The organism is Streptomyces sp. NPDC044106 (assembly GCF_056433985.1).
The window spans coordinates 52,058-109,728 of record NZ_JBWKFZ010000010.1; the positions used below are offsets into that span (position 1 = coordinate 52,058).

The 57,671-nt window shown below is 71.4% G+C and carries 45 protein-coding genes and 2 tRNA genes (1 of these 47 cut by a window edge); 35 read left to right on the forward strand and 12 right to left on the reverse strand.

Annotation, left to right across the window (positions count from 1 at the left end):
• From AC07DI_RS19285 to obgE, 5 genes are all read left to right on the forward strand, one after another.
• Nucleotides 1-3,710: Rne/Rng family ribonuclease (locus AC07DI_RS19285; RefSeq protein WP_478905337.1), on the forward strand; the 3,710-nt coding region annotated here is incomplete at its 5' end.
• 232 nt (nucleotides 3,711-3,942) lie between these two features.
• Complete coding sequence (locus tag AC07DI_RS19290; RefSeq protein ID WP_478905338.1) at nucleotides 3,943-5,295, forward strand: phospholipase D-like domain-containing protein; 1,353 nt, start codon at nucleotides 3,943-3,945, stop codon at nucleotides 5,293-5,295.
• A 211-nt stretch (nucleotides 5,296-5,506) separates the two neighbouring features.
• Nucleotides 5,507-5,827 carry a 50S ribosomal protein L21 gene (gene rplU, locus AC07DI_RS19295; RefSeq protein WP_365355698.1) on the forward strand — a complete coding sequence of 107 codons (321 nt, stop codon included), beginning with the start codon at nucleotides 5,507-5,509 and terminating at the stop codon, nucleotides 5,825-5,827.
• A gap of 14 nt (nucleotides 5,828-5,841) precedes the next feature.
• Nucleotides 5,842-6,096, forward strand: a complete 255-nt coding sequence (gene rpmA / locus AC07DI_RS19300) for a 50S ribosomal protein L27 (RefSeq protein ID WP_030564037.1) — start codon at nucleotides 5,842-5,844, stop codon at nucleotides 6,094-6,096.
• Nucleotides 6,097-6,264: 168 nt separating this feature from the next.
• On the forward strand, nucleotides 6,265-7,704 hold the full coding sequence (gene obgE / locus AC07DI_RS19305; protein WP_478905339.1) for a GTPase ObgE: 1,440 nt from the start codon (nucleotides 6,265-6,267) through the stop codon (nucleotides 7,702-7,704).
• A 150-nt stretch (nucleotides 7,705-7,854) separates the two neighbouring features.
• On the opposite strand, the gene AC07DI_RS19310 is transcribed toward obgE, so the two are convergent.
• Entirely contained in the window at nucleotides 7,855-9,954 is a 2,100-nt protein-coding gene (locus AC07DI_RS19310) for a hypothetical protein (RefSeq protein ID WP_478905340.1), read from the reverse strand.
• 286 nt (nucleotides 9,955-10,240) lie between these two features.
• On the opposite strand from AC07DI_RS19310, the gene proB reads away from it, so the two are divergent.
• The 5 genes from proB to AC07DI_RS19335 all read left to right on the forward strand — a co-directional run bounded on the left by proB (nucleotide 10,241) and on the right by AC07DI_RS19335 (nucleotide 15,364).
• A complete protein-coding gene (gene proB, locus AC07DI_RS19315; protein ID WP_384260254.1) occupies nucleotides 10,241-11,368 on the forward strand; it encodes a glutamate 5-kinase in 1,128 nt (375 codons plus the stop codon).
• A 224-nt stretch (nucleotides 11,369-11,592) separates the two neighbouring features.
• Complete coding sequence (locus AC07DI_RS19320) at nucleotides 11,593-12,072, forward strand: hypothetical protein (protein WP_384260270.1); 480 nt, start codon at nucleotides 11,593-11,595, stop codon at nucleotides 12,070-12,072.
• A gap of 82 nt (nucleotides 12,073-12,154) precedes the next feature.
• Nucleotides 12,155-13,447, forward strand: a complete 1,293-nt coding sequence (locus AC07DI_RS19325; RefSeq protein WP_478905341.1) for a glutamate-5-semialdehyde dehydrogenase — start codon at nucleotides 12,155-12,157, stop codon at nucleotides 13,445-13,447.
• A gap of 82 nt (nucleotides 13,448-13,529) precedes the next feature.
• Nucleotides 13,530-14,138 carry an SCO2584 family spore wall biosynthesis protein gene (locus AC07DI_RS19330; protein WP_478905342.1) on the forward strand — a complete coding sequence of 203 codons (609 nt, stop codon included), beginning with the start codon at nucleotides 13,530-13,532 and terminating at the stop codon, nucleotides 14,136-14,138.
• A 113-nt stretch (nucleotides 14,139-14,251) separates the two neighbouring features.
• Nucleotides 14,252-15,364 carry an SCO2583 family membrane protein gene (locus AC07DI_RS19335; protein WP_478905343.1) on the forward strand — a complete coding sequence of 371 codons (1,113 nt, stop codon included), beginning with the start codon at nucleotides 14,252-14,254 and terminating at the stop codon, nucleotides 15,362-15,364.
• A gap of 29 nt (nucleotides 15,365-15,393) precedes the next feature.
• On the opposite strand, the gene AC07DI_RS19340 is transcribed toward AC07DI_RS19335, so the two are convergent.
• Entirely contained in the window at nucleotides 15,394-16,485 is a 1,092-nt protein-coding gene (locus AC07DI_RS19340; protein ID WP_384260246.1) for a M48 family metallopeptidase, read from the reverse strand.
• A 99-nt stretch (nucleotides 16,486-16,584) separates the two neighbouring features.
• Between AC07DI_RS19340 and AC07DI_RS19345 the strand changes: the two genes are divergently transcribed.
• From AC07DI_RS19345 to AC07DI_RS19375, 7 genes are all read left to right on the forward strand, one after another.
• A complete protein-coding gene (locus AC07DI_RS19345; RefSeq protein ID WP_478905564.1) occupies nucleotides 16,585-16,935 on the forward strand; it encodes a hypothetical protein in 351 nt (116 codons plus the stop codon).
• A gap of 86 nt (nucleotides 16,936-17,021) precedes the next feature.
• Nucleotides 17,022-17,186 carry a hypothetical protein gene (locus tag AC07DI_RS19350; protein WP_150184080.1) on the forward strand — a complete coding sequence of 55 codons (165 nt, stop codon included), beginning with the start codon at nucleotides 17,022-17,024 and terminating at the stop codon, nucleotides 17,184-17,186.
• 67 nt (nucleotides 17,187-17,253) lie between these two features.
• On the forward strand, nucleotides 17,254-17,892 hold the full coding sequence (gene nadD / locus AC07DI_RS19355) for a nicotinate-nucleotide adenylyltransferase (RefSeq protein WP_384260243.1): 639 nt from the start codon (nucleotides 17,254-17,256) through the stop codon (nucleotides 17,890-17,892).
• Between the two features lie 16 nt (nucleotides 17,893-17,908).
• The gene (locus AC07DI_RS19360) at nucleotides 17,909-19,645 is read left to right on the forward strand and encodes a LytR C-terminal domain-containing protein (protein WP_478905344.1); all 1,737 of its coding nucleotides are present in this window, start codon (nucleotides 17,909-17,911) and stop codon (nucleotides 19,643-19,645) included.
• Nucleotides 19,646-19,743: 98 nt separating this feature from the next.
• Complete coding sequence (gene rsfS, locus AC07DI_RS19365; RefSeq protein ID WP_384260238.1) at nucleotides 19,744-20,187, forward strand: ribosome silencing factor; 444 nt, start codon at nucleotides 19,744-19,746, stop codon at nucleotides 20,185-20,187.
• Nucleotides 20,184-20,825, forward strand: a complete 642-nt coding sequence (locus tag AC07DI_RS19370; RefSeq protein ID WP_384260236.1) for a histidine phosphatase family protein — start codon at nucleotides 20,184-20,186, stop codon at nucleotides 20,823-20,825. Before rsfS ends, AC07DI_RS19370 begins: the two co-directional genes overlap by 4 nt.
• Nucleotides 20,826-20,940: 115 nt before the next feature.
• A tRNA-Ala gene (locus AC07DI_RS19375) sits at nucleotides 20,941-21,013 on the forward strand.
• Nucleotides 21,014-21,036: 23 nt separating this feature from the next.
• Here AC07DI_RS19375 and AC07DI_RS19380 read toward each other — a convergent pair.
• A complete protein-coding gene (locus AC07DI_RS19380) occupies nucleotides 21,037-21,972 on the reverse strand; it encodes a helix-turn-helix transcriptional regulator (RefSeq protein ID WP_478905548.1) in 936 nt (311 codons plus the stop codon).
• Nucleotides 21,973-22,083: 111 nt separating this feature from the next.
• Between AC07DI_RS19380 and AC07DI_RS19385 the strand changes: the two genes are divergently transcribed.
• The 3 genes from AC07DI_RS19385 to AC07DI_RS19395 all read left to right on the forward strand — a co-directional run bounded on the left by AC07DI_RS19385 (nucleotide 22,084) and on the right by AC07DI_RS19395 (nucleotide 24,040).
• Nucleotides 22,084-23,550 carry an MFS transporter gene (locus AC07DI_RS19385; protein ID WP_478905345.1) on the forward strand — a complete coding sequence of 489 codons (1,467 nt, stop codon included), beginning with the start codon at nucleotides 22,084-22,086 and terminating at the stop codon, nucleotides 23,548-23,550.
• Nucleotides 23,551-23,620: 70 nt separating this feature from the next.
• Nucleotides 23,621-23,803, forward strand: coding sequence for a hypothetical protein (locus AC07DI_RS19390; protein ID WP_384260231.1), 183 nt, complete (start codon nucleotides 23,621-23,623; stop codon nucleotides 23,801-23,803).
• A gap of 3 nt (nucleotides 23,804-23,806) precedes the next feature.
• Nucleotides 23,807-24,040 (forward strand): hypothetical protein, encoded by a 234-nt coding sequence (locus tag AC07DI_RS19395; protein ID WP_016643127.1) that lies wholly within the window; start codon nucleotides 23,807-23,809, stop codon nucleotides 24,038-24,040.
• Here AC07DI_RS19395 and AC07DI_RS19400 read toward each other — a convergent pair.
• Nucleotides 24,009-25,223 carry a glycosyltransferase 87 family protein gene (locus AC07DI_RS19400; protein WP_478905346.1) on the reverse strand — a complete coding sequence of 405 codons (1,215 nt, stop codon included), beginning with the start codon at nucleotides 25,221-25,223 and terminating at the stop codon, nucleotides 24,009-24,011. The two genes, AC07DI_RS19395 and AC07DI_RS19400, sit on opposite strands and share 32 nt — an antisense overlap.
• Before the next feature lie 111 nt (nucleotides 25,224-25,334).
• Between AC07DI_RS19400 and AC07DI_RS19405 the strand changes: the two genes are divergently transcribed.
• Nucleotides 25,335-25,407: transfer RNA gene (locus AC07DI_RS19405), tRNA-Ala, on the forward strand.
• 99 nt (nucleotides 25,408-25,506) lie between these two features.
• Here AC07DI_RS19405 and AC07DI_RS19410 read toward each other — a convergent pair.
• Together AC07DI_RS19410 and AC07DI_RS19415 are read right to left on the reverse strand one after the other, a co-directional pair.
• The gene (locus AC07DI_RS19410) at nucleotides 25,507-27,099 is read right to left on the reverse strand and encodes an NADH-ubiquinone oxidoreductase-F iron-sulfur binding region domain-containing protein (protein WP_478905347.1); all 1,593 of its coding nucleotides are present in this window, start codon (nucleotides 27,097-27,099) and stop codon (nucleotides 25,507-25,509) included.
• Nucleotides 27,096-28,196, reverse strand: a complete 1,101-nt coding sequence (locus tag AC07DI_RS19415; protein ID WP_478905348.1) for a ferric reductase-like transmembrane domain-containing protein — start codon at nucleotides 28,194-28,196, stop codon at nucleotides 27,096-27,098. Before AC07DI_RS19415 ends, AC07DI_RS19410 begins: the two co-directional genes overlap by 4 nt.
• A gap of 397 nt (nucleotides 28,197-28,593) precedes the next feature.
• Between AC07DI_RS19415 and leuS the strand changes: the two genes are divergently transcribed.
• The 6 genes from leuS to AC07DI_RS19445 all read left to right on the forward strand — a co-directional run bounded on the left by leuS (nucleotide 28,594) and on the right by AC07DI_RS19445 (nucleotide 38,437).
• Entirely contained in the window at nucleotides 28,594-31,494 is a 2,901-nt protein-coding gene (gene leuS, locus AC07DI_RS19420; protein ID WP_478905349.1) for a leucine--tRNA ligase, read from the forward strand.
• 117 nt (nucleotides 31,495-31,611) lie between these two features.
• The gene (locus tag AC07DI_RS19425) at nucleotides 31,612-32,301 is read left to right on the forward strand and encodes a hypothetical protein (protein ID WP_478905350.1); all 690 of its coding nucleotides are present in this window, start codon (nucleotides 31,612-31,614) and stop codon (nucleotides 32,299-32,301) included.
• A gap of 111 nt (nucleotides 32,302-32,412) precedes the next feature.
• Nucleotides 32,413-33,261, forward strand: coding sequence for a DegV family protein (locus AC07DI_RS19430; RefSeq protein WP_478905351.1), 849 nt, complete (start codon nucleotides 32,413-32,415; stop codon nucleotides 33,259-33,261).
• Between the two features lie 108 nt (nucleotides 33,262-33,369).
• The gene (locus tag AC07DI_RS19435; RefSeq protein WP_478905352.1) at nucleotides 33,370-34,662 is read left to right on the forward strand and encodes a ComEA family DNA-binding protein; all 1,293 of its coding nucleotides are present in this window, start codon (nucleotides 33,370-33,372) and stop codon (nucleotides 34,660-34,662) included.
• Nucleotides 34,659-37,316: a ComEC/Rec2 family competence protein gene (locus AC07DI_RS19440; RefSeq protein ID WP_478905353.1), complete on the forward strand. Its 2,658-nt coding sequence runs from the start codon at nucleotides 34,659-34,661 to the stop codon at nucleotides 37,314-37,316. Before AC07DI_RS19435 ends, AC07DI_RS19440 begins: the two co-directional genes overlap by 4 nt.
• Nucleotides 37,317-37,540: 224 nt before the next feature.
• The gene (locus tag AC07DI_RS19445) at nucleotides 37,541-38,437 is read left to right on the forward strand and encodes a YceI family protein (protein ID WP_478905354.1); all 897 of its coding nucleotides are present in this window, start codon (nucleotides 37,541-37,543) and stop codon (nucleotides 38,435-38,437) included.
• A 54-nt stretch (nucleotides 38,438-38,491) separates the two neighbouring features.
• Here the strand turns inward: AC07DI_RS19445 and AC07DI_RS19450 are convergent, their stop codons facing one another.
• Nucleotides 38,492-38,737 carry a hypothetical protein gene (locus AC07DI_RS19450; protein WP_384260212.1) on the reverse strand — a complete coding sequence of 82 codons (246 nt, stop codon included), beginning with the start codon at nucleotides 38,735-38,737 and terminating at the stop codon, nucleotides 38,492-38,494.
• 92 nt (nucleotides 38,738-38,829) lie between these two features.
• Here AC07DI_RS19450 and holA point away from each other — a divergent pair, with 92 nt between their 5' ends.
• Nucleotides 38,830-39,816: a DNA polymerase III subunit delta gene (gene holA, locus AC07DI_RS19455; RefSeq protein WP_478905355.1), complete on the forward strand. Its 987-nt coding sequence runs from the start codon at nucleotides 38,830-38,832 to the stop codon at nucleotides 39,814-39,816.
• Between the two features lie 524 nt (nucleotides 39,817-40,340).
• Here holA and rpsT read toward each other — a convergent pair.
• Nucleotides 40,341-40,601, reverse strand: a complete 261-nt coding sequence (gene rpsT / locus AC07DI_RS19460; RefSeq protein ID WP_384260207.1) for a 30S ribosomal protein S20 — start codon at nucleotides 40,599-40,601, stop codon at nucleotides 40,341-40,343.
• A gap of 218 nt (nucleotides 40,602-40,819) precedes the next feature.
• On the opposite strand from rpsT, the gene lepA reads away from it, so the two are divergent.
• Together lepA and AC07DI_RS19470 are read left to right on the forward strand one after the other, a co-directional pair.
• The gene (gene lepA, locus AC07DI_RS19465; RefSeq protein WP_384260205.1) at nucleotides 40,820-42,691 is read left to right on the forward strand and encodes a translation elongation factor 4; all 1,872 of its coding nucleotides are present in this window, start codon (nucleotides 40,820-40,822) and stop codon (nucleotides 42,689-42,691) included.
• Between the two features lie 270 nt (nucleotides 42,692-42,961).
• Nucleotides 42,962-44,851 carry an AMP-dependent synthetase/ligase gene (locus AC07DI_RS19470; RefSeq protein WP_478905356.1) on the forward strand — a complete coding sequence of 630 codons (1,890 nt, stop codon included), beginning with the start codon at nucleotides 42,962-42,964 and terminating at the stop codon, nucleotides 44,849-44,851.
• A 35-nt stretch (nucleotides 44,852-44,886) separates the two neighbouring features.
• Here AC07DI_RS19470 and AC07DI_RS19475 read toward each other — a convergent pair whose 3' ends face one another.
• Both AC07DI_RS19475 and AC07DI_RS19480 read right to left on the reverse strand, forming a co-directional pair.
• On the reverse strand, nucleotides 44,887-45,471 hold the full coding sequence (locus AC07DI_RS19475) for a response regulator (RefSeq protein ID WP_478905357.1): 585 nt from the start codon (nucleotides 45,469-45,471) through the stop codon (nucleotides 44,887-44,889).
• A gap of 9 nt (nucleotides 45,472-45,480) precedes the next feature.
• Nucleotides 45,481-49,575, reverse strand: coding sequence for a HAMP domain-containing protein (locus AC07DI_RS19480; protein WP_478905549.1), 4,095 nt, complete (start codon nucleotides 49,573-49,575; stop codon nucleotides 45,481-45,483).
• 218 nt (nucleotides 49,576-49,793) lie between these two features.
• On the opposite strand from AC07DI_RS19480, the gene AC07DI_RS19485 reads away from it, so the two are divergent.
• Together AC07DI_RS19485 and hemW are read left to right on the forward strand one after the other, a co-directional pair.
• Nucleotides 49,794-51,716, forward strand: coding sequence for a SpoIIE family protein phosphatase (locus tag AC07DI_RS19485; protein WP_478905358.1), 1,923 nt, complete (start codon nucleotides 49,794-49,796; stop codon nucleotides 51,714-51,716).
• 77 nt (nucleotides 51,717-51,793) lie between these two features.
• Complete coding sequence (gene hemW, locus AC07DI_RS19490; RefSeq protein WP_478905359.1) at nucleotides 51,794-53,026, forward strand: radical SAM family heme chaperone HemW; 1,233 nt, start codon at nucleotides 51,794-51,796, stop codon at nucleotides 53,024-53,026.
• Nucleotides 53,027-53,312: 286 nt separating this feature from the next.
• Here the strand turns inward: hemW and AC07DI_RS19495 are convergent, their stop codons facing one another.
• Both AC07DI_RS19495 and AC07DI_RS19500 read right to left on the reverse strand, forming a co-directional pair.
• Nucleotides 53,313-54,134 carry a DUF3097 domain-containing protein gene (locus AC07DI_RS19495; protein WP_478905360.1) on the reverse strand — a complete coding sequence of 274 codons (822 nt, stop codon included), beginning with the start codon at nucleotides 54,132-54,134 and terminating at the stop codon, nucleotides 53,313-53,315.
• Nucleotides 54,135-54,169: 35 nt separating this feature from the next.
• Nucleotides 54,170-54,907 carry an MBL fold metallo-hydrolase gene (locus tag AC07DI_RS19500; RefSeq protein ID WP_478905551.1) on the reverse strand — a complete coding sequence of 246 codons (738 nt, stop codon included), beginning with the start codon at nucleotides 54,905-54,907 and terminating at the stop codon, nucleotides 54,170-54,172.
• Between the two features lie 199 nt (nucleotides 54,908-55,106).
• Here AC07DI_RS19500 and hrcA point away from each other — a divergent pair, with 199 nt between their 5' ends.
• From hrcA to AC07DI_RS19515, 3 genes are all read left to right on the forward strand, one after another.
• Entirely contained in the window at nucleotides 55,107-56,123 is a 1,017-nt protein-coding gene (hrcA, locus tag AC07DI_RS19505) for a heat-inducible transcriptional repressor HrcA (protein ID WP_384260191.1), read from the forward strand.
• A complete protein-coding gene (dnaJ, locus tag AC07DI_RS19510; RefSeq protein ID WP_384260189.1) occupies nucleotides 56,124-57,263 on the forward strand; it encodes a molecular chaperone DnaJ in 1,140 nt (379 codons plus the stop codon).
• 243 nt (nucleotides 57,264-57,506) lie between these two features.
• A protein-coding gene (locus tag AC07DI_RS19515; RefSeq protein WP_384260186.1) for a nitronate monooxygenase crosses the window boundary here: on the forward strand, nucleotides 57,507-57,671 show its beginning. 909 nt of this gene lie beyond the right edge of the window; only the first 165 of its 1,074 coding nucleotides appear in the window; the start codon lies at nucleotides 57,507-57,509; its stop codon lies beyond the right edge, outside the window.

Sequence of the window (57,671 nt, forward strand, 5' to 3'; positions counted from 1 at the left end):
AGACGGCCGCCGCTGTCGAGGAGGCCCCCGCGCAGGCCGAGCCGGTCGCTGAGCCGGTGGCCGAGGAGGACGCGCCGAAGGGTCGTACGCGTCGCCGCGCCACGCGCAGCGCTTCCGCTCCGGCCGGTGCGCCCCAGGCCGCAGCCGAGGAGACGGCCGCCGCTGTCGAGGAGGCCCCCGCGCAGGCCGAGCCGGTCGCTGAGCCGGTGGCCGAGGAGGACGCGCCGAAGGGTCGTACGCGTCGCCGTGCCACCCGTAGCGCTTCCGCTCCGGCCGGTGCGCCGCGGGCCGCCGAGAAGGAGGTGGCCGCGAAGCTCGCCGAGCAGCCGGCCGCCGCCGGGACGGCACCGGCCGAGGCACCGGCCGAGAAGGCCCCCGTCGAGGAGGCCGCCGCTGACAGCGAGGCACCCGCCCCGCGTCGTCGCCGAGCCACCCGCAAGACCGCCGCCGCCGGGTTCTCCGCCCCCGCGGGCCACAAGGCACGCAAGGCCCGCGGCGCCGACGAGTCCGGTGAGGACGGCGGCCGCAAGCCCCGCCCCGCCGTCGCCGTCTTCCAGGCGCCGGTGTTCGCCGAGCCGATGTTCCAGACCCCGGAGCGCGCCGCTGCCGCGGCCGCCGCCGAGGCCGCGGAGCCCGAGCCCGCCGAGCCCGTCGCCCCCGTGGTGGAGGAGGAGCCGGCCCCGCGTCGGCGCCGCCGCCGTCGGGCCGCCGACGAGCAGCCCGCGGCCGTCGAGGAGCGCGAGCCCGTCAAGGCCGCCGATGAGCAGCAGGCCGACGAGGACGACCACATCGACGCCCCCGCCGCCGAGCAGGCGGATGCCGACGACGACACGGAGGACTCCGGCGAGCGCCAGGGCCGCCGTCGCCGTCGCGGTGGCCGTCGCCGCCGTCGCGGTGACGCCGCCGACCAGGACGGCGAGCAGCACGACGTGCCGGGCGAGTCCGACGACGCCGTCGAGCAGTCGGCCGACGAGGACGCCACGGACACCGCCGAGCAGGCCGACGAGGACGCGGACGCCGAGGAGCACGCGGAGTCAGGCGGTTCGGGCTCCAGCAGCAGCCGTCGCCGTCGCCGCCGTCGTCGCCGCGCCGGTGACTCCGCCGAGGGCGAGCCGGCCGACGGCGACCCCGAGCGCACGGTCGTCAAGGTCCGCGAGCCCCGCAAGAAGGAGGAGCGCGAGCTCGGCACCGGCGCCGACGAGGTCCAGTCCATCAAGGGCTCGACGCGCCTTGAGGCCAAGAAGCAGCGCCGCCGCGAGGGACGCGAGCAGGGCCGCCGCCGCGTGCCGATCATCACCGAGGCCGAGTTCCTGGCGCGCCGCGAGGCCGTCGAGCGCGTGATGGTCGTCCGCCAGAACGGCGAGCGCACCCAGATCGGCGTCCTCGAGGACAACGTGCTCGTCGAGCACTACGTCAACAAGGAGCAGGCCACCAGCTACGTCGGCAACGTCTACCTGGGCAAGGTCCAGAACGTACTGCCGTCCATGGAGGCCGCCTTCATCGACATCGGCAAGGGCCGCAACGCCGTCCTGTACGCCGGTGAGGTCAACTTCGAGGCGCTCGGGATGGCCAACGGCCCCCGCCGCATCGAGTCCGCCCTGAAGTCCGGCCAGTCGGTCCTCGTGCAGGTCACCAAGGACCCGATCGGCCACAAGGGCGCCCGCCTGACCAGCCAGGTCTCCCTGCCGGGCCGCTACCTCGTGTACGTGCCCGAGGGCTCCATGACCGGCATCAGCCGCAAGCTCCCCGACACCGAGCGCGCGCGTCTGAAGACCATCCTCAAGAAGATCGTCCCCGAGGACGCGGGCGTCATCGTGCGCACCGCCGCCGAGGGCGCGAGCGAGGACGAGCTGCGCCGCGACGTCGAGCGGCTCCAGGGGCAGTGGGAGGACATCCAGAAGAAGGCGAAGGCGATCTCCACGAGCTCGCCGAGCCTCCTGTACGGCGAGCCGGACATGACCGTCCGTGTCGTCCGCGACATCTTCAACGAGGACTTCTCCAAGGTCATCGTCAGCGGCGACGACGCCTGGCAGACCATCCACGGCTACGTCTCGCACGTCGCGCCCGACCTGGCGGACCGCCTCTCCCGGTGGACCTCCGAGGTCGACGTCTTCGCGACGTACCGCATCGACGAGCAGCTCGCGAAGGCCCTGGACCGCAAGGTCTGGCTGCCCAGCGGCGGTTCGCTGGTGATCGACAAGACCGAGGCGATGATCGTCGTCGACGTCAACACCGGCAAGTTCACCGGGCAGGGCGGCAACCTCGAAGAGACCGTGACGAGGAACAACCTCGAAGCGGCCGAGGAGATCGTGCGCCAGCTGCGCCTGCGCGACCTCGGCGGCATCGTCGTCATCGACTTCATCGACATGGTCCTGGAGTCGAACAGGGACCTGGTCCTGCGCCGCCTGCTCGAATGCCTCGGGCGCGACCGTACGAAGCACCAGGTCGCCGAGGTCACCTCGCTGGGCCTGGTCCAGATGACCCGCAAGCGGGTCGGCCAGGGGCTCCTGGAGTCCTTCTCCGAGACCTGCGTGCACTGCAACGGCCGCGGTGTCATCGTGCACATGGAGCAGCCCGCCTCCGCCGGTGGCGGCGGCAAGCGCAAGAAGCGCGGGCGCGGCGGCCCGGAGCAGGACCAGGGTCACGAGCACACGCACGAGCACGAGGCCGACGGCTCCGACGCCATCGAGACCGAGGCCGAGGTCGCGGCGGAGGCCGCCGCCCCGGTGGCGCTGCCCGAGCCCGCGTTCGTCGCGGACGAGGAGCTGTACAGCAGCGCGGCCGAGGCCGAGGCAGCCGCTTCGCGCGGTGGCCGCTCGCGGCGCCGGGCGACCCGGCGGGCATCGGCCCCTGCGGGTGCCCCCCGCGCCGAGGCCGCCCCGGTCGCGGAGAACTCCCAGGAGGAGTCCCCGAAGGAGGAGGCTCCCAAGGCGGAGGCTCCGAAGGCGAAGAAGTCCGGCCGGCGGGCCAGGGCCGCCGAGAAGGCCGAGCGGGCAGCCAAGGCGGAGGCCGAGAACGCCGAGGTCCCGGTCGTCGAGTCCGAGGTCGCGCGCACCGAGGCGCCGGCCGTCGAGGACCCGATGGTGGGCTCGCCCGCGGCCGTCGAGGCGGCGCAGGAGGCCCACGCCGAAGCGGCTCCCGAGGCTCCCGCCGAGGACGCCGCGCCGAAGGGCCGTACGCGCCGTCGTGCGGTCCGCAAGGCGACGTCGCCCGCCGGTTCGCCGAAGACCGCCGAGAGCGCGTCCGAGGCCGCCGAGGTGGTCGTGGCGGAGGCGCCCAAGGCGGAGCCGGTCGCCGAGCCGGTGACGGAGCCCGTGGCCGAGGCGCCCGCCGCCGACGCCGCGCCGCCCCGCCCGCGTCGCCGTGCGGTCCGCAAGGCCACCGCGCCGACCGCGTCCGAGGAGGCGGCCGTCATGGTCGTCCCGTCGGCCGAGAAGCCCGCGGACAAGTCTGCGGACGAGCCCGCCGGGCGGACCGGGGCACAGGCCGAGGCCCCGGCCGACGAGGCGGCCCCGGCCAAGAAGACGGCGCGCAAGACCGCGGCCAAGAAGGCGCCCGCGAAGAAGGCGGCCGCCAAGAAGACCGCGGCCAAGAAGACGGCCGCGAAGAAGACGACGGCCAAGAAGGCGTCGAAGACGACGGCGAAGAAGGCCGCGGCGGCGGAGCAGACGCCGTCCGGTGTCTCCGCCAGCGCGTCGAGCGAGGACTGACCTCTTCGCGACCAGGTGCCCCCTCTCCCGCGTCCGCGCGGGGCAGGGGGCACCGGCATGTCACCCCGGTTTGTCCCGCGAACGGGATATTGCGCCCCGAAAGCGTGAAGCGGTCCCCCCTGCCTTGGAGCACGGGGAGATACCTGTAAAACTCATGCGGTCTGATAAGCGCAGTGAGGCGCGAGCGTGCGGTTGGGGAGACGGTGCGCGTGCGTCAGGGGAGGGATGACAGATGGCGCACGCGCGCCTGCGAGGCACGGGACGCCACCGTGCCGTGAAACCGGTCAAGGGCGGCCGCCAGGCGGTGGCGCTGGCCACGGTCCTCTCGGCGGCGGGCATCCAGGCCGCCGGCTCCGTGGGGACCGCATCGGCGGAGCCGGGGCCCACCTGGACGGAAGGGCCGATCTTCAACGATCCCAAGGGCTCCGTCGACCAGCAGTACGCGGTGCGCACCCGGCTGGTCGAGCTGACGAATGCCGCGGTGCCGGGCTCGACGATCAAGGTCGCGGTCTACCACGTGTGGGAGGCCACGGTCGTCGACGCGCTCGTCGCCGCGAAGAACCGCGGCGTGCACGTGCAGATCCTGCTGGACTCGACCAGCAGGACGGACCGGCCGACGAACCCCTCGTACAACCAGCTGAAGAGCGCGCTCGGCACGGACCGGAGCAGGACGTCGTTCGTCTCGGTCTGTCCGACGGACAAGTCCTGCCTGGGCAATCCGGCGTACGGCAAGTCGATCATGCACAACAAGTTCTGGCTGTTCTCCCAGGTCAAGGGCGCCAGGGACGTCGTCGTGCAGACCACGTCGAACTCCACGCCGTCGGCGCACACGAAGTTCTACAACGACGCGCTGCTGCTGCCGGACAACCCCGCCATGTACGACGCGTACGCGGACTACTTCACCGACATGCTCGGCAAGCGCTGGGCCGACTGGGACTACCGCACGGTCAGCAGCGGCCGCTACAAGGCCTACTTCTTCCCGCGCAACGGCACGGTCAACGAGACCGACACCATGTACTCGGTCCTGAACAACGTGAAGTGCACGTACAAGGACGCGGCGGGCGCCACCCGCCACACGAAGGTCCGCGCCGCGATCTTCAAGATCACCCGGAAGCAGATCGCCGACAAGCTCGTCTCGCTGAAGAAGGCGGGCTGCTCGGTGAGCATCCTGTACGCGGAGACGGACAGCGCCAAGAGCCAGGGCGGCACCCCGGGCACCTGGGAGCAGCTGCACAAGGCGGGCGGACCCTCGGTGCGCTGCTTCAACGACGACCGGGACCCCCTGCACCCCGGCACGCCCCTCACGACGCCCTACATCATCCACTCGAAGTACCTGCTGGTCGACGGCGTGTACGACGGCAAGCGGAACAAGGTGTCCTTCACCGGCTCGCAGAACTACACGGCGCCCGCGCTGCGCGAGAACGACGAGGCGATCGTCAAGATCGACGACGACTCGGTGCACGACACGTACCGCTCGCACTTCGACAGGACGCGGGCGGTGGCCTGGCCGGGCAGTGCCGACAGGACGGACCTGTGCAAGGGTGTCAAGCCGCTGCCGCAGGACGGTGAGAAGGCGATCAGGTGAGCGGGGGAACAGGGCCGGTTTGACCCGTCCGGGTGTGCCCCGTAATCTTGACCGTCGGCGTGTTCCTATGCACCGCCACCCCCTGTAAACCTTTTTCCTTCCGAATCGCGGGCACTGTTCGTCGTGGACGCCGTTCCGGGTCGGGAGAGGCTGCCCGCTCTGTGGGCGGCTGGACTGCGGGGGCCCCGTTCCGAGCGAGAGAGAGATCCGCGTGTACGCCATCGTGCGCAGCGGTGGTCGCCAGCACAAGGTTGCTGTCGACGACATCGTTGAGGTTGACAAGATTTCCACTGCCAAGGTTGGCGACACGGTCGAGCTCTCGACCCTGCTCGTTGTCGACGGCGAAGCCGTGACGAGCGACCCGTGGGTGCTGGCCGGCATCAAGGTCCAGGCCGAGGTCGTGGACCACCACAAGGGCGCGAAGATCGACATCCTTCGCTACAAGAACAAGACCGGCTACCGCCGTCGTCAGGGTCACCGTCAGCAGTACACGGCGATCAAGATCACCGGTATCCCCACGGCTGCGAAGTAAGGGACTGAGACAAGATGGCACACAAGAAGGGCGCATCGTCCACTCGGAACGGGCGCGATTCCAATGCTCAGCGGCTCGGCGTGAAGCGCTTCGGCGGTCAGACCGTCAACGCCGGTGAGATCCTGGTCCGCCAGCGCGGCACCCACTTCCACCCGGGCTCGGGCGTCGGCCGCGGCAAGGACGACACCCTGTTCGCGCTGGACGCCGGTGCGGTGGAGTTCGGTACCCACCGCGGCCGCAAGGTCGTGAACATCGTTCCGGTCGCCTGAGTCCGTCTTCACTGACTGATCAGGCGCTCGTCGAGCGAGTTGTGCGAGGGCGGACCTTCTTCCCGGTGATCGGGAAGCGGGTCCGCCTTTCGCGTGTTACAGCTAAGACATTTCCGTACGCCCCCTCTGCCCCGAAGGCGTGGGGGGACCCTCAGGAGGCACCGAACCATGACCACCTTCGTGGACCGCGTCGAGCTGCATGCCGCCGCGGGTAACGGGGGCCACGGCTGTGCCTCCGTCCACCGTGAGAAGTTCAAGCCGCTCGGCGGCCCGGACGGCGGCAACGGCGGCCGTGGCGGCGACGTGATCCTGGTCGTCGACCAGGACGTCACGACGCTCCTCGACTACCACCACAGCCCGCACCGCAAGGCCACCAACGGCCAGCCCGGCGCCGGCGACAACCGCTCGGGCAAGGACGGCCAGGACCTGATCCTGCCCGTCCCCGACGGCACGGTCGTCCTCGACAAGGAGGGCAACGTCCTCGCCGACATGGTCGGCCAGGGCACCACCTTCGTCGCGGGCCAGGGCGGCCGCGGCGGCCTCGGCAACGCGGCCCTCGCCTCCGCCCGCCGCAAGGCCCCCGGTTTCGCGCTGCTCGGCGTGCCCGGCGAGGAGCGCGACCTCGTCCTTGAGCTCAAGACCGTCGCCGATGTGGCCCTCGTCGGCTACCCGAGCGCGGGCAAGTCCTCGCTGATCTCCGTGCTGAGCGCGGCCAAGCCCAAGATCGCGGACTACCCGTTCACGACACTGGTGCCCAACCTCGGCGTGGTGACCGCGGGCTCGACCGTCTACACCGTCGCCGACGTGCCCGGCCTCATCCCCGGTGCAAGCCAGGGCCGCGGCCTCGGTCTGGAGTTCCTGCGCCACGTCGAGCGGTGCAGCGTGCTCGTCCACGTACTCGACACGGCGACCCTGGAGTCCGACCGCGACCCCGTCTCCGACCTCGACGTCATCGAGGCCGAGCTGCGGCAGTACGGCGCGGGCCTGGAGAACCGTCCGCGCATCGTCGTCCTCAACAAGATCGACGTGCCCGACGGGCAGGACCTCGCCGACCTGGTCAGGCCCGACCTGGAGGAGCGCGGCTACCGCGTCTTCGAGGTGTCCGCCGTCGCCCACAAGGGCCTCAAGGAGCTCTCCTTCGGCCTGGCCGAGCTGGTGGCCGCGGCGCGTGCCGCGAAGCCGAAGGAGGAGGCGACCCGCATCGTCATCCGCCCCAAGGCCGTCGACGACAGCGGCTTCACCGTCACCCGCGAGGACGACGGCATCTACCGCGTCCGCGGCGAGAAGCCGGAGCGCTGGATCCGCCAGACCGACTTCAACAACGACGAGGCCGTCGGCTACCTCGCGGACCGCCTCAACCGCCTCGGCGTCGAGGACGAGCTGATGAAGGCGGGCGCTCGCAGCGGCGACGGCGTCGCCATCGGCCCCGAGGAGAACGCGGTCGTCTTCGACTGGGAGCCGACGATGATGGCGGGCGCGGAGATGCTGGGACGCCGTGGCGAGGACCACCGTCTCGAAGCGCCCCGGCCGGCCGCGCAGCGGCGCAAGGACCGCGAGGCGGAGCGGGACGAGGCGCAGAAGGCTTACGACGACTTCGAGCCGTTCTAGGCGGTTGCCGGTGGCGGCGCCTTGAGCGGTGCCGGGGTGTTGCCTCCGTCGAGGTGCCCGGCACAGGGATAGATGAGAAGGCCCCCGGAGCCAGAGCTCCGGGGGCCTTCTCAGGTGTTCGGCGGGGGCCTTCTCAGGTGTTCGGCCCGGTCACGCGGTGACCGAGTCCTCCGCGCCGTTCTGTTCGGGCTGTTCCGTCGGGTCCTGTTCCATTTCCTCGGCCGCTTCCTCCGCGGCGCGCTGGCCGGGGATGTCCGCGTCGACGCGCTGGCCCATGCGGGCGCGGCGGGCGTCGGCCTGGGCGCACAGGGCCAGGGCCGCGGCGTTGAAGCGGGTCAGGGAGGGCGGGTCGGAGGGGCCGAGGAGGTGCTCCTTGAGCTCGGCGCGGGCCTCCGCGTGGGAGTCGAGCTCCGGGGCGCGCACGGACGTCAGGAGGGCCGCAAGGCCGCCCGCGTCGGGGGTGAGGATCGCCGCGGCCGACGCCGTCGGGAAGCTCGCGCGGAACTCCGCCTCTGACATGCCCGCCGTGTTGGCGACGGCGTACGGCTTCGCGCTGCTCAGCCAGTCGGAGACGACCGAGGAGACATCGCTGATCAGCAGGTCGGCCTGGTTGAAGCAGGAGAAGATCGCGGGGCGCGCGGAGGTGATGATCTGGTGCTCCCACTCGGGGAAGGACACCCAGAACGCGCTCTCCCACGCGGCCGTCGCCGCGGCCACCGCGGCCTGCTGGTCGCCGTCCGGCGAACCCTGGAGCATCATCCGCTCCTGTTCGTCGGCGCTCTTGCGGAAGGATCTGGCGGTCAGCCGGTCCAGCTCGGCGGTGCGGCGGGTCAGCTCGGCGGCGGCCTCGGGGCCGGGCCGGGCACCGGAGCGCTTGGCGTTGGCCGCGAGGATCATCGCCTTGATGCGCTCGTTGGCGGCACCGGCCTCGGGGTTCTGCGAGCCCGTCATCGGGTGCGGCTTGTAGAGGAGGCGTACGCCCGGGTCGGCGAGGAGCTCGCGGACGATGTTCTCGCCGGCCAGGACCACCGAGGTGTTGCCGGGGTTGCCGTCCCAGCCCTCCCAGGTGGGGGCGTACAGGACGGTCGTGTACGCCCCGGTGGGCGGGCCGGAGTACGGGCGGATCGGGGACAGCTGCGGGCGGCCGACCTCGACCACGTCCTTGTCCTCGACGCCGATGTCCGCGAGCTGGTAGCGGTCGCGGGCCGCGGGGCCCGCCACCCACACCTGGTCGTACGCCTTCGCGTAGGGGTTGCAGGAGGAGAGCTTGTCGCTCTCGCCGTGGTTGATGAAGGCGTGCTTGATCGTGGGGATGCGCAGGACCTGGGAGGTCTTCGCGGCGTTCGCCGGGTGCAGCATCATCTTCAGCGTCGACGTCTCCAGGGAGAACATCGTGGCGACCTTCGGGAAGCAGATGATCGGGACGTCGGTCGCGTCGATCTTCTGCACCATGAACCGCTCGCGCAGCACGATCAGCGGCTTGCCGTCGAGCGCGGAGAGGGTGGAGAGCCACATGTTGGCCTGGTACGCGGAGGTGGAGCCGCCCGAGAAGTACATGGCGACGGTCGGCTTGTACTCCGCGAGCCACGCGTCGAGCCACTCCATGACCTTCTGGTCGTTCTTCGCCCGCTTCTTCGGGAGCAGCCAGGTGGCGAGGTAGAGCGCGCCGGCGCCGATCAGGACGATGGAGACGGCGAGTCCGATGCCGCCCCAGTACGCGTCGGTGGTCGCGGAGGTGAGGAGGAGGCCGACCGTGCCAGGCACCGAGAACGTCAGGAGGCGGTGGGCCTGGCGGCGGGAGAGGATCCGCGGCGGGGCGGCCGTCAGGTGCAGCTTGGAGGTGTCGATGTTGCGCGTGACGATGGGCAGCGTACGGGTGCGCCGCACGAGCACGGCGACGGCCTGGCAGCCGAAGTGCAGGGCGTAGAACGAGAGCAGCGCGATGGTCAGCGGCGACTGCTCGGCCAGCGGCTCGATGCCGTCTATGCGCAGCAGGCCCACCAGGATCAGCATGTCGCGCAGCAGCTGGCGGACCGTGACGTCGAAGCGGATCTTGCCAAGGAGGGAGAGGAGGCCCGGCTGCTTGTACTGCAGATAGATGTCGAGCGCGAGGTTCGCGGCGGCCGCGGCGATGAATACCGGGACGTAGGGAATCAGCGCGGTCGCGAGCTGTGTCGCGAAGAGCGCGAACATCGCGAACAGCGCTGTCAGCTGCACGATGCGACGGGGTGCGAGTCCGGCAGAGGGCACGGGCTTGGGCTCCTGGCGGGGATGGAGGGGGAATGGGGGGAAGTCGACCACTGACCGTATGACGTGCGGTGGCCCGGTAGCAATCTCCCGTGACGTCAATCACCGGATAAAGGGGCAAAGAGACTGAACCACAAGGTTACTTTTCCCCTCTGACTGAAATACGTCCGCGCGCGCCGCGTGTTGCGGTCCGCCCCTCGAAACACCCGGGCGCGCCGCACCCGGGCTCACGTAGATTGCAGGTCCGGAGAGTGCAGGTCCGGGACACCGGGATCATTTGGGGAAGCGCGTGGCATCGGCAAGGCAGTCAGTGGCAGAGGCCCGTCGGGTCGTCGTCAAGGTCGGATCGTCGTCCCTGACCACCGCGTCGGGGGGTCTGGACGCGGACCGTGTCGACGCCCTCGTCGACGTCCTCGCCAAGAGCCGCGGCGCCGGCGAGCGGGAGATCGTGCTCGTCTCGTCCGGCGCCATCGCCGCGGGCCTGGCCCCGCTGGGCCTGGCGCGGCGCCCCAAGGACCTCGCCCGGCAGCAGGCCGCCGCCAGCGTGGGCCAGGGGCTGCTCGTGGCCCGCTACACCGCCTCCTTCGCGCGGTACGGCGTACGGGTCGGACAGGTGCTCCTCACCTCCGACGACATGGCCCGCAGGGCCCACCACCGCAACGCCTCGCGCACTCTCGACCAGCTGCTCGCGATGGGCGCGCTGCCAGTCGTGAACGAGAACGACACCGTGGCGACCGACGAGATCCGCTTCGGCGACAACGACCGGCTTGCCGCCCTGGTCGCCCATCTGGTCCACGCCGACCTCCTCGTCCTCCTCTCCGACGTGGACGGCCTCTACGACGGCGACCCCGCGAAGCCCGGCACCTCCCGCGTCGACGAGGTCAGGGGCCCCGGCGACATGGCGCACGTCGAGATCGGCAGCGCGGGCAGGGCGGGCGTCGGCACCGGCGGGATGGTCACCAAGGTCGAGGCGGCGCGGATCGCCGCCGCCGCCGGTATCCCGGTCGTCCTCACCTCCGCCAGCCAGGCCGGTGACGCCCTCACGGGCCGTGCCACGGGCACGTACTTCCACCGGACGGGCCGACGCTCCGCCGACCGGCTGCTCTGGCTGCAGCACGCCTCGGAGCCGCGCGGCGCGCTCGTCCTCGACGAGGGCGCGGTGCGTGCGGTTGTCGAGGCGCGCAAGTCGCTGCTGCCCGCCGGTATCGCCGGGGTCGAGGGCGACTTCACGGCGGGCGACCCGGTCGAGCTGCGGGACGCCGGGGGGCGGGCGGTGGCGCGTGGCCTGGTGAACTTCGACGCCAAGGAGGTCCCGCTGCTCATCGGCCGCTCCACGCGGGATCTCGCGCGCGAACTCGGACCTGCGTACGAGCGGGAGGTCGTGCACCGGGACGACCTCGTCCTGCTGCACGGGTAGGGCCGGAGAAGTCCCAGCTCGCGTCGGACCGCCCGCCCCGTCCGCCCCACGAGCCTCGGCCGAAAACCGCCGCGAACGGCCACGGCGGCCCGGCCCGTGCGAGGTGAAACTCCCCAAAACCGCCCCGCGGGACGGCTTGGCCTGCTCAACTTTGTTGAAGACAGTTCCGCACGACCATTGCGTATCTGCATCACCATTGCGTAGAGGAGGCCGTCGTGAGACGAGTGCGCCCAGGGGCGGCGTCCCGCGGCTCGGCTGAGCGGACGCTGACGAGCGTCGCGGCGGGGGCAAGGTACGAGAGCGAGCCGCACGGGGTGCGGGAGGGGGACCAGGGCGAGAGCCGGGAGGGCGAGAGCGCGCGGACGCCCCGCCTCTGGCACGTCACGCTGAGCGTCTCCGGCGCCGAGGCCCCGCTCGACGAGCTCAGACGAGGGCTCGAACAGCTCGCCCACGACCATCCCTTCCTGCTCACCAGCAGATACGCGCCGGACCACGCCGAGATCCGGTACTGGGAAGAGGCCCGGGATCTGCACGACGCGGCCGCCGTCGCCCTGCGGCTCTGGGGCGAGCACCGGCAGAGCGCGCAGTTGCCGCCCTGGGAGATCGTGGGGCTCGAGGTGATCGGCAGGGACACATATCACCAGCGGATAGCCGAGGGCTACGGTCCGTTACCGGCCACTCCGGTGGGCGTGCACCCGTTTTGAGCCGTCGTGCCGGCCCGGCGGGGCGGTCTCGGTAACTGGGATGCCGGGTGGACGCCCAGGGCGGGGGGATTACCCTGCGGGCATGACGTCGCTCTCTCCCGTCTCGCCCTACGACAACCTCTCGCCGGTCGCCCAGGCCGCCTACCGCGCCCGCGGCGCCGCCGCCACGCTCGCGCCACTGCCGCGCGCCGCCAAGGACGACGCGCTGCTCGCGATCGCCGACGCCCTGGAGGTTCGGACCGCCGAGATCGTCGAGGCCAACGGCAAGGACGTCGAGCGCGCCCGCGAGGCCGGGACCGACGAGGGCATCGTCGACCGGCTCACCCTCACCCCCGAGCGGGTCCGCGCCATCGCCGCCGACGTGCGCGACGTGGCCGCCCTGCCCGACCCGGTGGGCGAGGTCGTCCGCGGCTCGACGCTGCCCAACGGCATCGACCTGCGCCAGGTCCGCGTCCCGCTCGGCGTCGTCGGGATCATCTACGAGGCCCGCCCGAACGTCACCGTCGACGCCGCCGCCCTCTGCCTGAAGTCCGGCAACGCCGTCCTGCTGCGCGGCTCGTCGTCGGCGTACGCCTCGAACACGGCCCTCGTGCGCGTCCTGCGCGACGCGGTGCACGGCGCGGGACTGCCCGCCGACGCCGTCCAGCTCGTCCCCGGCGAGAACCGCGACTCCGTGCGCGAGCTGATGCGCGCCCGCGGCCTGGTCGACGTCCTCATCCCGCGCGGCGGCGCCTCGCTGATCAGGACCGTCGTCGAGGAGTCCACCGTCCCGGTCATCGAGACCGGCACCGGCAACTGCCACGTGTACGTCGACGCCGAGGCCGACATCGACATGGCCGTCGACATCCTGATCAACTCCAAGGCCCAGCGCCCCAGCGTCTGCAACGCCGCAGAGACGCTGCTCGTGCACCGCGACATCGCCGACGCCTTCCTGCCGCGCGCCCTGGACGCCCTCGCCGAGGCAGGCGTCACCGTCCACGCCGACGAGCGCGTCCTCACGTACGCGGACGCCACCAAGGCCACCGTCGTGCCCGCGACCACCGAGGACTGGGAGACCGAGTACCTCTCGTACGACATCGCGGCCGCCGTCGTCGACACCCTGGAGCAGGCCGTCGAGCACATCCGGCTGTGGACCTCCGGGCACACGGAGGCCATCGTCACCACCTCGCAGCGGGCCGCGCGCCGCTTCACCCAGCTCGTGGACTCCACCACGGTCGCCGTGAACGCCTCGACGCGCTTCACCGACGGCGGCCAGTTCGGCTTCGGCGCCGAGATCGGCATCTCCACGCAGAAGCTCCACGCGCGCGGCCCGATGGGCCTGCCCGAGCTGACCTCGACCAAGTACATCGTGACGGGCGACGGCCACGTGCGCTGAGCGCCCGCCGGGTTGAACGCCGTACCGGTCGAATTCCCTTACCGGCTGCCCAAATTGCCCCCTCCAGGTCTACTCTGGAGGGGTGCCGGAGGACGTGGGGGGCACGCCGTCGTTCCCTGACGGCTGGGAGCCCGACGACGAGCGCGACCACGGGGGTGCGGACGAAGAGTTCGCCTCCGTGGTCTTCGACGAGAACTTCGTGCGGGCCGCGGAAGTCCATGAACCCTCCGCCGTGGAACGGCTGTTGGCCGCCGCGCAGGCACGCGCGGACGCCTCCGAGGCCGAGGCCCGCCGGGCCCGCATGCGAGGCCGCGGCGCCGACGCGACGGACGACGAGCTCCACGAGGACGGCTTCGGCCCCGACGACGGCGTCTTCGGCCGGGACGACGACCTCGACGAGGCCTACGAACACGACCCCCTCATCGAGACGTACGGCCGCCCGGGCCGCCACCCCGGCCGGATCCGCTGGCACCGCCCCATAGCGTGGATGCTCGCCCTCCTGATGGGCATCGGCATGGTCGCCCTCGCCTTCACGGCCGTCTACCGCGGGGCCTCGGGCCGCCAGGACCAGATGCCATCGCCCGCCTCGACCGAGGTCGGGCGGAGCACCGGCGAAAAGGTGTCGTCCGCCCCCTCCGACTCGGCCGAGTTCAGCCAGCCGACGGTGCCCGCGGTACCCCACAGACCGTGAGCGCGACCCCGCCCGGCCAGGCACATCGCAGCCGTACCCGGCCGTGAGGAGTTGTCGGAACTTGTCGTGTACCAGGGCGTTTACCTGACGGCCGGGAGACCTACCCTGAAGGTATGGGCGGTCCAGGAGATCCACCGGCGGGGATGCCCGAGGGCGCCCCAGGCGGCGGCGAGGACGAGTACGGATCGGTTGTCTTCGACGAGTCGTTCGTCCGCGCTGCCCGCCTCCAGGAATTCTCCGCGCAGGAGCGTCTCGACGACCACACCCGGGCCGTACGCCGCCGCCCCGGACTCCACAAGACCCTGTCCCGGCAGCTCGTGATCCTCGTCGTGCTGATCGCGGCCGCCTTCGGCACGGCGATCTACATGGGCGTACGACAGCCGTACCAGTCCCCGGTGGCCAGGCACCCCGAGCCGCTGCGCATGACGGTCGTCCCGCTCGCCCCCGCGGACCGCGTGCCCGGCTCCGGAAGCGTCGCCGACCTCTACGCGCACAGCCCGGCCGCACAGTTCCGGATCGGCGCGGGCGGCATCAACCTCCCCGCGGTGCGCCGCACTTCGCATTTCGCGGACAGCCAGGTGATGGCCGCGCTGATCACCGCCAAGGACTACCTGGTCGAGTCCTCGCTCGACCCGGACGTGCTCACCGGCGACTCGGCGCGCTCCGTGCGGATCCTCCTCGACCCGGAGCAACTGCGCCAGTTCGACCGGAGCCTGGCCCGCCCGGTGACCGACGGGCGGCACGCGGCCACCGGCTGGCTGGTGCGGTTCGACCCGGCGCGGACCGCGCTCGCCGACAAGCGGGTCAGGACCGACGGCACGCTGCGGGTCGCCGAGGCCGACAAGAACACCCTCGAAGTGATCTCGGACCACACGTTCGTGTACGCGCTGCGGCCGGTCGCCCGCAGCACCGGCGAGGACCGGGCCGAGGCGTCCCTGTTCACCGTCCGCCGCGCGCTGCACTTCCGCTTCGACCGCGACGACCTGCGGATGCACCGGGCCGAGCTGATCACCTCCACCATCGAGGCGGGACCGCTCGCCTGCGCCTCCGACACGGCGGGCCGGCTGCGGCCGCTGCTCGCGGGACAGAAGGCGAAGGCGGGCGGCCCGGCAGGCACCGATCCGTACGCGACCGGGGACGCGACGGCGCTGTGCGGCTCACTGGCGGCGACCGCACAGCCCTCGCTTCCGGCCTCGGCCCCGACGTCGTCGGCGGCGGTGTCGTAGGGGGGCTGCTCGCAGCGTGCCCCGTGGGGCTACTTGCCGCCGTCGTCCCGCCGGTCATCACTCCGCGCGTCCCCGCCGCCCTGCCCGGTGAACTTCCCGCGCAGCTTGCCGCCCAGGTCGCCCGCGCCGCCCGCGATGTCGTTGACCAGCTTCATCAGCGGGTCCTTGCTGTTGCGCACGTCGTCGGCGTATGACGACGCCGACTGCCGGAAGGAGTCGGAGACCGAGGTGTCCTTGTCCTCGTCGCGGCGCGGGTAGTGGCCGTCCATGATCCGCTGGAAGTCGCGGGTCTCAGCCCACTTCTTCAGCTCGGCGGCGCGCACCGTGGCGAAGGGGTGGGTGCGCGGCAGGACGTTGAGGATCTTCAGTACGGAGTCGCGCAGGTCGCCCCCGGCCTCGTACTCCTCGGCCTGCTCCAGGAACGCGTCCACGTTCATCTCGTGCAGGTGGTTGCCGCCCGCGAGCTTCATCAGGCCGCGCATCGACGCCTTGAGGTCCTGTCCGACGAGCAGCCCCGCCCGGTCCGCCGACAGCTCGGACTTGCGGAACCACTCGCGCAGGGCCGTCACGATCGCCATGATCGCGACATTGCCGAGCGGGATCCACGCGACCTTCAGCGCGAGGTTCGTGAGGAACAGCAGGATCGTGCGGTAGACGGAGTGGCCGGAGAGGGCGTGGCCCACCTCGTGACCGACGACCGCCCGCATCTCCTCCTCGTCGAGCAGCTCCACGAGGCCCGTCGTCACGACGATGATCGGCTCGTCGAGGCCGATGCACATCGCGTTCGGGTTCGGGTCCTGGTTGACGTACATCGGCGGGACCTTCTCCAGGTCCAGGATGTAACAGGCGTCCCGCAGCATGGTGTTGAGGTGCGCGAACTGCGCGTCGGACACCCGCACCGAGTCCGAGAGGAACAGGAGTCTGAGGCTCCGCTCGGGCAACAGTCCGCTGAGCGCCTTGAAGACGGTGTCGAAGCCGCTGAGCTTGCGCAGGGCCACCAGGGCGGAGCGGTCCGCCGGGTGCTCGTAGGCTCGTGACGAGATGCCGGGGAAGCGCCTGCGCTGCCGGCTCGGCACGCGCTCCTGGCCCTCGCCGTCCCCGCGGTGGTTGTCGTCGGTCATGCCGCATCCCCCATGTGTCGTCTCCTCCTGCCCCCGAGGTTTGGCCCAGCCTAGGCGGAGATACCGTGACAGGGCAGCACACAGAAGGAGTCATCCGTCATGGAGCACAACCCCGGAGCCGACTGGCTCACCGAGGCGGCCAAGGCCGCGGAGCGGCAGGGTCCGGGCAATCTGCTGCGGATCGTGCTGATCGTCATGGTCGTCGGATGCGTACTGGTCGGCTGGTTCCTGCTGCGCGGTTACCGCCAGAGCAGCGACAGCGGTTCGGTCCGCGGCGTGGAGCACATGCCGCAGGGCGCGCGCGGCGCAGGCAAGGACGGCGTGCCCGGCGAAGACAGCGCGGGCGGCGAAGACGGCGAAGACAGCGCGGGCGGCGCGGGTACGGGCAGCACACCGCGCAGTGCGCCGGAAAGCACGTCCGACAAGAGTGCCGACCACCGCAACGGCTGAGTCGGCGTAAGGCGGAACGAGCCCCCCGCTTACGATGGGCCGGAAATCTTTATGTCCATCCCACCTCCGGATAGGTCCTGCCTGAGATGAGCCTCCACAGCAACGCCGCCCAGCTGGTCACTCTCGCCTCCGAGGGCGGCGAGCACGGCGGCAACCACGAAAGCCTCAGCCCTCTCCTCACCGGCGGCGGCGCGTTCGTCGTCCTCCTGCTCCTCCTGTGGATCACCACCCGCTTCAACCGGGACCGCTGAGCGGGGAGCGTCCCGAACGGGACCGCTGAAACAGGGCCCGTCCGCCGGGCCGGTAGGGTCTGCACGCATGGGAGAGCAGGACATGCCTACCGGTCCGGAGACCGGTCCGGTGAGCAACGGCAAGCGCCGCCTCGGCGTCATGGGCGGAACGTTTGATCCGATCCACCACGGACACCTCGTGGCGGCCAGTGAGGTCGCCGCGCAGTTCCACCTCGACGAGGTGGTGTTCGTGCCGACCGGCCAGCCGTGGCAGAAGAGCGACAAGCAGGTGTCACCCGCCGAGGACCGTTACCTGATGACGGTCATCGCGACCGCGGAGAACCCGCAGTTCTCCGTGAGCCGCATCGACCTCGACCGCGGCGGGGCGACCTACACGACGGACACGCTGCGCGATCTGCGTGCCCTCAACCCCGATACGGACCTCTTCTTCATCACGGGCGCCGACGCCCTCGGCCAGATCCTCACCTGGCGGGACACGGAAGAGCTGTTCTCCCTCGCGCACTTCATCGGGGTCACCCGGCCCGGCCACACGCTGGCCGACCCCGGACTTCCCAAGGGTGGTGTCTCCCTGGTGGAGGTGCCCGCCCTGGCCATCTCGTCCACGGACTGCCGCGCGCGGGTCGCCGCCGGGGACCCGGTCTGGTATCTGGTGCCCGACGGCGTGGTGCGTTATATCGACAAGCGTGAGCTGTACCGCGGCGAATGAGCCGAGAGGGGCACCGGTGAACGACCGACAGTACGACCCTTATGCGGGCAGCGACCCGTATGCGGGCGAGTACGCGGCTGATCAGTACGAAGTCGTCGGGTACGACGAGTACGGGCGACCGGTGTACCAGCAGGTGCGGCCGCAGCAGCCCCAGCAGCCGCAGGTGCCTCAGCAGCAGGCGTACGGGTACGACTCCTACGCGGGCGGGCAGCAGCAGGGGTACGACGCCGGGGCCTACGGGGCCGGCCCGTACACCGGCGGCACGGGCTACGACGCGTACGGCACCACCGGGGCCTCGTACGACAGCGCCGGGACTTCGTACGACAGCAGCGGAACCTCGTACGACAACAGCGGCGCCCCCTACGGCACGGCGGCGGTCCAGGACACCGGCTGGATCCCCCAGCAGCAGCAAGCGCCGCAGCAAGCGCAACCACCGGCCCCCGTCGCTCAGCCGGAGCCCGAGCCGGAGCAGGGGCGCGAGCGGCCGGGTGAGTACAAGACCGAGCAGTTCTCGTTCATCGAGGAGCCGGACGAGGACTCCGAAGACGTCATCGACTGGCTGAAGTTCACCGAGAGCCGCACCGAGCGGCGCGAGGAGGCCAAGCGGCGCGGGCGCTCCAGGGTCGTCGCGCTGGTCGTGGTGCTCGCGCTGGTCGTCGCGGGCGGCGTCGGCTATCTGTGGTTCGCGGGCAAGCTGCCGGGCCAGTCGGACGGCGGGGGCGGCCCGGCCGCGGCGTCCGGACCGCAGAAGCGCGACGTGGTCGTCGTCCACCTGCACAACACCAAGGGCGGCGGCACCTCCACCGCGCTCCTGGTGAACAACGCCACCACCAAGCAGGGCGCCACCGTCCTGCTGCCCAACTCCCTCGGCGTCTCGGACGACGACGGTACGCCGACGACGCTCGGCAAGTCCGTCGACGACGACGGCTCCACCGGCACCCGCGAGGCGATCGACACGGTGCTCGGCACCGAGGTCGAGGGCACCTGGCGCCTGGACACCCCGTACCTGAACAACCTCGTGGAGCTCGTCGGGAACATCGACGTCGACACGGACACCGACGTGCCCGACCCCAAGGCGAAGAACGGCGAGGCGCCCCTCGTCAAGAAGGGCGAGCAGCAGACCCTGAGCGGGCCGATGGCCGTCGCATACGCCACCTACCGCGCGTCCGGCGAAGCCGAGTCCGCCCAGCTCAACCGGTTCGGCCAGGTCATGCAGGGCATCCTGCGCAAGCTCTCGTCGGACCCGCAGGCGGCCACGACCACCGTCCAGTCACTCGCGCAGATCCTCGACCCCTCGCTTGAGGAGAAGGACCTGGGCGCCTTCCTCGCCAAGCTCGCCGACCGGGCGAAGGGCGGCGACTACAGAACGACGCTGCTGCCGGTGCGGCAGGACGGCACACTGACCGAGCAGGCCGGTGACACGGTGGTCAAGGACGTCCTCGGCGGCGCGGTGAAGAGCCCGGAGAAGGGCGCGGCCGTGCGGGTCGGCGTCAAGAACGCCTCCGGGAAGAAGGCCGCGGCCCAGGACGCCCGGGTCACCCTGGTCAACGGCGGCTACACCTTCATCGACAGCGGCGCGGGCAGCACGGCCGAGGCCACCTCGCAGGTCACCTACGCCGACGCGGCCAAGAAGACGCAGGCCACCGAGGTCGCCAAGACCCTCGGCCTGCCGGCGAGCGCGGTCCGCAAGGGCAGCACGCCGCGGAACGCCGACGTCTTCGTGGTCCTCGGCCAGGACTACCGGAAGGGCTGAGGGAGGCCGTGCGGGGGCGGTGACGTAATCGTCTGGGGCTCTGTCGGTGGTCCGTGAGACCCTGGGGGTGTATCCACCACCCGAAGGAAAGCTCACTAGTGACCGCCACGGACCGCTCCACCGAGCTCATCACCGTCGCCGCCCAGGCGGCTGCCGACAAGCTCGCGCACGACATCATCGCGTACGACGTCAGCGACGTGCTGTCGATCACGGACGCCTTCCTGCTCGCCTCCGCGCCCAACGACCGCCAGGTCAAGTCGATCGTCGACGAGATCGAGGAGCAGCTGAACAAGCAGCTCGGCGCCAAGCCGGTCCGCCGTGAGGGCGACCGCGACGCCCGCTGGATCCTCCTCGACTACGTGGACATCGTGGTGCACGTCCAGCACAGCGAGGAGCGCGTCTTCTACGCGCTCGAGCGCCTGTGGAAGGACTGCCCCGAGATCGACCTGCCCGAGGACGCCAAGGCGACCCGCGGCAAGGCCGCCGAGCACGCCGAGCAGCGGGCCGCGGAGGAGGCCGACCTGGACGGTGAGCTGCGGTGACCAACCGCGGCTGCCGGATCATCCTGTGGCGGCACGGCCAGACCGCCTGGAACCTGGAGCGCCGCTTCCAGGGCTCCACGGACATCGAGCTGACCGAGACGGGCGTCGCCCAGGCCAAGCGCGCCGCCCGTCTGCTCGCCTCCCTGAAGCCGGACGCCATCGTCTCCTCGGACCTCAGGCGCGCGGCCGCCACCGCAGGTGAGCTCGCCGCGATCACCGGCCTCCCCGTCGCGTACGAGGAGGGCCTCCAGGAGACGTACGCCGGGAAGTGGCAGGGCCTGACGCACGACGAGATCATCGCCCGCTTCGGCGACCAGTACGCCGCGTGGAAGCGCGGCGAAGCGGTGCGCAGGGGCGGCGGAGAGCTGGAGACCGAGGTCGCCGACCGCGCCGCTCCCGTCGTCCTGCGCCATGCCGAGAAGCTCCCGGAGAACGGCACGCTGGTGGTGGTCAGCCACGGCGGCACCATCCGCACCACGATCGGCCGCCTCCTCGGTCTTGAGCCCCACCACTGGGAGGGGCTCGGCGGTCTCACGAACTGCTGCTGGTCGGTCGTGGGCCAGGGCGCGCGCGGCTGGCGCCTGCTCGAGCACAACGCCGGCACTTTGCCGGAACCGGTGCTCGGCGACGACGACTGAGCCCTGCGGAACCACTTCGGAACCGCTCCGGCGGGCGGCCACCCCCGGATTTCACATTCCGGCTGGTCGCAGGCTAAAGTTCTTCTTGTTCGCCCGCCGAGCGGGAAGAACACCAGGGGCTATAGCTCAGTTGGTAGAGCGCCTGCATGGCATGCAGGAGGTCAGGAGTTCAATTCTCCTTAGCTCCACAGTCCCGGAAATCCCGTCCCCGTCAGGGGGCGGGATTTTCTTGTGTCCCCGAAGCCGCCGCTGCCGCCGCCACCGCCGTCGTTCTCAGCCGGTGCAGCCGCGCCGTGTGCCGTCTGCTCTCCTCGTCGTCCGGGGTGTAGACGACCATCCGGCATTCCGGCATCCCATCGATGCTCAGGGAGACGGATGTCATGCGCAGCTCACCTACCGCGCGGTGCCGGACGGTCTTCACGCGCGGTCCCGGAAGTATCACGTCGCCGCTGTTCCAGAGCTCCGCGAAGTACGGGCTCGCGGCGGACAGCCTGCGCAGAAAGCTCTCCCAGGCGGGCTCGCCCACATGCGGGCCGTAGGCGCTGCGCAGGGTGGCCACCATGACTGGCAGCTCCGAGTCGCGGAAGACCAGCGGGCACTCCTCGGCCGGCACGGTGAACAGCGCCCACAGCACGTTCGGGACGCCGGTGCCGGGGGCCTGGGGGAGGAGGAAGAGGGCGCGGTAGGCGGGGTTGGTGGCGAGGATGTCGTACCGCGCGTTGTAGACCACCGCGGGCTGGGGGTCCATGGCGTCGAGGATGCCCTGGATCTCCGCGTCCACCGCCTGCGCCGCGGCCTCGCGGCCCGGGGCGTACGGCACCTCGGCCAGGTGGTAGAGATGCTCGCGCTCCGGCTGGTCGAGGCGCAGGGTGCGCGCCACGGCGTCCAGGACCTGGGGCGAGGCGTTGATCGGGCGGCCCTGTTCGAGCCAGGTGTACCAGGTGACGCCGACCCCGGAGAGCTGGGCGACCTCCTCGCGGCGCAGCCCCGGCGTGCGGCGGCGCAGGCCCGGGGCCATCCCCACGTCGGCCGGTGTCACCCGGGCCCTGCGGCCGCGCAGGAAGGCGGCGAGCTCGGAGCGGCGCCGCCGACCCGCGGCCGGGCGGCCCCGCGCGGGCGCTCCCGTATCCCCTGGTGCGCTCGTCATCGTGGTCACGTCCCCCATCGTCCCTGCCCGCCGCGGTCGCTGACAGGTGCTGTCAGTACCAGCATCGGCGGGCTCTCGTCACCCGTACCGAACCGCCTCCACGCTCGTGGCATGACGACGACCTCCCCACCCGCACCCGCGGGCTCAACTCCCGTAACCAGTAAAGCGCCCGGCACTGACAACCGGCCCCGGCTGCTGCTCCCGATCGTGCTGGCCGCCCAGTTCATGGCGTTGCTCGACGTCTTCATCGTCAATGTCGCGGCGCCCACCATCCGCGGCGAACTGCACGCGTCCGGGGCAGAGTTGCAGCTGGTGGTGGCCGGATACACCATCACGTACGCCGTCCTCCTGATCACCGGCGCGCGGCTCGGCGACCGCGTCGGCCACCGCCGGGTCTACCTGGCGGGGCTCACGGTCTTCACGGCGGCCTCGCTCGCCTGCGGACTCGCCCGCAGCGCCGACGCGTTGATCGCCTTCCGGCTGCTGCAGGGCGCGGGCGCCGCGGTCCTCATCCCGCAGGTGCTCAGCCTGATCCAGCGGAACTTCGCGGGTGAGGCGCGGACGAAGGCGCTCGGCGCGTACGCGGCGGTCCTCGCGACCGGCGCCGCCGCGGGGCAGGTGCTCGGCGGGGTCCTCGTCAGCGCCGACCTGTTCGGCACCGGCTGGCGCCCGGTGTTCCTGGTCAACGTGCCGGTCGGGGCGGTCCTCCTCGCCGTGGCGGTGCGGATGCTGCCGCGCGACGACCGCGGGGAGCGGGCGGCGGGCCGGGCACGCGGGCTCGACCTGCCCGGTCTTGTGCTGCTCGGCGCCGCCGTCTCGCTCTTCACGGTGCCACTGGTGCTCGGGCAGCAGAAGGGCTGGCCGCTGTGGTCCTTGCTCTCGATGACCGCCGCCGCGGTCTGCTTCGCGCTCTTCTGCGCGTACGAGTCCCGGCTCGCCCGGCGGGGTGGGGCGCCGCTGATCGCGCCCCGGATCCTGCGGACGCCGGGCGCGGGCCTCGCGGTCTTCCGGATCTGGGCCGTGATGGCCGTCAACGGAGGCTTCCTGTTCGTGCTCACCCTGCACGTCCAGGGCGGCCTCGGCCACAGCGCGCTGCGGGCCGGTCTCACCTTCGCGCCGACCGCCGCGGTCTTCGGCCTGGTCGGCCTGACCTGGCGGCGCTGGCCGCAGGCGGTCCAACGCGTCCTTATCCCCGGCGGTTTCGCGCTGACCGCGGTGTCGACGGCCGCCGTGGGGCTGCTGCTCAGGGACGGCGGTGACGGCGGACCCGGGCTCTACGCGGCTCTCACCGGAGTGGGCGCGGGGCTCTCCCTCGGCTTCAGCCCGACCCTCACCCGCACGCTCGCCACGGTGCCCGCCGAGGACGCGGCGGACGCCAGCGGCCTGCTCGCGACGGTCACCCAGCTCGGTCAGCTGACCGGTGTCGCCTGCTTCGGCGCGCTTTTCCTGAACCGGTTTGAGTCGGCAGGTGCACCTGGGGCGTATACCTCGGGGAGCGCGCTCTTGGTGTGCGCCTACGCGCTGGCTGCGGTGGCCGCGCTCGGTGCCGTGTCCGGACTGGTACGAATGCGTCGCTGACCGGTCCGCTCGGAGCGTGGCAGAATCGGACGGCCGGAAGGAGACGCAGCCCGACGGGAGGGAGAGCGCGATGCCTGCGAGCATCCTCGGAGAGGCCGACCGCCTCTTCGAAGCGGCGGCCGTACGAGAGCGTGCCGCGCTCCGCACGCTCCTCAACTGCCCTTCCTGCGGCTCGACCAACGTCGCCCAAGTTCTGGGTGACAATGGCGGAGTCTCGTACGTGTGTACCGCCTGCGGCCACAGCTGGAGCTGATCGATGGGTGCACACAGGCGGAAATGCGACTGGTGCGGCAGTGGCACACCGATCGTCCGCGACATGGAACCGGTCAACCCGGACTATCAGTACTGGTGCGAGGAATGCGCACGGGCGCTGATCATAAAAGGCGATCCCATCGAGACGTACCGCGAACTCGAAGGGGAGCCGATCTACGGCCGGCTGCTTGACGAGCACTGCACGCTCAAGCGGTTCTACTCGTTCGCCACCGCGTGAGCGCCACCAGGAGGAACCCGAAAGCGGTCACTACGTAGAGGGCCGACAGCGTCATCTGGCCACAGTTCTGGGCGAGTTCGCGCCGTCCCGCTCCGTGCGGCACCCACCACAGGGCGTACGAGCAGAAGACCAGGCACGCGGCTCCGGTGCCGGCCCACCGCGCCCGGCCGCCCCGGCGCACCGCCTCGGACCCCAGGAGCAGCACCATCGGCACGCACCACACCCAATGGTGCGACCACGACACCGGGCTCACCAGGAGCGCCGTCGCCGCGCAGGCGAGCGCGGCCCAGGCCCGTTCCCCGCGCAGCGCGGCGGCCACCGCGACCGCCAGACCGAGCACCCCGGTCACGGCCGCGGCGAGGGCCCAGCGCGCCCCGGGCTCCCCGGTGTGCAGCGACCGGGCGAGGACGCCGCGCACCGACTGGTTCGCGGTGTCCTCGGCGAACCCGACCCGGCCCGCCTGGAAGACCATCCGCGTCCAGAAGCGCCGCGAGTCGTACGGCAGGACGGCGGCCGTGAGGAGCGTCGCGCCGGCGAACGAGACGACCGCCACACAAGCGGCGCGCACCGCCGGCCGCCACGGTCCGCTCCGCAGGGCTTCGGCGGCGCCGGTGAGCAGCAGGAACGCGGCGAAGAGCGCGGGGGTGAGCTTGATCGCCGCCGCGATGCCGATGCCCGTGCCCGCCCAGCGGTGCCCGGGGTGCCGGGACAGGTCCCACAGGACGAGGACGGCGAGCAGCAGATTGATCTGCCCGTAGCGCAGCGTCGTCCAAACCGGCTCGCACCAGACGGCGAGGGCGGACACCCAGAGAGCACCCTCCACGCGCGCGCGGCGCTCGCCGTGGATCAGCCGCAGGGAGAGGTGCGCGAAGCCGACCAGGAGCAGCAGGTTGGCCAGGGTCGCGAGGGCGCGCAGGTCCGCCGTGGCGAGGAGCGTCAGCGGGGTGAACAGGAGCGCGGCGAACGGCGGGTAGGTGGTCGGCAGATGGGCCTCGGTGGTGCGCAGGGCGTAGAGGTCGCCGCCCGCGCGCACGGTCGCGCCCTCGGCCCGGTAGACCATCAGGTCGATCATCGAGACGTCGGCGGCGCGCTGCGCGAGCCAGAAGGCCGTGAAGGAGAGCAGGCAGGCCCCGGCGGCCAGCGGCACGCGGCGGCGGACGGCGGCGAGCGCGATCACGGTCACGAAGGCTGACAGTACCGGCCGTATCCACCCAGACCGGAAACGATTTGGTGGAGCACGGGTATGACCGTGTAATGTTGGCGGAGCCGCCGGGGGAACCGGGCGGACAGGCAAGGGGCTATAGCTCAGTTGGTAGAGCGCCTGCATGGCATGCAGGAGGTCAGGAGTTCAATTCTCCTTAGCTCCACAGGATATGAGCGGGCCACCCGGATCGGGTGGCCCGCTTTTTCGTCGTGATCGGGATCCGGCCGTCACCGCTCCGCCGTCACCGCCCTGCGCCGCGCCGTCACTGCCGTCCGCTGCCGAGCGCCCTGCGGCGCCGGCCCGGCGGGAGCGCCGCGGGCAGCGCCGATCCGGCTCGCGGCGTGGTCTTCGCGGGCTCCTCGATGCGCAGCGCGAGTGCCGGGCAGCGGCGCACGGCGCGCGCGGCGCGTGCTTCGGAGTAGCGCGGTACGGACGCTTCCGCCACCGAAGGGAAGCCGTCCGGGCCCAACTGGATCAGTTCGGGGACGATGTCCGCGCACAGCCCGTGGCCCTGGCAGAGCGTCCAGTCGACGGCCAGTGTGCGGCCGCTTGGCGCCTCGGCCGGGGGCTCGTCCTCCTGGAGGGGCAGGAACCCCTCGACGGGACGGCCGCAGCCACTGCCCAGGACGTGTGCCGCGAGGTCGTCCGTGAACGTCGAGACCGTCGACTCCAGGAAGGCCGCCGAGCCGTCCGGGTGCTTGCACGCCCCGCGCCGCTTCACCGCCCGGGTCACCTCGCGCAGCGCTTCTAGAGCGGTCGGCCCGCCGCCCTTAAGGACGTCCGCGAGGCCACGGGCCGCCGCGGGGAGGCCGAGGTAGCAGGGGCCGCACTGCCCGGCGCTCTCGCCGGCCAGCCACTTCGCGACGCGCAGCGACTCACCGAGCGCACAGGTGCCCTCGCCGATCGGCAGGATCGCCCCGGCGCCGAGCGCGCCCCCGCAGGCGTCCAGGGACGCGCGTGAGACGACCGCGTCGTGTGCCGTGATGCCGTCGAGCCACTTGCCGTGATAGCCGCCCGTGAGCACCCCCTGGGGCAGTGCGGGGGCACCGGCGAGCTGGAGGACGTAGCTCAGCGGCACTCCGGTGGGCACTTCGACGACCATCGGCCGGGCGACCGCTCCGGAGAGGGTCAGCAGGACAGTGCCGGGCTCGTCGCGCAGTCCGGTGCGGCAGTAGCGGTCGGCTCCGGTCCGGGCGGCGACGGCGAGCTGGGCGAAGGTCTCCGCGTTGGAGAGCAGGGTGGGGGCGCCGCCCACTCCGGAGTCGGACGTACGCGCCTTCCGCCCCGGGGGCAGCGGCGGGCCGCCGTCCGCCGAGCGGACCAGGGCGGAGGACTCCCCGGTGACCATGCGCACCGGATTGCGCTGCACGCGCGCGCGAAGGGCCGGTCCGCGCCGGTCGCCGAGGCCCCGCTCGGCCAGGGCGGTGCGCATCGAGGCCTCGGTGGAGTCGCGCGTCACGCCGATGACGAGGGTGCGCGCCCCCAGGGCCTCGGCGGCGAGCAGGGCGCCGTCCAGGATGAGGTGCGGGGCGCGGTTGAGCAGGACGGTGTCCTTGCGGCAGGCGGGCTCGTCCTCGCTGCCGTTGACGACGACCACGGGGCGTACGCCGCGACGTATCGCCGCGTCGGCGACGGCCCGCAGCTTCTGGGCGAACGGGAAGCCCGCGCCGCCCCGGCCGCGCAGCGCGATGTGCTCGGCGAGCCGGGCGAGCGGTTCGCCCGCCATGGGCTCCAGGGGGCCGTGCACCTTCAGGTGCATGGCCAGGTCCAGGCGTTCGACGAGATCGAAGCCCGAGGTGAGCAGGGGCAGGCCGACGACGCGGACCTCGGGGACGTCGGGCAGCGGCGCGTTCACGGATGGCCTCCGGTGGCGGCGTTCCAGGGCTCGCCCGAGCTGGGGGCCCGAAAGGGCCGGGGCAGCGGCTCGGTGGCGGGGCCACTGTCGTACGCGGGGTCGAGGGGGGCGTCGTACGAAGGGTCGTGGACGGGCTGGGGGATCGTGCCGTAGGTGGGCTGAGGTGCGATGTAGGGGGACTCGGTGGGCGGCGGCGGGCAGGGGGCGGGCCAGCGGGCGTCGGGTGCGGTGCGGGGGGCGGGGACGGCGGCGTGCGGGGCCGGGGCGTCGGGGGCCAGCGCGTGGTAGGCCGCCGAGATGCCGATCGCCGGGTCCGGTGCGGAGGCGGTGTCCCGCGCGGGAGGCTCTTCGCGGGGCGGGACGGGGGGTTCCGGTTCGAGCAGGGCCAGGATGCGCGCGGCGACCTTCCGCTTGACCGGGAGCGGCGCCGTGCGCAGCGCCAGGGCTCCGGCGACCGCGACCAGGCACAGGCAGTACAGGGCGACCACCCACGGCTTCGGCTCGCGGCCCGCGTACAGGCCGTGGACGAGCGCCGAGCACCAGGCCGGGTAGGCCAGCATGTGCAGCGCGCGCCACCGTGACGCGATGCGCGCGGGGGAGGCGAAGGCGCTGCGCAGGGCGCCGGTGACGCCGGTGGCGATCATGAGCAGGCCCGCGAGGGAGCCGAGCCCGATGAGCCCGGCGCTGCCGGTGACGCCGAGTCCGAACGGCATGACCGCGCCGAACAGTGACACGTGGTCCAGGGCGACCTTGACGGTGCCGTGCAGCAGCAGGAAGCCGATCGCGGAGACCGAGGTGGCCCGGTGCACGGCTTGGGCGAGCAGGCGCTGGCGCGAGCGCAGGAACAGGCGGTCCGTGGCGACCAGGCCCCAGACGACGGCGGCGGTGAGCGAGACCAGGGACAGCACACCGGCGGTGAAGTCGAGGGCGGCCCGTAATCCGTCGCTGCCCGCGAAGACGAGGACGGGTATCAGGAACAGCGCTCCGGCGCTCAGCGCCCGCGAAGGCGGAACGGATCCGAGGGAAGAACGCGAAATCGAACGTGGAGACGGTCGGGGCTGGGAACGGCTCTTGCGGTGCGGGTGCAGAGGGTTCATGGGGCGACTCCGAAATGGTTCGGTCCCGCCGCATGCTAAGTCGCTCCATACCGGTGGGTACGAGGTTTGAGTTATTGCGTTGTTATCAAAGCGCGACACGATCTTGGTGTTGCCCCGATAATGGGCGGTACGCGGAGTAACCCTTGGCCAAGGGCTGGGGTCGCCGCGTGTTCCTGGCGGCGCCCGGGAAGGCCGTCGCGGGCCGCACGGGCGCTGCGGTACCCTGACGCCATGCGTGCCGTACGCCTTCTGCTTAGCGGGCCGCGCTGATCAGTCCCCACCGCCGGTGAATAGCGGTGGGAATCGGCGCGGCGTCCCCTCCTGTGCGAGGGGCATTTTTGTTTGACCCGCCCGGTCAATTCCGCAGGCAGAGACGATCGATGGAGCTTTGAGGATCATGAGCGAGACGAATTCTGCTGCCGCTTCCGAGGTGGCCGCGCCGCACCGCTATACGGCCGCTCTGGCCGCTGAGATCGAGGCACGCTGGCAGGACTTCTGGGACGCCGAAGGCACCTACGAGGCGCCGAACCCGAGCGGCGACATGGCCGCGCGGAACGAGGCGGAGGCCGCACTGGTGGCCAAGCCCAAGAAGTTCATCATGGACATGTTCCCGTACCCCTCCGGAGCGGGCCTGCACGTCGGCCACCCCCTGGGCTACATCGCCACGGACGTCTTCGCGCGCTTCCAGCGCATGACCGGGCACAACGTCCTGCACACCCTGGGCTTCGACGCCTTCGGCCTGCCCGCCGAGCAGTACGCCGTCCAGACGGGCACCCACCCGCGGGTCTCCACCGAGGCCAACATCGCGAACATGAAGGCCCAGCTGCGCGCGCTGGGCCTGGGGCACGACAAGCGGCGTTCGTTCGCGTCGATCGACCCCGAGTACTACAAGTGGACCCAGTGGATCTTCGTCCAGATCTTCAACTCCTGGTACGACGCCGACGCGGGCAAGGCCCGTCCGATCGCCGACCTGGTCGCGCAGTTCGAGAGCGGTGACCGCGCCGTACCGGGCGCCACGCGCGCGTGGAGCGAGCTGGACGCCGCGGAGCGCGCCGAGGTCCTGAGCGGATACCGCCTGGCCTACGCCTCCGACGCGCCCGTCAACTGGTGCCCCGGCCTGGGCACCGTCCTGGCCAATGAGGAGGTCACCGCCGACGGCCGCTCCGAGCGCGGCAACTTCCCCGTCTTCAAGGCCAAGCTGCGCCAGTGGAACATGCGCATCACCGCCTACGCCGACCGGCTGCTGGACGACCTGGACGCGCTGGACTGGCCCGACGCCATCAAGCTGCAGCAGCGCAACTGGATCGGCCGCTCCGAAGGCGCCCGCGTGGACTTCCCCGTGGGCATCGAGGGCGACCGGATCACCGTATTCACCACCCGTCAGGACACCCTGTTCGGCGCGACCTACATGGTCCTGGCGCCCGAGCACGACCTGGTCGACAAGGTCGTCCCGGCCGCCTGGCCCGAGGGCACCCACGAGGTGTGGACCGGCGGGCACGCCACGCCGGCCGAGGCCGTCGCCAAGTACCGCGCCTTCGCCGCGGCCAAGTCCGACGTGGAGCGCCAGGCCGACGCCAAGGAGAAGACCGGCGTCTTCACCGGCGTCTACGCCACCAACCCGGTCAGTGGCGAGCAGGTCCCCGTCTTCATCGCCGACTACGTCCTGATGGGCTACGGCACCGGCGCGATCATGGCCGTCCCCGCGCACGACAGCCGCGACTTCGCCTTCGCGCGCGCCTTCCACCTGCCGATGCGCTGCGTGGTGGAGCCGTCGGACGACCGCGGGACCGACCCCAGGACGTGGGACGACGCCTTCTCCTCGTACGAGGCGAAGCTGATCAACTCGTCCAACCAGGAGATCTCGCTGGACGGCATGGATGTCGAGGGCGCCAAGGCCCGCATCACCGGCTGGCTGGCCACCCGCGGCATCGGCGAGGGCACCGTCAACTTCCGCCTGCGCGACTGGCTGTTCAGCCGCCAGCGCTACTGGGGCGAGCCCTTCCCGATCGTCTACGACGAGGACGGCGTCGCCCACGCGCTGCCCGAGTCGATGCTGCCCCTGGAGCTGCCGGAGGTCGACGACTACTCCCCGCGCACCTTCGACCCGGACGACGCGGACACCTCTCCGGAGACGCCGCTGTCCCGCAACGAGGACTGGGTCAACGTCACCCTGGACCTGGGCGAAGGACCCAAGCAGTACCGCCGTGAGACCAACACCATGCCCAACTGGGCCGGTTCCTGCTGGTACGAGCTGCGCTACCTGGACCCGCGCAACGACCAGCGGCTGGTCGACCCGGCCGTCGAGCAGTACTGGATGGGCCCCCGCGAGGGACAGCCGACCGGCGGCGTCGACCTGTACGTGGGCGGCGCCGAGCACGCGGTGCTGCACCTGCTGTACGCGCGCTTCTGGTCGAAGGTCCTGTTCGACCTGGGGCACGTCTCGTCGGCCGAGCCGTTCCACAAGCTGTACAACCAGGGCATGATCCAGGCGTACGTCTACCGGGACAGCCGCGGCTTCCCGGTGCCCGCCACCGAGGTGGAGGAGCGCGACGGCAAGTTCTACTTCGAGGGCGAGCCGGTCAAGCGCGAGCTGGGCAAGATGGGCAAGTCCCTGAAGAACGCCGTCACGCCGGACGAGATCTGCGACGAGTACGGCGCGGACACCCTGCGCCTGTACGAGATGGCGATGGGCCCCCTGGACGTCTCCCGCCCCTGGGACACGCGCGCGGTGGTCGGCCAGTACCGGCTGCTGCAGCGGCTGTGGCGCCTGATCGTCGACGAGTCGACCGGCGAGGTCACCGTCGCGGACGTCGCCGACGCCGACATCGACGAGGCGACCCTGCGCGCCCTGCACAAGGCGATCGACGGCGTCCGCCAGGACCTGGACGGCATGCGGTTCAACACCGCCATCGCCAAGATCACCGAGCTGAACAACCACCTGACGAAGGTGGGCGGCACGGTGCCGAGGTCGGTCGCGGAAACCCTGGTCCTGCTGATCGCGCCGCTGGCCCCGCACATCGCCGAGGAGCTGTGGCGCAAGCTGGGCCACACCGACTCGGTCGTCCACCGGGACTTCCCGGTCGCCGACCCGGCCTACGTCGTGGACGAGTCCGTGACCTGCGTCGTGCAGATCAAGGGCAAGGTCAAGGCGCGCCTGGAGGTCTCGCCCTCGATCTCCGACGCCGAGCTGGAGAAGGTGGCCCTGGCCGACGAGAAGGTCGTCGCCGCGCTGGACGGCGCCGGGATCCGCAAGGTGATCGTGCGGGCGCCGAAGCTGGTGAACATCGTCCCGGCATAGCCGCATCGGGGTCTTCCCCTACGGGCAGGTTGGGGGTTCTGCTGGAACCCCCGGCCTGCCTTCTCCGTTTACGGTGGAAGGAGTCGCTGGAGCGGACGGGATGCGGAGAGGAGCGTCATGGAAGCCGTGGGCGCAATCGTGGCGCTGCTGGTCGTGCTGTTCTTTGTGCTTGGTGTGTACGCGACAGTGAAGGTGGTCCGGGCCGCCAAGCGGGGCGTGGACCGCACCATCCAGGAGGCCCGCCGGACGGTGGAGGACACCACGCTCCGGGCCAAGAGCTTCGCGCAGGTCGGCACGGCCGCCGAATTGGCCCAGCTGCGGCTCTCGTTGCGTGCGTCCATGCGCTCCACGCAGGACGTCCTGCACGCGGGCGCGGCCGACGACGCCTCACTGAAGGAGACCCTCGGCCTCTTCGACCGGCTCAGCGCCCATGGGCACGAGCTGGACGACGAGCTACGGCGTCTGGAGCGCGACCCGGACAAGGCCGCTCTGGCCGAGCGCCTTCCCGAACTGCGGGAGCGCACGGCGCAGATCACCAAGGCGGCGGACTCGCTGCGCTGGTCGGCACGGGACCGGGCCCGCCGCTTCGCGGGCGACGATCTGGACTCGCTGAGCACGCAGATCGACATGGAGGCCGGCGCACTGCGGCACTGGACGAAGGAGCCGGCCCCCGAGCAGACCTGGCCCGAGCCGTCCGAGGCCGACCGGAAGGCGGCCCACGAGCCGACGCCGCCCGCGATCACGCCGCCCCTCGCGAGGACCACGTATCCGTGGGAGAAGAAGACCAAGCCCGAAAGCACGACCTGATTCGCCCGGTGAGAACGGGGAACTCCACCGGAACGGACGGGGAACTTCCCGGAACAGGGCGACCAGGGGCCGGGCTGCCGCCCGGCGGAACAGACAGGTAACCTCCAGCTCATGTCCCGCCATGTCGCGATCGTCACGGATTCAACGGCCTACCTGCCGCAGCGGACGATGGAGCGGCACGGCATCACCGCGGTGCCTCTGACCGTGGTCCTCGGGGACCGGGCGCTGGAGGAGGGCACCGAGATCTCGGCCCGGTCCCTCGCCCAGGCGCTGCAGAAGCGGAAGTCGGTGACCACATCCCGGCCCAGCCCCGAGGTCTTCGCGCAGGCGTACCGGAAGGCCGCCGAGGCGGGCGCCACGGACATCGTCTCGCTGCATCTGTCCGCGGAGTTCTCCGGCACGTACGACGCCGCGGTGGTCGCCGCGAAGGAGGCGCCGGTGCCGGTACGGGTGGTGGACACCGGCATGGTCGCGATGGCCCTCGGCTTCTGCGCCCTCGAAGCGGCCCAGGCCGCGGAGACGGGCGCTTCGGTGGACGAGGCGGTGACGGCCGCGGAGAAGCGGGCCGCCGACACCTCCGCGTACTTCTACGTCGACACCCTCGACTATCTGCGCAGGGGCGGCCGCATCGGTGCCGCGCAGGCCCTGCTGGGCTCGGCGCTGGCCGTGAAGCCGCTGCTCAAGCTGGACGGTGGCCGCATCGACATGCTGGAGAAGGTGCGGACGGCCTCGAAGGCGATCGCCCGCCTCGAGGAGATCGTGGTCGAGCGGGCCGGCGCAGGCCAGGTCGACATCGCGGTGCACCATCTGGCGGCGCCGGAGCGTGCGTCGGTGCTCGCCGAGCGCCTCAGGGAGCGGGTGCCGGGCCTCATGGAGCTGCACGTCAGCGAGGTCGGCGCGGTGATCGGTGCGCACACGGGGCCGGGGCTGCTGGGGGTTGTGGTCTCACCGCGGCGGTGAGGTGTGGCGTCCCCCGTACGGGTGACGGAGTTTTCCACAACTGCCGGGTAATCCACGGGAATTGAGCAAGATCAACAACTTTTCCCGGCGGTGCCTAACGTCGTCGGCATGGCGATTCGATCACTTTCCAGGACTTCTTCCGCAACGAGCGGACCCGGTCGCGGCCCCGCGTCCGACGGCCGCGCGAACCACCGTCACGACCGCGGGCGGGGCAGGCGCAGAAGCGCGTCGGAGGAGGCGGTACGGCTGCGGGCGGAGAGGCTCTTCGTCGAGCCGGTGTCTCAGCCGCCGCCGTCAGGGGTGGGAGCGCAGTCTCGGGCGCAGGCGCAGGCGCAGGTGCAGGCCCAGGCACAGCGACCGCCGAAGTCGCAGTCTTGGTCTCAGCCGCAGCCGCAGCCGCAGCCGCAGTCATCCCGGCGTTCGCCGAGGCTGGATGTGGCGGCTGCCGATGCGGCGTTGGTGGGGGAGGCCTCGGCTGCTGGCGCTTCCGGGTTGCGCGGGTCCGTGCCTGGGTGGGCGCGGGAGGATGAGGTGGAGGAGGCCGCCGGGCCCGCTGGCCCCGACGTCTCCGCCGCACGGCTGGGGGCGCCGCCGGGACCGTCCGCCTGGCGGGAGCGGATCGGACTGGCCGTGCGGGAACGGCTGCCGGTGTGGTTGCAGTCACGGTGCGGTCTCGAACGGCGCGGCGTCGCCGCGCTCGCCGTGGTCCTCCTGATCGCCGGGGCCTTCGCCGCTCAGTACTTCTGGGCCGGGCGGACGCACTCGGTACGACCGCCCGACGTGGTGGGCGAGGCGGGGGCCGACCAGCGGGGTGCGGAGCCGGTTCCGTCGCCGGGGGTGCCGGCGCAGGCGGGGAAGACGTCGGCGGGCGGCCCTGGTGGCCCGGGCGGTGCTGTGGTCGGCGGTGTGGCGGGCGCCAGGATCGTCGTGGACGTCAGCGGAAAGGTCCGCCATCCGGGGGTGCGGCGGCTGCCCGCCGGGTCCCGGGTGGCGGACGCCCTGCGAGCCGCGGGCGGGGTCAGGCCCGGCACGAAGACGTACGGCCTCAACCGAGCACGGTTCCTCGTGGACGGCGAGCAGGTGGTCGTGGGCGCCCCCGCGACGGCGGCCGGAGGCGGTGCCGGGGCGAGTGCCGGTTCAGTAGGTCAGGCGGGAGGTGCAGGAGGCACGGGAAGCACAGGAGGCATGGGTGGAACGGCCTCCGCTACCGGTCCGGTCGGATTGAACACGGCCACGGCCGAGCAGCTCGACGAACTGCCTGGCGTTGGCCCCGTGTTGGCGCAGCACATCCTCGACTACCGCGCCGAGCACGGCGGTTTCCGCTCGGTCGAAGAGCTCCGTGAGGTCAACGGCATCGGTGACCGGCGCTTCGCCGACCTCCAAGATCTCGTACGGCCATGACGCGCGCGGCGGTTCACGTCGCGTCGGGTCACCGTCTCGGTGCCTCGCACCCTCGGCAGGAGGGCCCGGCCGACCTCCGGTTGGTGCCGCCCGCCCTGGCGGCATGGGCGACGGCCGCGTTGATGGTGGATGCTCCGGCCCGGTGGGCGGTCATCACGGTGGTGGGTTGCGTCCTGGTGGCCGGAGCGCTGCTGGTGACATGGACGACCCGGGACCGCCGGGCGCGGGGGCCCGGGCAGCGCGGGGCACTGGCGGGGCAGCGGGGTTGGGGGCGGCTTTCGGTGGCCGCGGTCCTGCTCTGCGTCGCCGGGGCGGCGGCTTCCGCGGCTCTGCACGGCGCGGATCTGCGCCGGGGGCCGATTCCGGGCCTGGCGAGCGAATACGCGCAGGTGGAGGTCGAGCTGGAGGTCACGTCCGACCCTCACCGCACCCGGCCCCGCGTCGCGAGCGCGCACATGATGCCGCCCGCCGTAGTCCTCGACGCGGAGGTCGTCCGCGTCAGGGGGACCGACGGCACGTCGACCGGGACGCGCACCCCGGTCCTGGTCGTCGTGCGAACGGAGGCACCGGACTCCGCGAAGGGTTCGCAACCCGTCGGCGCGTGGCTCAGGCTGTTGCCGTCGACCCGGCTGCGGGTGCATGGGCGCCTGGCTCCGCCGTTGCCGGAGGGGGACAAGGTCGCGGCGGTGCTACGGGTGTCCGGGGAGCGTGCCCCGCACGTGGTCGGGGCCCCGTCCGCGGCGCAACGGCTGGCCGGGAAGCTGCGGGGCGGCCTGCGTGAGGCCACGGAGGGATTGGACGCGGACGCCAGAGCGCTGATTCCTGGGCTTGTCATCGGGGACACCTCCCGTGTGCCGGCCGAGCTGGACCAGGCCTTCCGGTCGACCGATCTCACGCATCTGCTCGCCGTGAGCGGTGCGAACCTCACACTGGTGCTCGTCCTGCTCATCGGCCCCCAGGGCACCGCTCAACGGGTCGAACGGCGTGGGCTCGCGCCCAGATTGGGCATCCCGCTGCGCGCGACGGCGTTGCTCGGCGGGGCGCTCACGCTCGGGTTCGTCCTCGTCTGCCGGCCCGACCCTAGTGTGCTGCGCGCCGCTGCCTGCGGGTTGATCGTGCTCCTCGCCCTCGCCACCGGCCGACGCAGGTCCCTCATCCCGGCGCTGGCGACGGCGGTCCTGCTGCTCGTCCTGTACGACCCGTGGCTGGCCCGGAGCTATGGATTCCTGCTCTCCGTCCTCGCCACCGGAGCGCTGCTCACTCTCGCGCCTCGCTGGGGTGCCGCGCTGCGGAGCCGGGGTGTGCCGCCGCGGTTCGCCGACGCGCTGGCCGCCGCGGCCGCGGCTCAGGCGGTGTGTGCGCCCGTTGTCGTCGTCCTGGCGGCCCGGGTGAGTCTGGTGGCGGTGCCGTGCAATCTCCTCGCCGAGTTCGCCGTCGCGCCCGCCACGGTGCTCGGCTTCGCGGCGCTGGCGGTGGCGCCGGTCGCGATGCCCGTGGCCGAAGGGCTGGCCTGGGGCGCGAGTTGGCCCACCGGATGGATCGCGGGGATCGCCCGTACGGGGGCGGGACTGCCCGGAAGCGGGATGGACTGGCCGGGCGGCTGGCGCGGCGGTGCCCTGCTCGCGCTCGCCACGGTGGTCCTCGTCGTGGTGGGCCGCAGGCTTCTGCGGCATCCGTGGCTCATCGCTGCCTGCGCCATTCTGCTCTTCCTGGTGGTCGTCCAGCCCCCGCCCGTCACCCGGGTGATCGCAGGCTGGCCGCCGCCGGGGTGGCGCCTTGTGATGTGCGATGTCGGGCAGGGGGACGCCATGGTGCTGTCCGCGGGTGACGGGGCGGGGGTGGTGGTCGACGCGGGGCCCGACCCGGTGGCGGCCGACCGCTGCTTGCGTTCGCTAGGGATCACGCGTGTGCCGCTCATCCTGCTCACCCACTTCCATGCCGATCATGTCGCGGGGCTGCCGGGGGTGTTGCGGGGGCGGGAGGTTGGGGCGATCCAGACGACGGGGTTCCGGGAGCCGCCGGAGCAGGCCGAGTTCGTACGGGAGCAGGCGGCGTCCGCGCGCATTCCGGTGATCCCGGCCGTGGCGGGGGAGCGGCGCCGGACTGGTCCGCTGGACTGGCAGGTGCTCTGGCCGCCGGGACCGTCGGGGCCGGGGCCGTCAGGGCCGTCAGGGCCGACGGGGCCGACGGGGCCGCCGGGAACGGAGGGGGCAACCGGATCCTCGGGGTCCGCAGGAACATCAGCCGCACCGGCGGTGCCGCGGCCCGACGGGCCGAACGACGCGAGTGTCACATGGCTCGTACGGACGGGCGGACTGACTCTGTTGCTCCTCGGGGACCTCGAACCGCCCGCCCAGCGGGCCCTGCTCCGCACCCCGGCCGGCGCCGCCCTCGCCTCCGTGGACGTGCTCAAGGTCGCCCATCATGGCTCGGCCCATCAGGACCCGGAGCTTCTGCGCAGGGCGGCACCGAGGCTGGCGCTCGTGTCCTGTGGTGCCGACAACTCATATGGTCACCCTTCGTCCGTCACGCTCGCGGCACTGCGGGCGGGAGGAGCGGAGGTGCTGCGCACGGACACGGACGGGGCGATCGCGGTGGTGGCGGCAGGGGGAGGGCACAAGCCACGGCTCGAAGTGGCCACCCGACCGCCTTAGCGCACCACCCCACCGCGCGCACCACCCCACCGCGCGCACCGCCCTACCCCGCGCACCGTCTCCGCGCGCCCCGTCCCGCAATTCGGGTGAGTCGCGACAGTTCAAGCGCATCGGCAGCATTGCAGCGATCTGGGTCCGTGTTGCGTCTAAAGCCGCAACAGTGATCGAATGCCCTTTCGTTGCAGTTTGCAGGTGTTGTCGATAACGCGGGGATGTGTCGCAGGGTGTTCGGCCGTTGGCTGGGAAACCGTTTGAATCGGGCCGGACGGACGGGGCTGTTGTCGGCGCTCACGGTTCCGTCGAGTGCGGGGGTGCTCAGCTGCCGGGTGCTGGACCCGGTCAATGAACCGGTGCGGAACGCGGAGTTCGTCGTCAGCGACGCTCTGGGGCGCAAGGTGGTCAGCGGGGGTACGGACCCCTTCGGCTCGTTCGTGACGGCGGCCCCGGCCGGGGAGTACCGTCTCGCGGTCTCCGCGGAGGGGTTCACGCCGTACCGGGCGAGCGTCACCGTGGGGGAGGACGCGCACGCCTCGATCGGCGACGTCATGCTCCAGGTCGCCCAGCCCCCCGCGCTGCCCGAGCCCGGCGACTGGGAGATCGACCCCCTGCACTCCTCGGTGGGCTTCACCGCGCGTCACATCGGGCTCGCGCGCATCCGCGGCCGGTTCAACACCTTCGCGGGCGCGATACGGATGGGGGAGCGCATGGAGGACTCCGCGATGCACGTCGTCATCGACGCGGCGTCCATCGACACCGCGGTCGCCATGCGCGACGATCATCTGCGTTCCGGCGACTTCCTGGACGTGGCGCGCTTCCCGACGATGGAGTTCTACAGCGATCGCTTCGTCCACAAGGGCGGCAGCCGCTGGGCGATATCCGGCGGCCTGACGCTGCACGGCGTGACGCGTACGGTGACGCTCGACACGGAGTACCTCGGGGTCGGCAAGGGGCTCCAGGGGGAGACCCGTGTCGCCTGCCGTGCCACCACCGAGCTGCACCGCGACGACTTCACGATCACGTGGCAGACGATGCTCGCGCGCGGCATCGCGGCCGTCGGACACAGCATCACGATCGACCTCGACATCCAGGTCATCCCCAAGAGCAGCAGCGCCGAAAGCTGACCGCCGCTCCCGCCGCTCCCGCCGCTCTTCCGCCGGAAGGCCGGTCGACCGCCACTAGGGAGCTTCCAGCCAGCCCTCGTGCTCGGCGGCCAGTTCGTCGAGTGTCGCCGGGTCGAGGCGGGAATCGGGGTCCTCGACCACGACCAGCCACTGGGCGTCCTCGGCGTCGTCCTCCCCGGCCAGCGCGTCGCGGACGAGTTGGGGTTCCTCGGCCACGCCGAAACGGTCGGGGAGCTCTGCGGCCACCACCTCCGCGGCGTCGCGGTCGGGCAGTACCAGGACATGTCGTACGTCGGTCACGGGCCCATTCTCCGACATGGGGACGAGGGCGCACGGCGCGGGGCGGGCCATGTGGGGCGGGCTGTCAGTGGTGCGTGGGATGCTGGACCGCGATGGCCAGGAAGACAGCAAACGACGATCCGCTCGTTCCTCTCACGCTCGCCGTGGGGCAGGAGGACCTGCTCCTCGACCGCGCCGTGCAGCAGGTGGTCGCGGCCGCCCGCGCCGCCGACGCGGACACGGACGTGCGGGACCTCACATCCGACCAGCTCCAGCCCGGCACGCTCGCCGAGCTGACGAGTCCGTCGCTCTTCGCCGAGCGCAAGGTCGTCGTCGTGCGGAACGCGCAGGATCTGTCGGCGGACACGATCAAGGACGTCAAGGCGTATCTCGGGTCGCCTGCCGAGGAGATCACCCTCGTCCTGCTGCACGCGGGCGGTGCCAAGGGCAAGGGGCTGCTGGACGCGGCGCGCAAGGCGGGGGCGCGTGAGGTCGCCTGCCCGAAGATGACGAAGCCCGCGGACCGGCTCTCGTTCGTGCGGAGCGAGTTCCGTGTGCTCGGCCGTTCGGCGACGTCCGAGGCGTGCCAGGCCCTGGTCGACTCGATCGGCAGCGATCTGCGGGAGCTCGCGTCCGCGGTCTCCCAGCTGGCGGCCGACGTCGAGGGGACGATCGACGAGGAGGTCGTCGGGCGGTACTACACGGGGCGGGCGGAGGCCTCCAGCTTCACGGTGGCCGACCGGGCCGTCGAGGGGCGGGCCGCGGAGGCGCTCGAAGCGTTGCGGTGGTCGTTGTCGACCGGGGTCGCGCCCGTCATGATCACCAGTGCTCTCGCGCAGGGTGTCCGGGCGATCGGCAAGCTCTCCTCCGCGCGCGGGGGGCGTCCCGCGGATCTTGCCCGTGAGCTGGGCATGCCGCCCTGGAAGATCGATCGGGTGCGTCAGCAGATGCGGGGCTGGACTCCGGACGGGGTGGCTGCCGCGCTCACCGCGGTCGCGGCGGCTGACGCGGGGGTCAAGGGGGGCGGGGACGATCCCGAGTACGCGTTGGAGAAGGCGGTCGTGGCGATTGTGCGGGCGGCTCGCGCCGGGCGGGGGTGAGTGGTGCTGCGCGGGCTGGGCGGGGATGGTCCCTGCGGGTAGCCGTGGCTTGTCGCGCAGTTCCCCGCGCCCCTAAGGGCGCCCGTCCACGACGTCTTCGATTCTGCGGGTAGCCCGTGGCTTGTCGCGCAGTTCCCCGCGCCCCTTGAGGGGGCCCCAGGACGTCTTCGATTCTGCCGGTCGGCCGTGGCTGGGCGCGCCGTTCCCCGCGCCCCTTACGGGCGCCCATCCATGACGTCTTCGATTCCGCGGGTAAGCCGGGCTCTGTGCGCAGTTCCCCGCGCCCCTGAAAAGCGCCCCCAGCGCCCCCGCCCCCAGCGCCCCCGCCTTCAGCACCCCCAGCAGCACCCTCAGACCACAACAGCGCGACCCCCGGACACAGCGATGCCCCCGGAGTGGGCCGGGGGCATCGTCGCAGCGTGGCGTACTGCGTGGTCTGTCCGCGATTCGAGGTAGAGGGCTCGAATTACCCTCGCGGGAGGATTGATCAGTGCCCCGGCGGACCGGGGTGAGGGGTTCAGTCCTTAGAGGGACGAAGCCTTCGAAGCAAGCGCCGACTTCTTGTTGGCGGCCTGGTTCTTGTGGATGACACCCTTGGAGACGGCCTTGTCGAGCTGGCGCGTGGCCTCACGCGTGAGCTCGGCAGCCTTCTGGGCGTCACCGGCGGCAACGGCCTCGCGGGCCTTGCGGATCGCGGTCTTCAGCGAAGACTTGACCGCCTTGTTGCGCTGACGCGCCTTCTCGTTGGTCTTGATCCGCTTGATCTGGGACTTGATGTTCGCCACGAAAGAGCCTTTTCAGGTTCAGGTACTGCAGAGGTACTGCAGATGAGTGTTATGACACGCGCCTCGACGCCCGAGAGGGGCTACGAGACACAGCTGTCCACGATATCAGCCGTCCTCCCACCGGCCCAAACCGGGCGCAGTGCCGCACCCGTGGGACGATGGAACCTACGTATAGATCCGACCCGAGGCGACAGGCGCCTCAAGAGACAGGACCCTGCGTGCCCGCGATCCCTAAAAATGTGCCCGAGCCGAGCCGTACCGACCCGGCGCTGATTCGCAATTTCTGCATCATCGCGCACATCGACCACGGCAAGTCCACGCTCGCCGACCGCATGCTCCAGCTCACCGGTGTGGTGGAGCAGCGGCAGATGCGTGCTCAGTACCTCGACCGCATGGACATCGAGCGCGAGCGCGGCATCACGATCAAGTCCCAGGCGGTGCGTCTGCCCTGGGCCCCGAGCGAGGGCCCGGACGTCGGCAGGACCCACATCCTCAACATGATCGACACCCCGGGCCACGTGGACTTCACGTATGAAGTCTCACGCTCGCTCGCGGCCTGTGAGGGCACGATCCTCCTGGTCGACGCGGCCCAGGGCATCGAGGCGCAGACTCTCGCCAACCTCTACCTGGCGATGGAGAACGACCTCAAGATCATCCCCGTACTGAACAAGATCGACCTCCCGGCCGCGCAGCCGGAGAAGTTCTCCGAGGAGCTCGCCAACCTCATCGGCTGCGAGCCCGAGGACGTCCTGAAGGTCTCCGCGAAGACCGGCATGGGCGTCGAGGCGCTGCTCGACAAGGCCGTCGCCGAGATCCCGCCGCCGGTCGGCGTCGCGGACGCCCCGGCCCGCGCGATGATCTTCGACTCCGTCTACGACTCCTACCGCGGCGTCGTCACGTACGTACGAGTCGTCGACGGCCAGCTCAACAAGCGCGAGCGGATCCGGATGATGTCCACCGGAGCCACGCACGAGCTGCTTGAGATCGGCGTCTCGTCGCCCGAGATGACCCCGGCCGACGGCATCGGCGTCGGCGAGGTGGGCTACATCATCACCGGCGTCAAGGACGTCCGTCAGTCCAAGGTCGGTGACACGATCACCTCCCTGCATAAGGGCGCGACCGAGGCGCTCGGCGGCTACAAGGACCCGAAGCCGATGGTCTTCTCGGGTCTCTATCCGCTGGACGGCTCGGAATACCCCGACCTGCGCGAGGCCCTCGACAAGCTGCAGCTCAACGACGCCGCGCTGGTCTACGAGCCGGAGACCTCCGCCGCGCTCGGCTTCGGCTTCCGCGTCGGTTTCCTGGGGCTGCTGCACCTCGACGTGATCCGCGAGCGCCTGGAGCGCGAGTTCGGGCTCGACCTGATCGCCACCGCCCCCAACGTGGTCTACCGCGTGATCATGGAGGACGGCGCCGAGCACACGGTCACCAACCCGAGTGAATTCCCCGAGGGCAAGATCGACCAGGTCTTCGAGCCCGTCGTGCGCGCCACGATCCTCGCGCCCAGCGAGTTCATCGGCTCGATCATGGAGCTCTGCCAGAACCGGCGCGGCGTCATGCTCGGCATGGACTACCTCTCCGAGGACCGCGTCGAGATCCGCTACACGCTGCCCCTCGCCGAGATCGTCTTCGACTTCTTCGACCAGCTGAAGTCCAAGACGCGCGGCTACGCCTCGCTGGACTACGAGCCCACCGGCGAGCAGTCCGCGCAGCTCGTCAAGGTCGACATCCTGCTGCACGGCGACAAGGTCGACGCCTTCTCGGCGGTCACGCACAAGGACCAGGCGTACGCGTACGGCGTGCGGCTCGTCGCCAAGCTGCGCGAGCTCATCCCGCGCCAGGCCTTCGAGGTGCCCGTCCAGGCGGCGATCGGCTCCCGGGTCATCGCCCGCGAGACCATCCGCGCCATCCGCAAGGACGTCCTCGCCAAGTGCTACGGCGGTGACATCTCCCGTAAGCGCAAGCTCCTGGAGAAGCAGAAGGAGGGCAAGAAGCGGATGAAGATGGTCGGCTCCGTCGAGGTGCCGCAGGAGGCCTTCATCGCCGTGCTCTCCAGCGACGACAGCGGCCCCGGCAAGGCCAAGAAGTAGTCGTCCCGGCCGTGGCGGAGCCACGGCCGAGCGGGCCCGGTGCACACGCATCGGGCCCGCGGCGCGTTCCGGCGGGCGGGTCCGTTTCCGTATGCGGATCTGGAGGAAGTGACAGCCAGTAGCCCCTTACGCGTCGGGCGTCCGGGCTCTACTCTGATCACCACTCGTAGGTTACTCGCAAGTTAAACAAGTAGCCGCAGGGATGTCAGAAGACAGGTAAGAAGCAGCCGCCAGCCAGTTCGCCGCACTGCCGTGGGCCCGGAGGATGTCGTGAGCGACACACAGACCTTGATCGAGAACCGTCCGCCCTCCGTGGCGCACCTCTTCGTGGAGCGCGTGGCGGCCACGCCGGACGCCGAGGCCTATCGCTACCCGGTTCCGGCAGCCTCCGGCGAGGGCCCCGACGAGTGGAGGACGCTCAGCTGGGCGCAGGCCGCCGAGCGCGTGCACGCCATCGCGGCGGGCCTCATCGAGCTCGGGGTGGGCTCCGAGGAGCGCGTCGCCCTCGCCTCCTCCACGCGGGTCGAGTGGATCCTCGCCGACCTCGGCATCATGTGCGCCGGCGCGGCCACCACCACCATCTACCCCCAGACCAACGCCGAGGAGTCGGCGTACATCCTGGCCGACTCCGGCAGCCGCGTGCTGATCGCCGAGAACGCCGCGCAGCTCGCCAAGGCGCGCGAGAAGCGGGCCGAGCTGCCGGAGCTGCGACACGTCGTGGTGCTCGACGGCGAGGGCGCGCAGGCCGCCGAGGGCGACCCCGAGGGCTGGGTGCTCACCCTCGCCGACCTGGAGGCCCGCGGCGCCGCGTACCTGGAGAAGAACCCCCAGCTGATCAAGGAGCGCATCGCGGCGATCACCGCCGACCAGCTCGCCACGATCATCTACACCTCCGGCACCACCGGCAGGCCCAAGGGCGTGCGCCTGCCGCAGGACAACTGGTCGTACATGGCGAAGGCCATCGCGGCGACCGGACTGCTCGGCCCGGACGACGTGCAGTACCTGTGGCTGCCGCTCGCGCACGTCTTCGGCAAGGTGCTGACCTCCGGGCAGATCGAGCTCGGGCACGTCACCGCCGTCGACGGCCGCGTGGACAAGATCATCGAGAATCTGCCGGTCGTGCAGCCGACCTACATGGCCGCCGTGCCCCGCATCTTCGAGAAGGTCTACAACGGCGTCGCCGCCAAGGCGCGGGCCGGCGGCGCGGCCAAGTACAAGATCTTCCAGTGGGCCGCCGAGGTCTCCCGCGAGTACGCGAAGGTCAGCCAGGACAACTTCCGCAGGACCGGCACCCCCTCCGTACCGTTCGGGCTGCGCGCCAAGCACCGGACCGCCGACGCCCTCGTCTACTCCAAGCTGCGCGAGGCCTTCGGCGGGCGGCTGCGCGCCGCGGTCTCCGGCTCCGCGGCGCTCGCGCCCGACATCGGGTACTTCTTCGCGGGCGCGGGCATCCACATCCTGGAGGGGTACGGCCTGACCGAGTCCTCCGCCGCCTCCTTCGTGAACCCCGGTGAGGCCTACCGCACCGGCACCGTCGGCAAGCCGCTGCCCGGCACCGAGGTGCGCATCGCGGACGACGGCGAGATCCTGCTGCGCGGCCCCGGCATCATGGAGGGCTACCACGGCCTTCCGGAGAAGACCGCCGAGGTCCTGGAGTCCGACGGCTGGTTCCACACCGGGGACATCGGCGAGCTGTCCGTCGACGGCTACCTGCGGATCACCGACCGCAAGAAGGACCTGATCAAAACCTCCGGCGGCAAGTACATCGCGCCCGCCGAGGTCGAGGGCCAGTTCAAGGCCGTCTGTCCGTACGTCTCCAACATCCTCGTGCACGGCGCCGACCGGAACTTCTGCGCCGCGCTGATCTCGCTCGACGAGCCCGCCATCCTGGAGTGGGCGAAGGAGAATGGCCAGGAGGGGAAGACGTACGCCGAGGTGTGCGCCGACCCGGCCACGGTCGCGCTCGTCGACGGCTACGTACAGCAGCTCAACGAAGGCCTGCAGCGCTGGCAGACCATCAAGAAGTTCCGGCTCCTGCCGCGCGACCTGGACGTCGAGCACGGCGAACTGACGCCCAGCCTGAAGCTGAAGCGCCCGGTCGTCGAGCGGGAGTACAAGCACCTCATCGAGGAGATGTACGCGGGATCGCGCGAGGCCTGAGCCGGTCGTTCCGTGGCCTGCGGGGGCCGGGAAGGCTAGGCGTCCCGGCCCCGGCGCATCTCCTGCACCAGCTCCTCCATGTGGGTCACGTGGTGGCGCAGCTCCACGACGTCGCGCAGGCTGCTCGCGGCCATATGGGTCTCGATCGCCGAAAGGCGCGCGGCCAGCTCGTCGAACTGGCGCTGCTCGCGGGCCAGTATCCGCTCCAACTGCCTGTTCTTGCGGTGCAGTTCGAGGAAGACGGTGACCTTGGCGCGCAGTACCCACGGGTCGAAGGGCTTGGTCAGGTAGTCGGCGGCGCCCGTCGCGTAACCGCGGAAGGCGTAGCCCGCGTCGTTGTCGGTGCCCGTCAGGAAGATGATGGGCACGTCCTTGGTCTGGTCGAGCCGTTTGATGTTCGACGCGGTCTCGAAGCCGTCCATGCCCGGCATGCGGACGTCCAGAAGGATCACGGCGAATCGTTGCCGCAGAATCGCCTTCATCGCTTCCTCGCCCGAACGGGCTCGGACCAGCGGCTCGTTCAGTGAACCAAGGACAGCTTCGAGTGCCATCAGGTTGTCCTCCATGTCGTCGACAAGGAGGATGCTTGCGCGGTTGTCGGTCGTGGCCTCAGCGGTCATGACGGTGCCTCACTCGGGTGCCGGTGGAACAGCCTTCTCCTTCGGTGTGCCGGGCCGTTCCGTGGCGACGGATTCTGAATCGGAGGAGGTGGTCCCGCCGGTGCCTTCGGGCTCGCCCTCGGGGTCCAGGAGGGCGCAGACGACACCGAGGAGCTGGTCCACGTCCACGGGTTTCGGTACGTACTCGGTGGCGCCCTGCGAGATGGCCTTCTCGCGGTCGCCGGGCATGGCCTTCGCGGTGAGCGCGACGATGGGCAGGCCCTGCCAGCGCGGGCTGCGACGGATCGCCTCCATCGTCTCGTACCCGTCCATCTCCGGCATCATGATGTCCATCAGGACGATGTCGACGTCCGGGTTGCGCTCCAGCGTCTCGATGCCCTCGCGGCCGTTCTCCGCGTACAGGACGGGCATGCCGACGCGGCTCAGTACGTGCGTGAGCGCGAAGACGTTGCGGATGTCGTCGTCCACGATGAGCACCCTGCGGCCCGGCAGTATGCGGCCCGCGCGGCCTTCCTTCCACTCCTCGAGCTTGGTGGGGGTGGGCCAGCTGTCGTCGGGTTCGAGCGAGGTGTGCGGGCGCAGGACCGCCTGCTCCACCGGCTCGGGCAGCTTCGTGTGGGAGGCCGCGAACGCGATGGCGGCCGCGCCGTGGCCCGGATGCACCACGGGGACGTACAGCGAGAAGGTCGAACCCTGGCCGGGGTGGCTCTCCGCCGTGATGCGGCCGCCGAGCAGGCCGGAGATCTCGCGGCTGATGGAGAGGCCGAGGCCGGTGCCGCCGTACTTGCGGTTGGTGGTGCCGTCGGCCTGCTGGAACGCCTCGAAGATCACCGGGAGTTGCTCGGGCGGGATGCCGATCCCGGTGTCGCTGACGGCGAAGCAGAGCAGGTCCTCGTTGTCGTGGAGCAGCCGGTCGCCCGCGGACTCCTTGACGCGGCTGACCCGCAGTTCGATTTTGCCCGCCGAGGTGAACTTGACCGCGTTCGACAGCAGGTTGCGCAGGATCTGCTGCAGGCGCTGCTCGTCGGAGAACATCTCGCGCGGCACGTCCTCGCCCACCGACACGTCGAAGGCGAGACCGCGGTCGAGGGTGAGCGGGCGGAACGTCGCGTGGACGTAGTCGAGGACCTTGATGAGCGGCAGCTTCTTGGGCCGTACGTCCATACGGCCCGCCTCGATCTTCGACAGGTCGAGGATGTCGTTGATGAGCTGGAGCAGGTCCGAGCCGGAGCGGTGGATCGTCGTCGCGAACTGCACCTCCTGGTCGGAGAGGTGGTCGTCGGGGTTGTCGGAGAGCAGCCTGGCCAGGATCAGCAGGGAGTTGAGCGGAGTGCGCAGCTCGTGCGACATGTTCGCCAGGAACTCCGACTTGTACTGGGAGCTGGTGGCGAGCAGGGCGGCCTTCTCCTCGAGCTCCGCGTTCGAGCGGCGCAGCTCGGCCTGCTGGCGCTGGAGCTCGTCCGAGCGTTCCTGGAGCTGGGTGGCGAGCCGCTGGGACTCACCGAGCAGTGACTCCGTGCGGGAGTTGGCGATGATGGTGTTGATGGCGACGCCGATGGTGTTCACGAACTGGTCGAAGAACGCGAGGTGGACGTCGGAGAAGCGGGAGAACGTGGCCAGCTCGATGACGCCGAGCAGCTTGTCCTCGAAGAGGATTGGGATGATCACGACGGTGGCGGGGGCCGCGTCGCCGAGCCCCGAATGGATCTTGATGTACTCGGGCGGCACCTCCTCGACCAGGATGCGCTTCTTCTCCAGGGCAGCCTGGCGCACCAGGCCCTGCGCGGGCATCCCGCCGGTGTCGACGACCGAACCCTGCGCGGCGCCGTAGCCCGCGATGAAGGCGAGGCCCTTCGCGGTGACCTGGGTGGGCGCGGGGCCCTCCGCGGTGTCGGGATCGGCCAGGAAGAACGCGCCGTACTGCGCGTTCACCAGCGGGGTCAGCTCGCGCAGGATCAGGTCGGCGACCTCCATCAGATCGCGGTGGCCCTGCATCAGGCCCGCGAGGCGGGCGAGGTTGGACTCCAGCCAGTCCTTGGCGCGGGTGGTCTCGCGGAGGTTGGAGACCATGAGGTTGATGTTGTCCTTGAGGTCGGTGACCTCGCCGCGCGTCTCCACGGTGATGGCGCGGGTCATGTCGCCCTGGGCCACGGCGGAGGCCACCTCGGCGATGGCGCGGACCTGGGTGGTGAGGTTCAGCGCCAGCTCGTTCACGTTCGTCGTCAGGCGCTTCCACGTGCCGTAGACGCCCTCGACACGGGCCTGACCGCCCAGCTGTCCCTCGGAGCCGACCTCGCGGGCCACGCGGGTGACCTCGGAGGAGAACGAGGAGAGCGTGTCCACCATGGTGTTGATGGTGGTCTTCAGCTCCAGGATCTCGCCGCGCGCGTCGACGTCGATCTTCTTGGAGAGGTCGCCCTGGGCCACCGCGGTCGCTACCTGCGCGATGTTGCGGACCTGGCCGGTGAGGTTGTCCGCCATGTAGTTGACGTTGTCGGTGAGGTCCTTCCACACGCCCGATACGCCGAGGACCTGCGCGCGGCCACCGAGCCGGCCGTCCGTGCCGACCTCGCGGGCGACGCGGGTCACCTCGTCGGCGAAGGCACGCAGCTGCTCCACCATGGTGTTGACGGTGTCCTTCAGCTCCAGGATCTCGCCGCGCGCGGTGACCGTGATCATCTTGGAGAGGTCGCCGTTGGCGACGGCGGTGGTCACCTGGGCGATGTTGCGGACCTGCGAGGTGAGGTTCGACGCCATGAAGTTGACGTTGTCGGTGAGGTCCTTCCACACGCCGGAGACGCCGCGGACCTGGGCCTGGCCGCCGAGGTTGCCCTCGGTGCCGACCTCGCGGGCGACGCGGGTGACCTCGTCGGCGAAGGCGGACAGCTGGTCCACCATCGTGTTGATCGTCGACTTCAGCTCCAGGATCTCGCCCTTCGCCTCCACCGTGATCTTCTTGCCGAGGTCTCCCTGGGCGACGGCCGTCGACACGAGCGCGATGTTCCGCACCTGGGAGGTGAGGTTGTCCGCCATGAAGTTGACGTTGTCGGTGAGGTCCTTCCACACGCCGGAGACGCCCCGCACCTGAGCGCGCCCGCCCAGGTTCCCCTCGGTGCCGACCTCACGGGCGACGCGGGTGACCTCGTCGGCGAAGGCGGACAGCTGGTCCACCATCGTGTTCACCGTCGACTTCAGCTCCAGGATCTCGCCCCGGGCATCGACGGTGATCTTCTGGCTCAGGTCGCCGTTGGCGACGGCGGTGGTCACCTGGGCGATGTTGCGGACCTGCGAGGTGAGGTTCGACGCCATGAAGTTGACGTTGTCGGTGAGGTCCTTCCACACCCCCGACACCCCACGGGCCTGGGCCCGGCCGCCCAGCTGGCCCTCCGTGCCGACCTCGCGGGCCACCCGGGTCACCTCGGCGGCGAACGCGGAGAGCTGGTCCACCATGGTGTTCACGGTGAGCTTCAGTTCGAGGAGCTCACCGGTGGCCTCGACGGTGACTGTGCGTGTCAGGTCGCCCTGGGCCACCGCCGTGGTGACGAGTGCGATGTCGCGCACCTGGGCGGTGAGGCGCGACGCCATCGTGTTGACGGCCTCGGTGACATCCCGCCAGCTCCCCGAGAGGCCGCGCACCTTGGCGCGCCCGCCGAGCCTGCCCTCCGTGCCCACCTCACGGGCGACGCGCGTGACTTCACCCGTGAAGAGGGACAACTGATCGACCATCGTGTTGACGGCGCGGCCGAGGCGGCGCAGATCGCCCCGGAGCTCACGGGTGCCGTCGTGCAGATCGACGCGCTGGGTGAGGTCGCCGCCCGCCACCGCGTTCAGCACCCGGGTGGCGTTGGCCGCCGGGGCGACCAGGGCGTCGAGCAGGGTGTTCACCTCCGAGACGCGCGCCGCCCACCGGCCCTGCCCGGGGCTCTCGGCGAACCGTTCGTCGAGCCGGCCGTGGCGTATGATCTCCCGCCGCACGCGGATGAGTTCACTGTCGAAGTGCAGCGAACGGTCGACCATCTCGTTGAAGACCGCGTACAGCTCGGCGGTGACGCCCTCGCCGACCGGGGCGGCCTTGGTGAAGTCCCCGTCCCGCGCGGCGCGCATGGCGGCGAGAAGCGGGCGCAGCTGACACATGGCCGGATCCGTACCGGACCCGACGCCCTGCGCCGGGACCGGAATCCGGCCTTCTCCAAGCGCAGGCATAGCACTGTTCTCACTCATAACGGCCCACTTCGGTGACTCGGTGCTTATGGGCGGGGTCAGTCTGTCACTCTGTCCGTGTCGCCTGAGGCGTATTCACCGAACTGCTCAGGAGCCGTACTGTGGGGTCCATTCCGATGCAACGGGAGATCGAGTTCCGTTCCTCCGCCCCGGCCTCGGGCCGTCCGGGGCCGCTGCTGGTGGTGGGTACATCTCTGCCCGGAAATCCGCTTGCGCCCGCCGCCGCGCGCAAGTTCGTGCGTGCCGCGCTCGCCGACTGGACCGAGACCGGGGTGCCCGCCGCGCGCGGCTTCACCGACCGGCTGGCCGACGACTCGGTGCTGCTCGTCAGCGAACTGGTGACGAACGCGGTCGTCCACGCGGGCACGGCCGTCGAGCTGCTCTGCCGCCTCGACGAGGCGGCGCCCGGCGAGAGCACGGGCGCCCTCGTCATCGAGGTCTCCGACCACCATCCCTCGCGCGCCGTCCGCAGCGAGCAGCGCCCGCCGGCCAACGGAACCCCCGAGTACGGCCGCGGCCTGTACCTCGTCGCGACGCTCTCCGAGTCCTGGGGCATCACCTACCGGCCGGGCACCAAGACCGTCTGGGCCCGGCTGCCCGTCGACGGCGTCCACGCCCTCCACGAGATCGAGTCGTACGCGAGCGACCAGGCGCTCCAGCGCGGACTGCGCGCCGCCGAGATCCTGGCGCCACTGCCCAAGCGGATGCCCCAGGACATGGAGTGGGCCAACCGCGGCGCGCTCACCTTCCTCGCCGAGGCGTCCGACCTCCTGGCCGGGCAGTTCGACGAGGACCTGGTGGCGGCGCTGGCCGGACAACTGCTCGTGCCGCGGCTCGCGGACTGGTGCGCGGTGTGGCTCGAGGACGCCTCCGAGGGCCCCGTGCACGGGGCGATGGGCATGTCGGGAGGGCGCCTCGCCCGGGTCTGGCACAGCAGCGAGCACCGTATAGAGGAGCTGCGCCGCCTCCTGGAGAAGGAGCCGCCGCGGCTGCCGGAGGCGGCGGGCTCGGGCGCCTTCCCCGTCCCCTGGCCCGGCGAGGGGCCCGCGGGCGGAGCGGGGTCTTCCGGTGCGGCCCTCGCCTACCGCCTCGTCGCGGGCGGGCGCTCGCTCGGCACGCTCGTCATCGGCCGCTCCGGGCTCGTCCGGTTCGCCGACGAGGTCACCGGCCTCGTCGAGGACTTCACCCGCCGGGTCGCCCTCGCGATCAGCACCGCGCGCCGCTACCAGCGCCAGGCCAACATCAGCCAGGTGCTGCAGCGCGGGCTGCTGCCCAGCAAGGTCGCGGAGATCCCCGGCGTGGAGAGCGGCCTGGTGTACGAGCCGCGGGACAAGGGCGGCCCCGGCGGCGACTTCTACGACGTGTTCCAGGCGGGCGAGGGCCGCTGGTGCTTCGCGCTCGGCGACGTCCAGGGCAAGGGCCCCGAGGCGGCCGTCGTCATCGGCCTCGCCCGCCCCTGGCTGCGGCTGCTCGCCCGCGAGGGCTACGCGGTCGCGGAGGTCATGGACCGCCTCAACCAACTGCTCCTCGACGACGCGACCGAGGCGGCGGACGCGGCGGCCGCGGTCGTCGCGGTCGCGGGCGGCCAGGGAGTACCGCCCGACGGGCCCACCTCGCGCTTCCTCTCCCTCCTCTACGGCGAGCTCATCCCGTACGAAGGGGGCGTGCGCTGCACCCTCGCGTGCGCCGGGCACCCGCTGCCGCTCCTGCTGTCGCCCGACGGGGAGGTGCGCGAGGCGGCCACCCCGCAGATGCTGCTCGGGGTCGTCGACGACGAGACGTACACCAGCGAGAGCTTCGAGCTGCGGGCCGACGAAACGCTCCTGTGCGTCACGGACGGTGTGACCGAGCGGCGCTCGGGGCGGCGGCAGTTCGACGACGGGGACGGCCTCGCCCGGGCGCTGGCCGGGTGCACGGGGCTCGACGCGGGGCTGGTGGCCGAGCGGATCCGGCGGCTCGTGCACGAGTTCTCGGAGCGGCCGCCCGACGACGACCTGGCCTTGCTGGTGCTGCGGGCCCGGTGAGGGACGGGACGGGGGAGTACTGGGGGAGGTACTGAGGGGTGCGGGTGGGGTTCCCCGCGTGCGGGACAATCGACGGTATGCCTTCCGCACTGCCCGATGGTGAGCCCATGCCCGAGGACGGCGCGCTGCCCGCGTCCGCCCTGTCCGGCGCGGCCTCCCGCCCGCTCGGCTTCTACCTGCACGTTCCGTACTGCGCCACGCGCTGCGGCTACTGCGACTTCAACACCTACACCGCGACCGAGCTGCGCGGCTCCGGCGGTGTGCTCGCCTCCCGCGACAACTACGCGGAGACCCTGGCCGACGAGGTGCGGCTCGCGCGGAAGGTCCTCGGCGACGACCCGAGGCCGGTGCGGACCGTCTTCGTCGGGGGCGGTACGCCGACGCTCCTCGCCGCGGCCGATCTCGTCCGCATGCTGGGCGCCGTACGGGACGAGTTCGGCCTCGCCGACGACGCGGAGATCACGACCGAGGCCAACCCGGAGTCAGTCGACGCGGCGTACCTGAGCGAGCTGCGGGAGGGCGGGTTCAACCGGATCTCCTTCGGCATGCAGAGCGCGCGGCAGCACGTGCTGAAGGTCCTCGACCGCACGCATACGCCCGGGCGGCCCGAGGCGTGCGTGGCCGAGGCGCGGGCGGCGGGCTTCGACCACGTGAATCTCGACCTGATCTACGGCACGCCGGGGGAGTCGGACGAGGACTGGCGGGCCACGCTCGACGCGGCGATCGGCGCCGGGCCCGACCACGTCAGCGCCTACGCGCTGATCGTCGAGGAGGGCACGCAGCTGGCGCGCCGGATCCGGCGCGGCGAGGTGCCGATGACCGACGACGACGTGCACGCGGACCGCTACCTCATCGCCGACGAGGTGCTGGGCTCCGCGGGCTTCGAGTGGTACGAGGTGTCCAACTGGGCCACGTCCGAGGCCGGGCGGTGCCTGCACAACGAGCTGTACTGGCGGGGCGCCGACTGGTGGGGGGCCGGGCCGGGGGCGCACAGCCACGTGGGCGGCGTGCGGTGGTGGAACGTCAAGCATCCCGGGGCGTACGCGGGGGCGCTGGCGGGCGGCGGCTCGCCCGGCGCGGGCCGGGAGATCCTCTCCGAGGAGGACCGCCGGGTCGAGCGGATCCTCCTGGAACTCAGGCTCCGGGACGGTTGCCCGTTGTCCCTCCTGAAGGAGGCGGGCCTGGCCGCGTCCCGCCGAGCGCTGTCGGAGGGGCTGCTGGAGGCGGGGCCGTACGGGGAGGGGCGGGCGGTACTGACGCTGCGGGGGCGGTTGCTGGCGGATGCGGTGGTGCGGGATCTGGTGGATTAGGGGTTGCTGTCTGCGCCGGTTCTGCGTCTGTGGGGCGGGGCCGCGGGGGTATGTGCGTACTCGCTATCCCTGCGTCGCGCTGCACGGGCAATGGGGCTACAGGATGCTCGGTGCTCCGTTCGTACATACCCCCACGTCCCCTCCGGCGCGTGTGCGACTGCGGCCCGGTGGGGGTGTCCCTAGTCCCGCCGTGCGTTGCGGGGCAAACGGGTGGGTGGGATACGTCCGCCGCGAAGCGGCGGGCCCGTTCGTACCGCACCCGCACCCGCACCCGCACCCGCAGCGGCTAGGGCAACGTGACGAAGTCGATCAGCTCTTCCACGCGGCCCAGGAGCGCAGGCTCCAGGTCCTTGTAGCTGCGCACCGAGCCCAGGACCCGCTGCCACGCCGCCCCCGTGTTCTCCGGCCAGCCGAGCGCCCGGCAGACGCCCGTCTTCCAGTCCTGGCCCCGCGGCACCCGCGGCCACGCCGCGATACCGACCGAGGAGGGCTTCACCGCCTCCCACACATCGATGTAGGGGTGGCCGACCACCAGCGCGTGGGCGCTGGTCACCTCCGCGGCGATGCGGGACTCCTTGGAGCCGGGGACCAGGTGGTCCACCAGGACGCCCAGGCGCGCGTCGGGGCCGGGGGCGAACTCGGCGACGATCGCGGGGAGGTCGTCGATGCCCTCCAGGTACTCGACGACGACGCCCTCGACGCGCAGGTCGTCGCCCCAGACCCGTTCCACCAGTTCGGCGTCGTGACGGCCCTCCACGTAGATGCGTCCCGCCCGGGCGACCCTGGCCCGCGCACCGGGAACGGCCACCGAACCGGACGCGGTACGTGAGGGACGTACCGGAGTGCGCGTCGCGGCCGCGGGACGGACCAGGGTGACCGGGCGGCCCTCCAGGAGGAAGCCGGCCGGCGCCAGCGGAAAGACGCGATGCTTGCCGAAGCGGTCCTCCAGGGTCACCGTCGGACCCTGCGCCGTCTTCTCGCAGCGGATCACCGCCCCGCAGAATCCGGTGCCGAGCTCCTCGACCACGAGGCCGGCGTCCGCCGTCACCTCAGGTACGGGCTTCGGCTTCTTCCAGGGGGGCGTGAGATCGGCGGAGTACTGGCGCATTCTGCCGACGATAGGAAGAACGGGCCCGCGCCGGTCTACGACACGCCGAAGCGGGCCGCCAGTGTGGCGCGCTGCGCACGGACAAATGCCGCATCCACCACTGCTCCGTGCCCCGGCACGTACACCGCGTCCTCGCCGCCGAGGTCCAGGAGCCTGTCGAGCGCCGCGGGCCAGTGCCGGGGCGCCGCGTCCCGGCCCGCCTGCGGCTCGCCCGACTCCTCGACCAGGTCGCCGCAGAAGACGACCTCCCGTCCGCCGTCGACGCCCGGCACCAGGACCACCAGGTCGTGGGCCGTGTGCCCGGGACCGACGTTCGCGAGCAGCACCCGGACCCCGCCGCCCAGGTCGAGCGTCCACTCCCCGCACACCAGATGGTGCGGCCGGACCAGGAGGTCCGCGGCCTCCGCCGCCGCGTCCGCGGCCACGCCGTGGCGTACCGCGTCCGTGCGCAGCTCCTCGCGGCCCCCGGCGAGAACCGTCTCGATGCCCACCGCCCCGTACACCTCGACGCCCGCGAAGGCCGCCGCACCGAGGACGTGGTCGAAGTGCGGATGGGTGAGCGCGAGGTGGGTGACCCGGCGGGAGCCGCCGAGGATCCGGCGGGCCTGTGTCCGCAGGGCCGCGCCCTCGGCCAGACTCGACCCGGCCTCGATCATGAGGACCGCGTCGTCGCCGACGACGAGCCCCGCCGTGCAGTCCCAGACGGGGAGGCGGCACCGCCCCACGCGCGGGGCGAGCCGCTCCCAGCCCGCCGCTTCCCATGCCGGCGTCACGTCCATACGGTGACGCTATCCCAGGGCGGGCGCGCGGGGCCGGTCAGGACGCGGGGGGTCCGCCCTTGCCGGGTCCGTACCGGTCGGCCGTACACTGACCTTTCGAAAGGCTGGCACTCGCGCGTGGTGAGTGCCAGGCGGGGGCTCGGGGGATGCCGGGGCCCGTCGTCGACGACGGAGACAGCTGGAGGTGTGCGCGATGCTCAATGAACGCAGGCTCGAAGTGCTGCGCGCCATCGTCCACGACTATGTCGGGACGGAGGAGCCGGTCGGTTCCAAGGCGCTCACGGAGCGGCACCGTCTGGGGGTCTCTCCGGCCACCGTCCGCAACGACATGGCGGCGCTGGAGGAGGAAGGGTTCATCGCCCAGCCGCACACCAGCGCCGGGCGCATCCCGACGGACAAGGGCTATCGGCTGTTCGTCGACAAGCTCGCGGGCGTCAAGCCGATGACCGCGCCCGAGCGCCGCGCCATCCAGAACTTCCTCGACGGCGCGGTCGACCTCGACGACGTGGTGGGACGGACGGTGCGGCTGCTCGCGCAGCTGACCCGGCAGGTCGCCGTGGTGCAGTACCCCTCGCTCACGCGGTCGACGGTGCGGCACGTGGAGCTGCTCTCGCTCGCTCCCGCGCGGCTGATGCTCGTCCTGATCACCGACACCGGCCGGGTCGAGCAGCGCATGATCGACTGCCCGGCCCCGTTCGGCGAGTCCGCGCTCGCGGATCTGCGGGCCCGGCTCAACAGCAGGATCGCGGGCCGTCGCTTCACCGACGTGCCGCAGCTGGTGCAGGACCTGCCCGAAGCCTTCGAGGCCGAGGACCGCGGCACCGTCTCGACGGTCCTCGCGACCCTTCTCGAAACCCTTGTCGAGGAGACCGAGGAGCGGCTGATGATCGGCGGTACCGCCAATCTCACCCGCTTCGGACATGACTTTCCCCTCACCATCCGTCCCGTCCTCGAGGCCCTTGAGGAGCAGGTCGTGCTCCTCAAGTTGCTTGGTGAGGTGCAGGATTCGGGCATGGCCGTACGGATCGGTCACGAGAACGCCCATGAGGGGCTCAGCTCTACTTCCGTGGTCTCCGTCGGCTACGGTTCGGGCAGCGAGGCAGTAGCCAAGCTCGGCGTGGTCGGACCGACCCGCATGGACTATCCGGGAACGATGGGAGCAGTACGCGCAGTGGCACGTTACGTCGGACAGATCCTGGCGGAGTCGTAAGTGGCCACGGACTACTACGCCGTACTCGGCGTGCGCCGCGACGCTTCCCAGGACGAAATCAAGAAGGCCTTCCGAAGGCTGGCCCGTGAGCTTCACCCGGACGTGAATCCGGATCCGAAGACCCAGGACCGCTTCAAGGAGATCAACGCCGCGTACGAGGTGTTGTCGGACCCGCAGAAGAAGCAGGTCTACGACCTCGGCGGCGACCCGCTGTCCCAGTCGGGCGGCGGGGCGGGCGCGGGCGGCTTCGGCGCCGGTGGCTTCGGCAACTTCTCCGACATCATGGACGCGTTCTTCGGGACGGCGTCGCAGCGCGGACCGCGCTCGCGCACGCGTCGCGGTCAGGACGCCATGATCCGCCTGGAGATCGACCTCGAAGAGGCCGCCTTCGGCACCACCAAGGACCTCCAGGTCGACACCGCCGTGGTCTGCACGACCTGCAGCGGTGAGGGCGCAGCGCCGGGGACGTCCGCCCAGACGTGTGACATGTGCCGCGGTCGCGGTGAGGTGTCGCAGGTCACGCGGTCCTTCCTCGGCCAGGTCATGACGTCGCGGCCGTGCCCGCAGTGTCAGGGCTTCGGCACGGTCGTGCCGACGCCGTGCCCCGAGTGCGCCGGTGACGGCCGCATCCGGTCGCGGCGGACGCTGACCGTGAAGATCCCCGCCGGTGTCGACAACGGCACGCGGATCCAGCTCGCGGGTGAGGGCGAGGTCGGCCCCGGCGGCGGCCCCGCCGGTGACCTGTACGTGGAGATCCACGAGCTGCCGCACGCTGTCTTCCAGCGGCGCGGCGACGACCTGCACTGCACCGTCACCATTCCGATGACGGCGGCGGCCCTCGGCACGAAGGTGCCGCTGGAGACGCTGGACGGCGTGGAGGAGATCGACATCCGGCCGGGCACGCAGTCCGGCCAGTCGGTGCCGCTGCACGGCCGTGGCATCACACATCTGCGGGGCGGCGGGCGCGGTGACCTCATCGTGCACGTCGAGGTGCTCACGCCGACGAAGCTCGACGCGGAGCAGGAGCGGGTGCTGCGGGAGCTGGCGCAGCTGCGGGGCGAGGAGCGGCCCACGGGGCAGTTCCAGCCGGGGCAGCAGGGGTTGTTCTCCCGTCTCAAGGATGCGTTCAACGGGCGGTAGCGCCTTGAGCGGTGACTTCGGCCCCCGGCGACGGTTCGTTCCGCTGCCGGGGGCTTTGTCGTCGTCCGCGGGCGCGTGGGGGCTGGGCGCGCAGTTCCCCGCGCCCCTGAAAGCAACCCGCCCCGCGCCAGCAACCACGTGCGGGCCGCGGACGCCGGCGGGGCGCCGTGGGCAGACGGGGGCGCACACGCCCGGCGCGGGGTGCGATTCGGTGCGGTGTGCGGGGCGTGGCACGATGCGTGCATGTCCTCTGCGCTGACCGATCTCTGCCGCCACCCGATCGTGCAGGCCCCCATGGCGGGCGGCGCCTCAGGACCGCAGTTGGCCGGGGCTGTCGCCGAGGCCGGTGGGCTCGGATTCCTCGCCGCCGGGTACAAGACGGCCGACGGGATGTACCAGGAGATCAAA

Bases quoted from the DNA above. Each gene is read 5' to 3' on its own strand.
- holA (WP_478905355.1), top strand. From the start codon at position 38,830: ATGGCCAGGAAGACAGCAAACGACGATCCGCTCGTTCCTCTCACGCTC.
- AC07DI_RS19325 (WP_478905341.1), top strand. From the start codon at position 12,155: ATGACGTCGCTCTCTCCCGTCTCGCCCTACGACAACCTCTCGCCGGTC.
- AC07DI_RS19475 (WP_478905357.1), bottom strand. From the start codon at position 45,471: ATGACCGCTGAGGCCACGACCGACAACCGCGCAAGCATCCTCCTTGTC.
- AC07DI_RS19440 (WP_478905353.1), top strand. From the start codon at position 34,659: ATGACGCGCGCGGCGGTTCACGTCGCGTCGGGTCACCGTCTCGGTGCC.
- AC07DI_RS19345 (WP_478905564.1), top strand. From the start codon at position 16,585: ATGGAGCACAACCCCGGAGCCGACTGGCTCACCGAGGCGGCCAAGGCC.
- AC07DI_RS19385 (WP_478905345.1), top strand. From the start codon at position 22,084: ATGACGACGACCTCCCCACCCGCACCCGCGGGCTCAACTCCCGTAACC.
- nadD (WP_384260243.1), top strand. From the start codon at position 17,254: ATGGGAGAGCAGGACATGCCTACCGGTCCGGAGACCGGTCCGGTGAGC.
- AC07DI_RS19495 (WP_478905360.1), bottom strand. From the start codon at position 54,134: ATGCGCCAGTACTCCGCCGATCTCACGCCCCCCTGGAAGAAGCCGAAG.
- leuS (WP_478905349.1), top strand. From the start codon at position 28,594: ATGAGCGAGACGAATTCTGCTGCCGCTTCCGAGGTGGCCGCGCCGCAC.
- obgE (WP_478905339.1), top strand. From the start codon at position 6,265: ATGACCACCTTCGTGGACCGCGTCGAGCTGCATGCCGCCGCGGGTAAC.
- AC07DI_RS19425 (WP_478905350.1), top strand. From the start codon at position 31,612: ATGGAAGCCGTGGGCGCAATCGTGGCGCTGCTGGTCGTGCTGTTCTTT.
- AC07DI_RS19290 (WP_478905338.1), top strand. From the start codon at position 3,943: ATGGCGCACGCGCGCCTGCGAGGCACGGGACGCCACCGTGCCGTGAAA.
- rpmA (WP_030564037.1), top strand. From the start codon at position 5,842: ATGGCACACAAGAAGGGCGCATCGTCCACTCGGAACGGGCGCGATTCC.
- hemW (WP_478905359.1), top strand. From the start codon at position 51,794: ATGCCTTCCGCACTGCCCGATGGTGAGCCCATGCCCGAGGACGGCGCG.
- hrcA (WP_384260191.1), top strand. From the start codon at position 55,107: ATGCTCAATGAACGCAGGCTCGAAGTGCTGCGCGCCATCGTCCACGAC.
- AC07DI_RS19390 (WP_384260231.1), top strand. From the start codon at position 23,621: ATGCCTGCGAGCATCCTCGGAGAGGCCGACCGCCTCTTCGAAGCGGCG.
- AC07DI_RS19415 (WP_478905348.1), bottom strand. From the start codon at position 28,196: ATGAACCCTCTGCACCCGCACCGCAAGAGCCGTTCCCAGCCCCGACCG.
- AC07DI_RS19480 (WP_478905549.1), bottom strand. From the start codon at position 49,575: ATGCGCGCCGCGCGGGACGGGGACTTCACCAAGGCCGCCCCGGTCGGC.
- AC07DI_RS19350 (WP_150184080.1), top strand. From the start codon at position 17,022: ATGAGCCTCCACAGCAACGCCGCCCAGCTGGTCACTCTCGCCTCCGAG.
- AC07DI_RS19435 (WP_478905352.1), top strand. From the start codon at position 33,370: ATGGCGATTCGATCACTTTCCAGGACTTCTTCCGCAACGAGCGGACCC.
- AC07DI_RS19395 (WP_016643127.1), top strand. From the start codon at position 23,807: ATGGGTGCACACAGGCGGAAATGCGACTGGTGCGGCAGTGGCACACCG.
- AC07DI_RS19380 (WP_478905548.1), bottom strand. From the start codon at position 21,972: ATGACGAGCGCACCAGGGGATACGGGAGCGCCCGCGCGGGGCCGCCCG.
- AC07DI_RS19340 (WP_384260246.1), bottom strand. From the start codon at position 16,485: ATGACCGACGACAACCACCGCGGGGACGGCGAGGGCCAGGAGCGCGTG.
- AC07DI_RS19430 (WP_478905351.1), top strand. From the start codon at position 32,413: ATGTCCCGCCATGTCGCGATCGTCACGGATTCAACGGCCTACCTGCCG.
- AC07DI_RS19335 (WP_478905343.1), top strand. From the start codon at position 14,252: ATGGGCGGTCCAGGAGATCCACCGGCGGGGATGCCCGAGGGCGCCCCA.